Below are 57,671 nucleotides of genomic sequence, written 5' to 3'. Positions count from 1 at the left end.
ATTGGTCAACTGCAGAGGAAATAAAATTCCTGCGGAACGCCTGGAAGTTATCCCCTTTGAATTGCTCCCTTGTTACACCTACCAGTGCCGACACGTTGTGATTACCAAACCTATGGTCGTAGCTCAGCATGGCGGTGAGGTTGGTATTTAAAGCAGAACGATAAATTTCGGTCAGCCTTGGATCGGTAAAGTTAGAGCGAACGGCTCCCACCAACTTGGGTGTTTTGCCGTCGGCTTCATAGCTGATCTTATCCCAGTAATACAACATCCAGGGCGTCTGCCAGATTTTATCAATATCTGTCTTCTTATCTACTGCCCCTGACAAAGTAAGTTTAAGATCACTGATCCAGGGGTTCGTAATATCTACAGAACCGTTTGCCTGCACGAAATCAGTAGGATTATCATTATAACCAGTAGCACTGGTAGTAATCACGTATGGATTCTGACCGTTTTCAATATCCGGTCCGGGCTTGCCGTTGGGCCAAACCTCCGGTTCAGTGGGTCGTCCGCGCATCAGCATACGAAATATAGAGCCTGCCCCTTCAGTAGGGAAGTGTCTGTTTTCGCGGCGCACCATGATACCGAGGTTAGTAGTAATGTAGTTGTTTATTTTAGCCGTTACATTGCTCCTGAAATTATACTGATGATAATTGGTAGCTGAATTTTTATATATCGCATCCTGGTAAACATAACCTAAGGAAGTAAAATAACGGATGTTATCATTACCACCGCTGATCTGCAGGTTGTGCCTCGACTGGGGCGCCCAGGTTCTGAAAGCGTCTCCAAACCAATCGGTGTTCGGATATCCCCAGGGATCTGAACCATCGCCATATTTTTTTACGGCATCCGGACTGTAGTTCGCATTTAAGGTACTAACGCCGGCCGTGGGTGATTTGTACACGCCTGTTTGCTGAATAGCCTGCCATGCTGCGCTCCACTCATTAACCGGTATGGATTTATAAATAGGTAATTCATTCATTATTTTTGCATACTCAACCGCATTGGCCATTTTGGGCACGATGGTAGGCTGGGTATAACCCTGGTTAAAGTCGTAAGTAATTTTGGGTTTACCGCTGGCACCCTTCCTGGTTGTTATCAATATCGCTCCATTAGCAGCCCTGGCTCCATAAATAGCAGCAGATGCATCTTTTAATACGGAAATGGATTCAACGTCTTTGGGGTTGAGGCGGCCCAATCCACCATCCCTGTCAGGAACACCATCAATTACTACCAACGGGCTGCTGTTTCCAAGCGTATTCACACCACGGATATTTACACTGGCACCATCGTACCCCGGTTCACCGCTCGTTTGTATCACTACCAGGCCCGGCAACCGGCCTGCCAGTGAATTCGAAAGGTCTACAGCCGGCGATTTAACGAGCGACTCGCCTTTCAGGGCACTTACCGCTCCCGTAACCGTTACTTTTTTCTGGGTACCATAACCCACCACCACCACATCGGTCAGGTTAGAAGTGTTTTGCTGGAGCATAACAGTCAGGGAGGTCTGGTTACCCACTTTGATGGAATAGCTACTATAGCCCACCATGGTGAATTCAATGATTTCACCAGGTTTGGCTTCAATGGTAAAAGAGCCGTTTTCCTGGGTCAACGTCCTCTGGTTGGTTCCTTTAATGAATACGGTTACCCCTGGAAGCGGGATTCCCTTGTCATCGGTTACTTTACCGGTAACAGGCTTGAAAAGAATCACCGGGGCCTGTTTGGTAGCGGCATCCCCTGTTTTTTCAGAAATGATGATGATCCCGGATTCATCGGCAAACCGGTACTTGAGCCCGGTAGGGGTCAGTACCTCCTTCAGCACTTCCGATACAGGTGCGCGCTTTACATTCACTGTAACTGTTTGGCCTGCAGGTAAAATGTCGTTGCTGAAGGCAAAGCGATAACTGGTCTCCTTTTCAATCGCTTTGAAGAATTTTGCCAGTTTCACTTCCCTCAGAGAGAGGGAAACGCGGGAGTCTTGTGAAAAGCCTCCTGCACTGACTGCCATGATCCCGACCAGCATGAAAACACCTGTTAATTTCATAACTCTAAGCAGTTTCGCTAAGGGTGGCGTAAGCGGTCCCCACCGATAAGCATGACTTTTTTTCATACCTTTATTTTGGTTTAAAAATTAAATAATTGGACCAGCCCCCTTTTAGTACGGCTGTTCCAAGATTTTGACCAACAGGGGGTATGTTCGCGCATAACCCCTGTGTTCTTTTATTCATACAGCTTCACTGTCAATGTATCACCCGGTATGAACTCATAATTAAAATGCCGCGACTCTTTCAGGAAACTGAGCACTGCACCTATTCCCTCTTTTTCAAAAATTCCTGTAAAGCGATAATTCCTGATCACATCATCGGCAAATTCTATTTTAACGCCATACCATCTTTCCAGTAATACGGCGATGTCTTCAAAACTTTCGTTGGTAAAAATGAGTTTGTTTTCTGTCCAGGCAATTTCTTTGATCTCATCCCCGTCTGTTTTAGTCACTCCTTGTACCAGGTTATCTGCTGAAACTGCTTTTTTATTGGCATCGGCCAGCTCGTTGAGCTTGTTGCCGGATGTTGTCTGTAGTAGCTGCCATTGTACTTTTTGATTGGGATGCAGCAATACTTTATGGTTCTCTTTGTCTTTAAGGGTAACTTCTACCAATCCTCTTACCAGTGAGGCTTCCGTCGTTTTTTCCTCCGGGTATGCTTTTACATTGAAAGCCGTACCCAGTGCTTTCACATCCATTGCAGAAGTATGTACAATGAAAGGCAGGGCTTTGTTATGTTTTACATCAAAGAACGCTTCTCCCTCCAGGTAAATATCCCTTGCTTCCTGGCCATACGCATCAGTGATCTTCACTTTGCTTCCGCCGTTCAGCACTACAAAAGAGCCATCGGGCAATTGAAAGTTTTTTCTTTCGCCATAGGCCGTTGCAAACAGCTTTACGGTTTCCCTGGGAGTGCGGTTACTGTCGATGAAATAAAAATAATAGACGGCCAACGCCAGTACCAGTATGGCGGCAGTCAGTTGGAGTGCAGGAGAAAAAATAGTTTTACGTTGAGATTCCTGTTTTTTTATAGATATCACGGGAGCAGGGACGGTAGCCGCCAGCCTGTTTTTCAGCAGGGCTTCCTGCTCTTCCATATCGGCCACGCAAAGAACATTGAATAATTCTATGAACCGGTTCCTGGCCTGTTCTACCACTGCCGCATGGTAAGGATGGTCCTGTATATAGGATTCCCAGTACGTACTATCGCGCTGTGAAGTTCTTTTGCAGTAATTAATAAAGGATTCATCGGCAAGCAAATCCTCTATATCCAGTTGACCAGGCGTCATGCTGTTATATTATATAGCGTTAATAATAAAGAGTATCGAAACGTTTTTTTTTACCCTTGTCAGGCCATTCATTTTTTGTAGTATTTTTACTACTGCCATCCGTAAAAAAACAGCAGGGCCGTCCAGAGCAGGGACATGCCGAAACCAAAGGAAAGCCGCTCTTTTTCTTTAGCAGGCTCCAATTCCAGTTTAAGCTTTTTTAAAGCTTCATGAATTTTGTTGTAGACAGTACGGTGTGTGAGGTTGGTCCTTTGTACAATTTCTTCATAACTGAGCCCTTCGTAGAATCGTAATATGATCAGCTCTTTCTGCCGGGCGGGCAGGGCATTTACATGATCCATCAGCAGGCGGCACAGTTGCTGTTGCTCATCTTTCCATATCAGGGATTCTTCCGGCGTGAGCAGCGGCATTTCCGCCGTATTATTCCAGGCCACTTGCAGGTTATCGGTCTTTTCTGCCCTTTTCCAGTCAGCCGTAAGCTTTCTGAGGAAGGAAGTTACCAGGTATGCTTTTACGTTTTTAGCGGGCTGGATACTGTTTCTCTTTTCCCAGAGGTAGAGGAACTGCTGCTGAATAGCGTCTTTTACCAGGTGGGCATCTTTGATCTCCCTTAAGCCAATGAATAACAGGCTATGATAATATTTCCGGTACAGGGCCAGGAACATGTCCTGGTCGCCTTCCATCAGGCCTTTCCACAATATTTCATCATTCTCATGGTGCATGGCAAGTCTCGGTCAAAATCGGTTGACAATCGGTGAACGGCGAGCCTAAATTAACATTATTTTATTTGAATGAAAAAGTTTTAGCAACCAATTCTCTGCGAACTGTAGCTTTATAAAGCCATGCATGCACCTGCTCATATATCTTTTGCACCCGTACTCTACATCAAAAACGGAGTAACCGATATCAGTTTTTATACAAAGGCATTGGGTGCTGTGGAAGTGATGCGTTTCTCGAACGACGATGGCAGTTTACATGTTGCCGAATTATCTATCAACGGCGCTATATTCCATGTTCATGAAGAAACAGGCAAATCAAATCTTTTCAATCCGTCAAAGCATAATGGCGTAACGGCTCTAATCGGTTTGTTTGTACCCGATGTAGATGCAGTGATGGAAAAGGCTGAAAAAAACGGCGCCGAGGTGATTGCCCCGGCGCAGGATTATGATTATGGATACAGACAAGGAGAGATCAAAGACCCCTTTGGACATTGTTGGGTGATCCAAAAGAAAATCTAATCATCATCATCGTCGTCATCGTCGTCGTGGTGACGGTGTTTATACCTTTTATTATAGTAACGGTCGCGATAAGGATTATAATATTCGTCATCATGCCAGATACCGTGGTAACGTTCTATATGTACCCTGTTCTCTACCCACACGTCCGGCCCGTCGTAATAAACGGTTTCACGCGGCATATTGGAAAAAGAGAATCCGAAATTGGGGGTAGCTACGCTCAACCATACACCATTGCGCGGATAATAATAACGGCGGGCATCAGGACTATAATAGACATTAGCGCGAGGATAATAATAATATGCCTGTTGCTGTTTTCTTCTTTTACCCCATGCCGGCGCCCACGGCGGCTGAGCCTTTACTTCTGAAGCAACCAGTCCGGCCATTACTACCAGCATCGTAAGGATCAAATACTTTTTCATAGTGCTAGAGTTTGATTTGTTACTACCCTAATCCTTACTAAATGCGTGCCAAAACGGTTGTAGTTACTTCATTGCCCCACTCCAAAACCAGTTGCCTTCATCGGTATAATACCATTTACTATTGCCATCAATGCTTTGTCCCACTTCAGTATACCCGTCATACGCCAGTTGTATCCCGGGTGGAACACTGGCCAGCGGGGCCATCCGCGTACTCGGATCTCTCCGGATATTAACATTATTTTTTGTAGTGGCTTTACCGGTAAAGCCTGTTTTAATTACTACCCATTCCGGCACTGCAGGCGGTGTACCTCCAGCCTGGGCAATGAGCCGGTTGATGTCTACTTTGGTACCCGGACAATCTTTCAATGAATAAATTTCGTGGTGGCCCACCACATGATCCCTGTCGAGTGTAATATCCCATCGTTGTGCAATCGCTGCAATCAAATCACTGCTGGTGGCATACATTTCTTCTGTCCAGTCGGTATCTTCCGAACCTTCGTGTTCGATGCCGATGGTATAATAATTAGGATTGATGTACATGCCTGCTTCGTCTTCCGCAGGCTTGATCAGTTTCCAGGAAGGATGGTCTACCCGGCCGGCATGCCATGCGGTGTCTTCTTCTTTCACGTATTGATGCAGCTCTCCATTCTTTCCTATTCCATAATGCGCCGAAACATTGGAAGAACGGGATCCGAACCAACTATCGGTTCCGTCCAGGGTGCCTTCCATGATATGGATCACAATGGCAATGGGTTTGAACCCTTTGCGGCCCTGGGTAAAATTGGGGCTCTTGATAAATAGTGCGCTCATAAAACTGGTTTAGCCTTTTACAGAAGGGTTGTTTTTTTGAAATCCTTCATCCGCCACTTTCAATGGTTGCGTATCGGAAGTAGTGGGCTGCCTGTTCTCGGTTATCTTCAATGCCTCATACAAACCGGAACTGATACCCATCAGGATCAGGTCATTGGAGGGAATGAACGGCATGATGGCTCTTGCATAATTGTTGAGACAGGTTATGCATGCGCCCGATGCAGGTTGCCCGGCACAAATGGCACAGGGTGGATCTACTGACAGCCGTTGCAGTACGGCACCGATGAACCAGATACCAAACACAATATTGAAAATGATGGTCTGGAACCGGTGAATGCTGATGCCATTCTTGTCTGATAAAATATCGAGGAAAAAAGTATTGCCTCTATCATTCTGACTAAGGTTTGACAAAGCTGGGTTCGACTGATCGCTGACATCGATCAGCGTAGCGCCAATGGTGGTAGCTGAACTGATGCCCAGCAGGTATAATATTGAATTGTTGAAATCTGGCAGGCTTCCATGCGATCGCAGGATGATGGTAATATAAGAGGAGAATACGATAACCGTCCACCAGGCCAGTTGTACCCTCGACCAGCTGTAAGGACGGGGTGTGGCTGTACTGGTATCCCTCAGCATGCCATATTTTTTGTCGCAGAAATAAACCAAAGAGGCAAGGGCGAGGAATGTTGCCCAAAAAATAATTGGATGGCTCATAGGAAGGGCTTTAGTAATGTTAAAAAATAATCTCAAGAAAAGCAATAGGCTTCTTAACTAACTTAGTTCTACAAAATCAACGCTATGGCACCGTTTGTGAAAACCCTGTCTGTTCGCTGGGCCGACCTCGACCCTAATTTCCATGTTCGCCATAGTGTGTATTACGATTTCGGCGCCCAACAACGGGTGGAGATATTGGAGCAGTCGGGTTTATCGCTCCGGATCATGCAGGAGCAGGGCTTTGGTCCCATCATATTCAGGGAAGAATGCCTGTTCAAAAAAGAGATCAGGCTGGCCGATCAGCTCACTATCAATGCCAAAATTGCCCGTTTGAACGCCGATGCTTCGCGCTGGACCATTGTACATGAAATCGTGAATGCACAAGACCTCCTTTGTGCTGTATTGACCGTTGAAGGCGCTTGGCTCGATACCAAACTGCGTAAACTGGCGAACCCAACACCACAGATCGTCAGGGATGTGCTAGAGGCATTTCCTAAGGCCGCAGATTTTTCTGCGATATAAAAGCTGATCAGGTTTTACTCTATTTCAATTCTTACTGTGTAATCGTTGTTCTTATTATCGTCAAGATAAAGTGAGATAAAATGTTCTTTTGATGGCATCAGATGATCTCTGTCAGCTGCAAAAACAACATTTTTCTTGTTCAGCAACTGCGCAAGTTCGCCTGCTTTTTCATAACGAACATAGCCTCCGTTCAATGAATTGGAAATTGCTGTGTACAACCCATTAAAGAGAGAGTCGGCCTGCTTTGCATTGAGCCACTTGTACTCCGCACTGAAATGGTATTTCCGTTGATTGTGTATAGTATCGTTTGCCTGATCGTAAGTATCGTTCAACAGGTAACAGGAGGTGGCGTGGTTAAAACAATATTTCGATTGATAGGAAGTGGAATCATTCGGCAACACTTCGCCGGCAATATTTTCCACCGCTTTGCTATTGTTGAAACTGAGTAACAGGTATTGAAGCGTTTCCCGGAAATCCTTTGCGGTTTGTGCAGTATCTGGTTTAACGAAAGTACAAACCGGCTTGGGGCCTCCTTCTATAACAAGGGCTACTTCGTATTGATGCGTTTGCTGGGATATATAAGCAGCAAGTGTGGTCCTGTACATTTCGTATCCGTTGAGCAGTTTTTTACTGAAGTAGGTTTGCTGAAGAAAAGTTGTATCGCTGGACCGGTATTTTTGGGAATAAGCCCTGCTTCCCCAATAATAGCTCAACTGTTTCTCGTATTTATTATAAACCTTTTCCGCCTCCCGCCTCGAATCGCCTGAATAAAGTACGCCGAACAGATCGTATTGCTTGAACATCAGGTGCTTTTTCAGCACAGTGCGGTAGCCGGTGGCCAATTGTATTTTTGAATCGTATACCAATCCTTCTTCTCTTTCCTGGCCTTTCAATAAACTGAAATTACTATCGGCCTGTTTCGTCAACTGATCAACATCAGCTAAAAAGGCTGTATCGATATCCAAATTTGCTTTCTCAAACGTGCCGATATATTCCTCGTTGTTACGCATGATTTTAATTTCTGCACGTTCTGGTGCGAACAGGTTTCTTACCTCCTCCGTGGTTTTATTCAACACCGCAGTTCCATTGACCGACACGATTTCATCACCCACCATGATGCCCGCCCTGGCCGCAGGTGATCCGGGGTAAACACTGGTAATAACATAACGTTTGGTGAAAGGATCACCTTCCCCTCTGCCCTGGCCATATAAAAGACCAAATGCATTGACCTGTGCAGCTGCGGCCAAATAATATAAAAAGAAAACCAGGGCGAGTACTCCTTTTTTCATACCGTTTTCAAAAGTGCAGGTTTCGGTTGGGGGTACAATTTACATTAATTTCGTGGCTTCAATCATCCATGGATACGCTTTACATAAAAAACATGGTCTGCGACCGTTGCATCATGGCGGTCAGACAGGAGCTGAACAAATCGGGCATTCCTTATGCCAATATTCAATTGGGTGAAGTAACGCTGACCGTTCCTCCTTCCGCAGATCAACTGTTGCAACTGAAACGGGGACTGGAAGAGATAGGGTTTGAACTGCTGGATGATAAAAAATCGAGGATCGTAGAGCAGATCAAGAATACCATCGTGCAACTCATACATGGCAATAAGGAAGAAGCATTCAACCTGAAACTATCGGCCCTGCTGGCAGAAAAATTACAGCTCGACTATCATTACCTCTCTGCACTTTTTTCTTCTATCGAAGGCATTACTATTGAAAAATATGCCATCCTGCAACGCATAGAAAAAGTAAAGGAATTGCTTTTATATGATGAGAAAAGCCTGAGCGAGATCGCTTACGAATTAGGATATAGTAGTGTACAACATCTGTCGCAGCAGTTTAAAAAGATCACCGGTTTAACGCCTTCGCATTTCAAACAACTGAAGGAGAACAAGCGCAAACCGCTGGACAAACTCATTCCGTGAAATTATATAAACCCCGCTCCTGATTCTGTAACAACGGGGCTGTTTGCCTGTGCCAACTTTGTATAAACAAAAGCGTTGGATATGCAAACTGTTAAGGAGATTTTCCCTGTTCTCGAAATGACTTGTGCGGCCTGTGCCGTGAGTGTGGAATCGATACTCAAATCGGCAGACGGTGTACAGGACGCGGGTGTGAACTTTGCCAACCAGGATGCCTGGGTTAGTTATAATCCGCAGGTGACCAATCCGCAGAACCTGCGCAAAGCCGTTCAATCGATCGGGTATGACCTGATCATTGAAAAGGACAACCAGCAGGAATTAAAAGAAACGGCGCAGAAAAATCATTTTCAACAAATTAAAAAAAGGTTTACCTGGTCCTTCTTCCTTTCATTGCCTGTTGTGATCATTGCCATGTTTTTCATGGATATGCCTTATGGTAACTGGATCATGCTGGCACTTTCGGCCCCGGTTGTTTTTTATTTCGGGCGCAGTTTTTTCGTCAATGCCTGGAAGCAGTCCCTTCATGCTAAAGCCAATATGGATACACTGGTAGCGCTGAGCACCGGCGTTGCCTGGCTCTTCAGTGCATTCAATACCTTCTATCCCGAATTCTGGCACAGGCGTGGCATACACCCACATGTATATTATGAAGCAGCGGCCGTTGTTATCAGTTTCATTTCATTGGGCAAGCTGCTGGAAGAACGCGCCAAATCGAACACTTCTTCTGCACTTAAAAAACTCATGGGGTTGCAACCCAAAACGGTCACCCTCATTCAAGCCAATGAAGAGATGACCGAATTGCCGGTGAAGCAGGTACAACCGGGTAACCTGTTGTTGGTGAAGCCTGGTGAAAAAATACCGGTAGATGGCATTGTAACGGAAGGTACTTCTTATATAGATGAAAGCATGATCAGCGGTGAACCCATTCCCGTATTGAAAGAAAAAAAAGCGAAAGTTTACGCCGGTACCATCAACCAGAAAGGCAGTCTTCGTTTCACAGCAGAAAAAGTAGGCGCCGATACTTTGCTGGCGCAGATCATTCAAATGGTGCAGGAAGCGCAGGGTAGCAAAGCGCCCGTGCAAAAACTGGTAGATAAAATCGCCGGCATATTTGTACCGGTGGTCATTGGCATTGCCATACTCACTTTTGCAGCGTGGATGGTCTTTGCCAAAGAGAATGCATTCACATACGGACTCTTATCGGCGGTTACTGTTTTAGTCATTGCCTGTCCCTGTGCACTCGGACTCGCCACCCCTACCGCTATTATGGTTGGTGTGGGTAAAGGCGCTGAAAACAAGATACTGATCAAAGATGCAGAAAGCCTCGAACTGGCCCATAAAGTAAACGCGGTAGTACTGGATAAAACCGGAACCATTACCGAAGGCAGCCCTTCTGTAACCGGTATTTTTTTCGACAATGAAGCCGATGCTCTTTTTCTTCAATCGCTGCTGCTGGCGATGGAACAGCAATCGGAGCATCCGCTGGCAGAAGCCATCACAGCTTATCTGCGGGCTGCAGGTATTTCGGCAGTATCACTGAACGGAATAGAAAGCCTCACGGGTAAAGGCGTTAAAACAAATTACCAGGGTCATACCTACCTGGCCGGTAACGATACACTGATGATTGAAAACGGTGTAGCAACAACCGGTCGCCTTTACCAGCAAGCATCCGACATGCAAAAGCAGGCGCGGTCTGTTGTATTGTTTGCCCGCGGGCAACAACTGGTAGCGGTGGTTGCCATTGCCGACCAGATCAAAACTTCCTCCAAAGAAGCGATTGAACAAATGCAAAACAGGGGTATTGAAGTGTATATGCTTACTGGAGATAACCAGCAAACAGCTGCTGTTGTGGCGGCCGAAGCGGGTATCAAACATTTTAAAGCCGGACTGCTGCCTTCCGATAAAGCTGCTTTTATAAAAGTATTGCAGGAAGAAGGTAAAGTGGTTGCCATGGCGGGCGACGGCATCAACGACAGCCAGGCGCTGGCGCAGGCAGATGTAGGCATTGCCATGAGCAAGGGAAGTGATATTGCTATGGATGTTGCGAAAATAACGCTGATGGGGTCTGATCTCAACAGCATTCCCCGGGCTTTACAACTTTCAAAAAGAACGGTGGCCACGATCCGGCAAAACCTGTTCTGGGCCTTTATCTATAACATCATTGGTATACCGCTGGCGGCAGGTGTGTTGTTCCCGGTGAACGGGTTCCTGCTGAACCCCATGATTGCCGGCGCCGCCATGGCGTTGAGCAGCATCAGCGTGGTAAGCAACAGCCTGCGGCTTAAACTGACCAAACTTTCTTAATCCTATCATTCACCATTAAAACATCCATCATGGAAATTGTACAATTTAAAACAAACATCAAATGCTCCGGTTGTGTTTCAAAAGCAACCCCTTTTCTTAACAGTACCGCGGGAGCCAACAACTGGTCGGTAGACGTTCAAAGCAACGATAAAGTGTTAACGGTAGTAAAAGAGGGCATAGTATCTTCCGACGCGATCATCCAATCGCTGGCAGAGGCGGGCTTCCAGGCCCATCTGATTGGCCAGGAATAGTGTTGATAATTAACCGTTAAAATGTGAACTATTAATTACCGGTATTGTTAGGTATAGTTGGATAATTATGTATTTTAATGTAATTGTTTTACTAACCCAGCAGTATGATACCTCTACCACTTGTCACACCTGATGATAAGCGGCCGGCAAATGCCGGTTTTGCACAGGTGATGCTCAACAACCTTACAGGACAAAGATCGTTACACGCTACCCGGTTTTTCGATGCAGGAGATATCATTTGTACGTTTGGTGCGGGCTCTGTACAAACAGAAGCCAGTTACCTCACCGTACAAACCGACATTGACCGGCACATTACATTGCAGCCCGAGTTCCTGCAATACATCAACCATAGCTGCGGCCCAAATGTTTTTTTCAATACCACCAGCTTTGAGCTGGAAGCATTGAAAGCCATTCAACCCGGCGATGAGTTGATGTTTTTTTATCCTTCTACCGAATGGAACATGGCCCAGCCCTTCGAGTGTTACTGTGGTTCATCACAATGCCTGCAACAGATCCGGGGCGCAGCTCATTTAACGGATGATGAATTGCGTCCGTATAAGCTGACCGATTTTATCAGGCATCAACTGCAAAAAAGAAAGCAATAAAGACAATGCCTTCCAAGCCTTTAAAAGTGTGGGTATTGGCACCACACCTGCTTACAAACGATGCCAACATAGATTATTACTACGATTTCTCGCAAAGCATTGCTGAGTATACTGCTACTTTTGGCGCACTCAAACTCAACTGGCAGTGGCAGCCGGTGACCATGAACGATTATACAGACGTCATTGAAAAAATATACGAAGAGAGCAAAAACGGAACCCTGCCGGTGGTATTGAATTTATGCGATGGCGATGAAGTGAATGGAACACCCGGCGTATCTGTTGTAAAGCTGCTGGAAAAAAAAGGACTGGTGTACACCGGCTCCGATGAATATTTTTATCGTGTTACCACTTCCAAGATTCCCATGAAGCAGGCTTTCGAAGCCGCAGGCGTACCCACCCCCAAATGGGAAGCCATCCGTTCTCCCAAACAAAGCATCGAGTGTATTTTTTCAAGACTGGGCAGTCCTATTATTGTAAAGCCTGCTGTTTCCGGCGGCAGCATGGGTGTGGGTATCAAGAACGTAGTGAGCAGTTATGAAGAACTGAACAACCAGGTGCAACAAATGTTTGCCGGCTATCGCGGATGGAACCTTGCTGCCGATGGCTTGCTGGCCGAATCTTTTATCAAAGGACCTGAATTCACTACGCTAATTGTTGGCTCCTGGCGGCGGCCCGATCTGTGTAAAGTGTATACCCCGGTTGAAAGGGTATTCCATTCATCTTTACCCGATACCGAAAAATTCCTGTCGTTCGATCGCCTTTGGGAAATCTATGAAGAAGAAGCCCCCATGCCCGGCGAAGATAGTTTTTATGAATACCAGGAACCCGATCAGCAACTGCAGGAACGTATCAAACAAATCAGTCTCGATGCTTATCTTGCCGTAAAAGGCACAGGATATACGCGGGTAGACCTGCGCATGGACAGCCAGACCGGCAAACTTTATGTGCTGGAAGTAAATGCGCAATGCGGATTGAGTGAAGACGAAGATTACACTTCCATCGGCGCCATTCTGCGCCTGAGTAATGAATCATTTACAGGCCTCGTCATGGAGATCATCAACGACGCATTGGAAAGAAAAAGAATTGGCAAGTGAACCAGAACCAACTACGGGTGAAAAAAGTATGCGTACTGCAGCCCGACTATTCCACCACATCGGTCGATTACCAGTATTACGATCCGCCACGCGATCTTTCACACCTGCTTCCGGGTGTACAGGTAGATCATGTATTACTGAACAAGCTCACTACTTACAAACAATTAAAAGCTTTATCGCACAAAGGCTATGATATTTTCATCAACCTCTGCGAGGGATACCTGGAATGGGAAGTGCCTTCGATAGATGTGATCCATACATTGGAAATGCTCGACCTGCCATTCACCGGTCCGAGCAGCGCTTTGTACGATCCGCCCAAAGAGCAAATGAAATATGTGGCTTATTGCGAAGGCATCAAAACACCCGAATATGTGCTGATCGAATCGGAAGCCGAAGTGGAGAAAGCTATTGAGAAACTGCAATTCCCGCTTTTTGTAAAGCCTGCCAAAGCAGGCGACAGCCTGGGCATCGACCAGCATTCATTGGTACACAACAAAGCAGAACTGCTGCAAAAAGTAAAAGATACTTTAGGCGAATATGAGCAACTCCTGGTAGAAGAATATATTGACGGGCGCGAATTTACCGTGTTGGTAGCTGCCAATACCGATGGCATCAGCAGCACTACATTTAAACCTGTGGAATTCATCTTCCCCGAAGGGTACCGTTTCAAGACCTACCAGCTCAAAACTTCCGAACTGCACCCCGAAGCCAATATACCCTGTAATGACCCGGATATTGAACAACGTTTGCGACACGCTGCCCAGCGTATTTTCAAAGCATTCAACGGGGTGGGATATGCCCGGCTCGATTTCCGGATGAATGAGAAAAGAGAATTGTACTTCCTGGAGATCAATTTTACCTGCTCTGTTTTTTACCAGGATGGCTATGAGGGATCGGCCGATTATATCCTCCGGCACGACGGAATCGGGCAGGCCGGTTTCCTGCGACACATGATCGCCGAAGGTTTTTCCAGGCACTTACGCTTGCAGAAAAACTACAAGGTAAGCGGCAGTATGATTGCCGGTTTCGGCATTTATGCCGTTCGTGACATAGCTCCTAATGAGTTGATTTTCACGGGGGAAGCACGTGCTCAGCGCATTGTTACCCGCCGTTATGTCATGCAGCATTGGTCGGATGTTGATAAAGAAATTTTTCGCCGCTATGCCTACCCGCTCAGTAATGAAGTATTTTTGCTGTGGGATGATGATCCGGCTGCATGGGCTCCACAAAACCATAGTTGCCAACCGAACACCGCGTATGATGGTCTTAATGTAGTGGCAGTTCGCCCTATATTCAAAGGCGAAGAGCTGACCCTCGACTATGCGTCCTTTCTGGACGAACAAATGGAGCCCTTCGATTGTAGCTGCGGCGCTAAAAACTGTCGTAAACGGATAACCGGTACCCCCGGAAACTCTGTTAACGAAAGGGAAAAAAACAAAACCGCTTAAACAGTTCTCCGGCTTTCCCGTCCTATACTTACTAACCTAGCCGATTCCAGAAACAACAGCTATACTGTTATGGAATAATGACAGTATAAAAAAACTATGTTAAACAGATAGGAGGAAATCTTATGTCAAGGTTTGAAATATTAAGAAAGCTTATCATGAAGCACCGGAATCAACTGGTGCTTACCTATGTATTATTCTCGCTGGAAATGCTCGGCACCTTGCTTCGTCCTTTTTTCCTGGGTGAAGCAGTGAATGATATGATGCGTGGAAGTTACCACGGGCTGGTTGTACTGTCATCCGTTCATTTCGCCTGGCTCATTATTGGTACCCTTCGGCATCGTTACGATACACGCACTTACTCTGCTATCTATACCTCATTGGTAACCAAATTCCTTTCGCGCCGGATAGACCGTTCACATGTATCAAAGCTCAGCGCCCATTCTACCCTGGCAAGGGAATTCGTTGATTTCCTGGAATTCGACCTCGTGTATGTTATTGAAGCGGTTTACAATATCCTGGGTTCTATGGTTCTGCTGTTCTTCTACCAATCATCTGTGGTACTGCTCTGCCTCGCCATCCTGGTACCGGTAATGGCCATGAGTTATTTCTATGGCAGGAAGATGAAAAGATTCAATCGACTGAAAAACGACGAACTGGAGCAGCAGGTAGACATCATTTCATCGGGCGATAAAAAGGCCATCCATAAACATTTCAATAATTTACGCTTCTGGCAAATACGTATCAGCGACCAGGAAGCCTGGAACTTTGGTATCATGGAGCTGATGGTGATGATCGTGATCGGCCTGTCGCTCTTCATCACCAATAAAGTAGCCGGCACCACTTTACTGGCCGGTAACATCATTGGTATTTACAACTATGTGTTGAAATTTGTATCGGGACTTGATACCATTCCTTATACCGTTCAACGGCTGTCTGCATTGAATGATATCACCCGCAGGATCGAGCTGCAGTCGGACGATTTTCCCGCCGAAGCGGAAAATCCTGTGCCCGGCTCTGTGCGGCTGATTAAAAAAAGAGAATACGAAAAAACTTCTTAATTTTTCTTCCACCCAATCATTGCAATACCTGGATCGGGTATAAATACTTGTTGGTTCCAGTCTCATTCCGTATTTATTTTGCGTATGCCCGTTATTGCCGATCCGCTCAAAATACTGGAATCTGTTTTTGGTTACGAATCTTTCCGTCACAACCAGGAAAACATCATCTCGCATATCCTGTCGGGCCATGATGCCATGGTATTGATGCCTACCGGCGGAGGCAAGAGCCTTTGTTACCAGGTACCCGCACTTTGTATGGATGGGGTTACTATTGTGGTGAGTCCGCTCATTGCCCTGATGAAAGACCAGGTAGACACACTGCTGCTGAACGGCATCAAAGCGGCTTTCCTCAACAGTACCCAGCACAACAGCGAGCAAGCCATTGTTTATGAGCAATTGAGGAACAATGAACTCAAACTCCTCTATGTGGCACCTGAAAGATTGGTAGGCGGCGATGTGTTGTTCCTGCAATACCTGAAAAATATCAACGTTTCCCTTTTTGCAATAGATGAAGCACATTGTATCAGTCAATGGGGGCACGACTTCCGCCCGGAATATCGTGTGCTGAACCAGTTGAAGACCGTATTCCCTCAAATACCCGTGATTGCATTGACGGCAACAGCCGATGAACTCACCAAAAACGATATCATTGAACAATTACAATTATCCAGTGCAAAAGTTTTTGAGAACAGTTTCAACCGGCCGAATATTTACTATTATGTAAAACCCAAAAAGAATTATTACCAGGAACTAGTTGCTTATTTAAAAGAACATACTGAGGAGAGTGGTATCATTTATTGCCTCAGCAGGGCGGCAACGGAAAAGCTGGCTGAACAATTGCAGGCAGACGGGTTCAACGCTGCCGCTTATCATGCCGGACTGGAAAAAGAAATCCGCGATGAACGGCAGGATCTTTTTCTGAAAGACGATGTGAAGATCATAGTTGCTACCATTGCTTTTGGCATGGGCATCAATAAAAGCAACGTACGTTTTGTTATTCACGCCGATCTTCCCAAAAACATAGAAGGATATTACCAGGAAACCGGCCGTGCCGGAAGAGATGGATTGCACAGCGAAGCCATTTTATTTTATGGTGTCGGCGACGTGATGAAGTTGAAAAACTTTGCCCAGGTAGAAGGCAATGAAGCGCAAACGCAGGTATTGCTGCAGAAGCTCGACCAGATGGTGAAGTTTTGCGAAACCAAAAATTGCCGCAGACAATACCTCTTACAATATTTTGGAGAAGAAGCGCCAGCTTATTGCGGCAGTTGCGATACCTGTTTGAACAAACCCCTGCTGGAAGACAGTACCGTTACGGCACAAAAGATCCTCAGTGCCGTTGCCCGTGTGCAGGAACGATTTGGTATGCGTTACATTACAGATTTGCTGCGCGGAAGCTATTCGGAAAAAATGAAAGAGGCGCATAAACAGTTATCGGTTTATGGTATCGGCAAAGACAAATCGAAAGAAGAATGGATGCATTACATCAAGGAACTATTGCACTATGGTTATTTGCAGCAAAGCAACGGCGAGTACCCGGTGTTGCAACTGACAGATAAGAGCAGGGGCGTTTTGTTCAAAGGTGAAAAAGCTTACCTCACTGCGCCGCTTACCATTACCATTGCAAAAGAGCCGGAAATATACCAGCAACTCAGTTACGAAAAAGCGTTGTTCGATGAATTGAAAAAACTGCGCAATCAACTGGCACATGAAGAAAACGTACCCGCATATATTATTTTCAGTGATAGCAGTTTGCTCGACCTCGCTACTTATCTTCCTTTAACAGAAGAAGACCTGTTCAAGATGAGTGGTTTCGGTACATATAAAATTGAACGCTACGGCCAGCTCTTCCTGGAAAAGATACAGGATTACTGCAACGATCACCAGCTGGTTTCGCAAGTGGCGTTGAAGAAGCCCAAGAAGAAAAGGAAGTAACCGGTTTATATTTTCACCGTCTTCCATTTACCCCTGCGGAACAATAATACGCTGGAAATAGTAACACAGGTTTCGGTTACTACAATGGCAATGAATACACCTTTGGGACCCATTTGCAAATTGATAGCCAGCAAGTAGGCAAATGGTATTTGGAATATCCAGAACCAGAACAAATTGATCCAGGTGGGTGTGCGGCTGTCACCTGCTCCGTTGAATGCATTGATCATTACCATACCCACTCCATAAAATATATATCCCAGGCTGATGATGCGCAAAGCTGTTACAGCTGTTTTGATCACTTCGGGATCGGTGTGGTTGATGAGTCCTACAAAAAATTCTGCACCTACTATAAATAATAAGGAAACGAAAGTCATGAAGAGCGCATTGTAGCGGGCGGTTTTCCATACAGACTCTTCCGCACGCGCCGGTTGTTGTGCTCCCAGGTTTTGTCCCACCAGCGTGGCAGCCGCATTGCTGAGTCCCCATGCCGGCATGAGGAAGAACACAATCCATCGGAAAGCAATGGTATAACCAGCCACTGCTTCACTACCGAAATCAGCCGTGATGCGCGCCATCACCATCCAGCTGGCCGACGCTACCAAAAACTGCATGGTCGCCGTAACGGCAACATTCATCAGGGATTTCAATATGTTCCAATCGGGTATGAAATGCCGTGTATGGATCTTAATGATCCCTTTTCCTTTGAATAAGCGGTACACCTGGTAGCAAACACCAATGCCGCGGCCGGTAGTAGTAGCCATTGCAGCGCCGGGCAGGCCAAAGAAATGGATCAGCAAAGGGCAAAGGATAATGTTACAGATATTGGCCAGCCATAGACTGCGCATGGCAATGGTAGCATCGCCTGCGCCCCTGAATATGCCATTGATAAGGAACAACAGCATGATCACAATATTACCCGTTAACATGATGCGGGTATAGCGGTGGCCCATGCTGACTACCTGCGCATCGGCGCCCATCAGGGTCAATATTTTTTCGGCGAAGAAAATACCGATAAGGCTGATGATCACGCTGAGCACAAAAGCCAGTAACGCAGATTGTGCGCCTGCTTTGGCTGCCCCATCGGGGTTTTTCTCACCCACACGCCTGGCCACCATTGCTGTTGCGGCCATGCTTAAACCAATGGCCACAGAATAAACAACCATGAGGAATGATTCTGTTAAGCCTACGGTAGCCGCCGCTCCCGGGCCCAACTTTCCCACGAAAAAAATATCTACAATGGCAAATACCGACTCCATACACATTTCCAGTATCATGGGAACGGCCAGCATGAATACGGCTTTGCGTATGCTGCCCTGGGTAAAATCCTGGTGTTCGCTTTGCAATGCTTCCCTGAAATAGGCAGCAATTCCTTTCTTAACAGTTGTATCGTTTGTTGTTGTCATCTTTTATGCGCTGGCAGGGTGAAAGGTACTCAAGCTAAGTTTTTTTGAAAAATGCTACCTTGAAAACAGGATAAGCGGTTGTAAATTTACCTTACCAATGAAACTGATCGCTATTACACCCGAAAATACCGTGCCGGAGGAAGCTTCGCTGGCAAATCAGTTGTTTCAACTGGGGCTCGACAGATTACACCTGCGTAAAAAAGATTTCGGTAGCGATCAATACCATGCTTACCTGCAACAAATTGATCCGGAGTATCATCATCGTATTGCAGTGCACGAGCAGTTCGACCTGGTGCTTACCTATCATTCACTGGGGTTGCATTGCAAGAACCATGTGCTGCACGATCAAACACAGATGAGCCGGATATTGGAACTATACCCGATATCTCTGTCAGCCTCTGTACATTCCTGGCGGGAAGTGGAAGAGAACAATTATCCACTTAATTATGTTTTCATCAGTCCTGTTTACAATAGTATTTCTAAAAAAGGATACCAGGCATCGATCGACCTCAATTATTTACAATCATTGAAAGATAATGCCGCAACCGATTTACCTGCTGTTGTGGCGCTGGGTGGTGTTACGCATGCGCATATTCCTGAATTATTTCAAAAAGGATTTGATGGTGTGGCTGTATTGGGCGCTATTTGGGAAGAAGCTGATCCCCTGGCTGCTTTCGGCAAGATCAAAAATGCGATCAGCGAATGTCTTTGATGCCGTTTGCCAAACTCAGCACATGGTTAAAGCCCTTTTCTTTTAATATGCTTACAGCTTTCGCGCTCCTGATACCGGATGCACAATACAATACATAAGTCTGTGCGGGATTCAGCTGTGTTGCTTGCTGAGGCAATGCAGATAATGGTATATGCATGCCGCCGATGTGAAACAATTGTCGCTCTTCTAATTCTCTTACATCAATTAGTGCTACCGGCGTTGTTGCACTCATCGCTTGCAATGCTTCATAAGAAATGGTATCGGCAGGTAGTGTAGCACAGTCGAATGCATAATCGCTCAATTGCCTGATCTGTTTATTGCCGGCAATCGCTTCAAAACGGAACTCTTGTAGCTGCATGTTCAATGCATTGATCACCAGGAGGCGGCCCGACAAGGTTTCCCCGATTCCGGTAACGAGCTTGATCACTTCATTGGCCATGAGGGTGCCTACTATACCAGGCAATGTAGCGATCACACCAATAGTGGCGCAATCGGGCGCTTCATCGTTTCCGGGTGGTTCGGGGAATACACAACGATAAGTAGGTCCATCACCCCAATTGAATACCGATACCTGTCCCTCGAATTTGAAAATAGAACCGAAGACCAAAGGCTTGCCTGTGATTACACAGGCATCATTTACCAAATACCTGGTGGCAAAATTGTCAGAACCATCTACAATGAGGTCGTATCCTTCAAACAAGGATAAGATATTGCCTTTGGTAACTGTAATTGCATGCGCGTGTACTTGTATGAACGGATTCAGCAGCCGCATTTTTGCTGCTGCCACCTGGGCTTTGGATTGGCCAATATCTTCCCGCGTATATAACACCTGCCTTTGCAGGTTACTGGTTTCTACTTTGTCTCCATCGGCAATACCCAGTGTACCAATGCCGGCAGCAGCGAGGTACTGTGCAGCAGGGCATCCTAACCCGCCTGCACCAATGAGCAATACTTTGGCTTGTTGCAGCTTCAATTGCCCCGCTGTACCAATCTCCGGCAATATTAGTTGCCGGCTATAACGTTCTATTTCTTCTTGTGATAACATTATGCAAAAGCTTCCCAGTCTTTCCACACGGCTTTGTATCCCTGTCGCTCTATCATACGCACTACTTCTGCCGGACTGCGGCTGTCGTCAATTTCAAACTGCTCCAACGATTCTACTGCGGTTACATAACCACCCGGGTTTGTTTTAGAACCGGCGCTGATGCTGGTGATACCCAGTTGAATGATATGATCGCGGAATTTTTCATTTTCGCGGGTCGACATTGACAACTCCACTTCTTCGTTAAAAATACGCCAGGCACAAATCAGTTGTACCAACTCTTTATCATTCATCACCACTTTGGGTTCTATCAATCCTTCTGCAGGTCTTAACCTGGGAAAAGAGATGCTGTATTTTGTTTGCCAGTAAGTTTTCTCCAGGTATTGCAAATGCAGGGCGGTAAAAAAATTATCGGTGCGCCAGTCTTCCAGTCCAATCAAAACACCCAGTCCAATCTTATGAATACCGGCCTTGCCAAGCCTGTCGGGCGTGGCGAGGCGGTAATAGAAATTAGATTTTTTTCCTTTGGTGTGGTGCAGTTTGTAATCGTCTTTATGATAGGTTTCCTGGTACACCAGCACCGTATGCAGTCCCGCATCGATCAGTGTTTCGTATTCGTCTTGCTCCAGCGGCTGTACTTCCATCGACACATTGGCAAACTGTTGTTTCAATAAAGTAATAGCATTTTTCAGGTAATCAACACCTACGGTTCTGTTCGCTTCACCTGTAACCAGCAGTACGTGTTCAAATCCTTGTTGCTTCAGGTAACCGGCCTCCTGCTGAATCTCGGAAGGCGATAGCGTTTTGCGTGGTATCTGGTTATGCAGACTGAACCCACAATACGTGCATATATTCTGGCATTCGTTCGAAAGATATAAGGGAATATACAATTGCAGTGTTTTGCCAAAACGCTTTTGTGTAAGGCGATGGCTCAGCATGGCCATCTCTTCGAGATAAGGCATGGCTGCGGGAGAGATCAATGCTTTGAAATCTTCCAGGTTGCGTTTGTTTTTGCGCAAAGCAACTTCCACATCTGCCGCTGTTTTACGGTAGATGCTTTGCTTTATCTCATCCCACTGATATTGATCGAATAGCTCCTGGAACATAGGGGTTGTTTAGAGTTCTGCTAAAAATTGTGTGAACGGACTGCTCGCGTGCGCATGATCACTCACTGCACCCAAACCTGCCAACCACGCCTTTCTTCCTGACTCCACCCCTTGCCTGAAGGCAAGGGCCATAGTTATGGGGTCGCCAGCAACAGCGATGGCGGTGTTTACCAATACTGCATCGGCGCCTAGTTCCATGGCGGCCGCAGCATGGCTGGGTGCGCCTATCCCTGCATCAACGATCACGGGTACATTGCTTTGTTCAATGATGATTTGCAGGAAATCAATCGTTTTCAATCCTTTGTTACTTCCAATGGGCGAACCTAGCGGCATTACAGCAGCAACACCTACTTCTTCGAGCCGCTTGCACAGCACCGGATCGGCATGGATATAGGGTAATACAATGAAGCCGAGTTTCACCAGTTCTGCTGCTGCTTCCAGCGTTTCAACGGGGTCGGGCAACAAGTATTTGGGATCGGGATGGATCTCGAGTTTGAGCCAGTTCGTTTCCAACGCTTCCCTGGCCATTTGCGCGGCGAACACTGCTTCTTTTGCATTGCGCACACCCGATGTATTGGGCAATAAGTGTATGGAAGGATGACGAAGATGTTTCAATATATCATCGTCGTCGTCTTTTTCTATACGTTTCAACGCCATCGTTACCAATTCGGTTCCGGAAGCGAGCAAAGCTTCTTCCATCAACTGGTGGTTACCGAATTTGCCGGTTCCTGTAATGAGGCGACTGTTGAATGATTGTCCGCCTATGATCAATGCATCTTTCATCTCAAACGGTTTTAATGGTATGATGGTTACACAACTCAACAAATGCACGCGCGGCTTTTTTCACTTTCGGGGCCTGTGAAATAGCAGCGGAAACAGCAACACCATGCAAACCCGTTTCCAGTAAAAGCGGCACGTCTTCTGCACAGATGCCGCCGATACCCACCACGGGTGGAATAACCAATCCTTCCTGTATCAATTGTTCAAAAAGAGCGTGGTAGCCTTGCAATCCTAATACAGGACTCAGTTTTTCTTTGGTAGTGGTGAAACGATAAGGGCCTAATCCAATATAGTCCGCCGGACCTTTGGCAATTTTTCGCAGGTCTTCCAGTGTGTTGGCCGTGCATCCAATGATATAATCATTGCCCAGGATGGCCCTGGCTTTCGACAGCGGCATGTCTTCTTTTCCTATATGCACGCCATCGGCACCAATATCCAACGCCAGCGATACATTGTCGTTGATGATCAGTTTTGCCTGGTGCTCACGACAAACAGCAAGTACATCCAATGCTGTTGTTTTGTAAGCTTCATAAGTAATATTTTTCAGCCGCAACTGTATCCAGTCAACACCGGCTTCGCAGGCCATACGTGCCAGGTCGGCAGATGTGGTGATGTATTGTAGTTTACTGATTTGTTTCATGATGAACCGGGTATTGATGATATCCTAACAATGTTTGATTGCTGGATAAAAATAAATGTGTGTACCTGCCTGCATTTTCTGCTGCTGTTGGCAGGTCTTTTCCCAAAGCAAGTTGCGTGGCCAATGCAGCAGATAATACGCAGCCGCTTCCGTGTTTTTCGCCGTAGGCGATCCTGGGTTGCTGGTAAGTATAGGTTGTGTGTTCTGCATACAATGTATCGGTAGCCATGACTTCTGTTGCATGTCCGCCTTTCAGGTAAATGGCGCAGTATTCACTGTTCTCCAGTAATTGTTGGTGCAATGCTGCTCCTTCACCAAAAAGTTGTTCTGCTTCAGGGATATTGGGTGTAATAACGCTGATCTGTTTCATCACTGCTTGTAATCGTCTCTTGTCTATGCGATCATGAAAAGAGAATCCTGCACTCGCTTTCAATATAGGATCCCAGGTAATGACGGCACCGGCATGATGGGCTTTGATGAAAGTAACCAGTTCTTCCAGTACTTCGAGGCTTTCGATGAGTCCGATCTTGTAATGATGTGTTTGAAATCTTTTGAACAACACGGTCAGTTGTTCTTTGATCGTTTCAACCGGTATCCATTCGGTCTTTTCAAAAGCGATATCGTTCTGGAATGTATTGGCCGATAATACCCCCAATCCATATCCGCCATTGGCTTCAATGGTTTTGATATCGGCCAGTATGCCGGCTCCGCCGCTGGGGTCGAAGCCTGCAATACTCAATACATATGGTCGGGTTGTTTTCAAAACAATTATATATAGATCTCAGATCCCTGCTCTTTGAATTCTTTCGCTTTCTCTTCCATACCGGTTGCTACTTCCAGTCCTTTTTTTGCTGCGTCCCTGATGTCCTGCGTGATCTTCATAGAGCAGAAATGCGGTCCGCACATGGAACAGAAATGGGCCAGCTTGGCGCCCTCAGCCGGCAATGTTTCGTCGTGGAAACTGCGTGCTGTATCGGGGTCGAGTGACAGGTTGAACTGGTCTTCCCAACGGAACTCGAACCTCGCTTTGCTGAGTGCATTATCCCTGTATTGTGCGCCAGGGTGGCCTTTGGCCAGATCGGCTGCATGGGCGGCGATCTTGTAAGCGATCACTCCGTCTTTCACGTCTTTTTTATTGGGCAGGCCTAAGTGTTCTTTGGGCGTTACATAACAAAGCATAGCAGTACCATACCATCCGATCATCGCTGCACCAATAGCAGATGTAATATGATCATAACCGGGCGCGATATCGGTTGTCAATGGCCCCAGTGTATAGAAAGGCGCTTCGTGGCATTCTTTCAATTGTTTGTCCATGTTCTCTTTGATGAGGTGCATGGGTATATGACCCGGCCCTTCAATCATCACCTGCACATCGTGTTTCCAGGCGATCTTGGTGAGTTCTCCTAAAGTTTCCAATTCGGCAAACTGCGCAGCATCATTGGCATCGGCAATAGAGCCGGGGCGCAATCCATCTCCCAATGAAAAACTTACATCATACGCTTTCATGATCTCACAGATATCTTCGAAATGGGTATAGAGGAAATTTTCTTTGTGATGTGCCAGGCACCATTTGGCCAGTATGCTGCCTCCGCGCGAAACAATGCCGGTAGTACGGTTGGCTGTGAGCGGAATATAACGCAGCAGCACGCCTGCATGGATGGTAAAATAATCCACGCCTTGCTCGGCTTGTTCTATTAATGTGTCTTTAAAAATTTCCCAGGTAAGATCTTCGGCCTTTCCGTTCACTTTTTCCAGCGCCTGGTAAATTGGAACGGTTCCTACAGGCACAGGGCAATTGCGGATGATCCATTCCCTTGTTTCATGGATGTTCTTGCCGGTAGAGAGATCCATCAGCGTATCGCCACCCCAGCGGCAGCTCCAAACTGCTTTGTCTACTTCTTCCTCGATAGAAGAGGTAACGGCAGAATTGCCAATATTCGTATTGATCTTCACCAGGAAGTTACGCCCGATGATCATAGGTTCTGCTTCCGGGTGATTGATATTAGACGGGATGATGGCGCGACCGGCCGCTACTTCATCCCGTACAAATTCGGGTGTGATCTTTTTCAGCGGCGTATTGGCGCCGAAACTGTCTCCGGGATGTTGGTGATTGTTGACATCGTGCTGGTTGATCGCATCGATGCGCTGGTTCTCACGGATGGCAATGTATTCCATCTCCGGTGTAATGATGCCCTGCTTTGCATAATGCAATTGAGTAACATTTTTCCCTTTGATGGCTTTGTATGGTTTTTCTATGTGTTCAAACTGAAGCGGTTTCAGTTTTTCATCATTCAAACGCTGGTTGCTGTAGGCGGAAGAAAAAGCATCCTGCTTTTCCACGTCGTTCCTGTTGATGATCCAGGATTCACGCAGCCTGGGCAAGCCTTTGCGCAGATCGATGGAAACTGCAGGATCGGTATAAGGGCCGCTCGTGTCGTATACGGTTACGGGTGCATTGGCAACGGTTTCTTCTTTTCCAAAAGAATGATTCACCGTATCGCCTACGGTTATTTCGCGCATGGCCACCTGGATATTGTGCAGTTTGCCCGGCACATAAATTTTGCGTGAGCCGGTGAGCGGCGTGCGAACGATCAGGTCGTCCTGCGAAACGGGTGTTTTGTCTTTTTTCATGGTTGTATTTTTATCCGCCCTGTGAAGCGCGTATTAAGACCAGGGAGTCGTTGGGTTGTAATGAATGAGTGGACCAGTTTTCCTTTTTGACGATGGTATTGTTTACAGCAACCGCCACACCATTGAACGATTGTACCTGCATGGATTGCAGTGCCTGCAACACCGTAGCGTGCTCAGGAAGATCCTGTTGTTGATTATTGACAGAAACAATCATACCGCAGATTAAGAATGAAAGAATAAGGAACAGGTACTTTAAGGGAGAAAATAAGAGATGCGGAGCATCGGTTACTTTTTCCTGCGCAGGCATTATCCTGATCAGGTGCGAGGGTATGATCTCAGCCTTTCTTATTGGCACCCCTAAAGCAGAACGAAAGTAAGACAGTTATCCGATTTACGCCGTTTAAATTTTCAATACGCCATTGGACAATGTGTAATGTCTGCTGCTTTTGTATAATATTTTATAAATTGGTAAATTTGCATGACTGGCAAAGCACCCGGGTACTGACAGATGTAATAAAAATTAATTTTGTTTCTGAATTTGGAAACCTTTTAAACGTCTAGTATGCCTAATAACCTACAATCAAAACTGTCGCATTTTTTCACTTTACAAATAGCCAATCGTGTTTTAATGGGATTGGGGAATTTGATGACCCCTTTTTCAAAAGTGAGCAGCAAACCTATCCTGCCAAAAGAAGAATTTCCCTGGGCAAAAATTCTGGAAGACAATTGGGAGAACATTCAGGCGGAGGCGCACGCCCTGCTGGCCAGCCAGAACGATCTTCCCAATATCCAGGATATACAACCTGCTGAATCGTTGCTCACAACCGATAATAAATGGAAAACTTTTTTCCTGCAGGGCTTCGGACATAAAGCAGAAAAGAATCGCGAGCGCTGTCCGGCTACTGCTAAAGTATTAGATCAGATCCCCGATTTACTGACCGGATTTTTTTCCATCCTTCATCCGGGCAAACATATTCCTGCGCACAAGGGCATCTTTAAAGGAATTGTAAGAACCCATCTCGGGCTGATCATTCCGGGTAAACCCGGTGAGTGCCGTATGCGTGTGGACAGAGAGTATATTCATTGGGAACAGGGTAAAGCCGTTTTCTTTGACGATACCTATAACCACGAAGTATGGAATGACTCAGATGGCATCCGTGTGGTGTTATTGATCGATACCAAACGCCCTTACAGCAAAATAGGAGAGCGCATCAACAACTTCGTGATCAACAGCATTACGAATTCCATTTATGTAAAAGACGCGCTGAAGAAGAACGAGGATTGGGAGAAAATGTACTATAAGGTACTGGCTTAACTGTGAAAATCTTAATTTAGCATCTCTGAATGAGATCATCATTGGTTTCGGGATGTAGCGCAGCCCGGTAGCGCGCTTCGTTCGGGACGAAGAGGTCGCTGGTTCGAATCCAGTCATCCCGACTTCGCCCGCCAGAGTTTCAGTGACGGCGGGCTTTTGTTTTTTTATACACGCTGTTCTTGAGGCGGGCTTCGTCGGGCAACGCCCGACAAGAGTTCGGTATCTTTACAACCAGGCGGCGTTGCCCACCATAGCTTCAGCGACGGTGGGTGGAGCTTCGCCGATAATAAAAGAAATAAGGCAAAACCTGCTTCTTTTAATTATAAAAAATTATTTTGCACTTAAACTACCCTGTATGCATCTTAAGGCTGCACCCTTATTGGTTATTTGTATAACTATGTCGCAGCATTTATTTTCACAAGCAGATTCATCGAAACCCATTACAAACAGAAAAGATTCGGTTACTATTCCCGATAAAGATTTAAAAGACGTGTTCAGTAGAAAAAGGGCAGACAAAAAAATTGATTCGCTTGCCGGGAAACAAAAAACTAAAAAATATTTTTTGACTGTACTTCCAGGTGCAGGATATACTTTACAAACCGGTTTTGCAGGATTGATCGGCGCCAATATTGGTTATTATAATGATAAAGGAGAGGACGCAAAAATCTCCGCTATTACAACCAGTCTTACTTACTCTCAATATAATCAAATCATTTTCCCATTATATGCAGATATATGGTCAAAAGGAGGTAAGTATAATTTCATTTCGGATAACCGGTATATTTCTTATCCTTCTGATATTTTTGGTCTAGGCGGGGCAACAGATCCAAACCAGAATCATACGATTGACTTTAATCTAATCAAGCTGCACCAAACAATTCTAAAAAGAGTCTACAAAGATTTCTATGCCGGAATCGGGTTTTATTATGATTATTTCTGGAAAATCAAAGTAATTGATCCGCAAACCAGATTGATCAATGTGTTTATACAAAAAGAGATCGGTAATAATGCAACCGCAAGTGGTCCCGTTTTTAAATTATTATATGATTCAAGGGCTAATCAAATAAACCCTGAAAAAGGTAATTTTTTAAATGTGGTATTAAGGCAAAACCTGCAAGAATTGGGCAGCGATGATGAATGGGCGTCTCTTTTGATTGACGCCAGAAAGTATATAAATTTCCCGAGGGGTTCTAAAAACACATTAGCTTTTTGGAGTTATAACTGGTTAACACTTGTCGGGGATCTTAACTATTTATTGTTGCCAAGTACTGCATGGGATGATCAATACAACACAGGAAGAGGCTATGTACAAAGCAGGTTCAGGGGAAAACAAATGACTTATTTCGAAACAGAATACAGGTATGGCATTTCCCGTAATGGATTGCTTGGAGGTGTTGTATTTTTTAATGTTGAACATTTTTCCGGAAACCTCAGACCATATAATACTTTATTGCCGGGTTATGGCGCAGGGATACGTGTAAAACTCAATAAAAAGTCTGGCGCGAATCTTTGTTTGGATTATGGGTTTGGAAATGGCAGCAGTGGGTTTTATGTAAACTTAGGTGAGGTGTTCTAATTCTTTAATAGTGATGTTAATAGATGGATTTAAATAAATAATCAAACTATGAAAAGATATTTAGTATACGGTTTAATATTTTCCGTTGTGTCAGTTGCCTGTGGCAAAACAAGCGATAACAATGTAAGTTCTCCCTACTTTTTAAATGCATACATACAGAATGTAAAGTATTCAACAAGTTCTGTATCAACATTTGTTTTGCCTAATCAGCAGGGTTGTGTGTCAAATAAAAGTTACAACATAACAAATATTGGTCAGATAAATGTAGATGCTTATTATTTAGACTGTTATATTAAACATTACAGCAACAATCTTGATTTTGCTCCCATTAAACCGGGTCCTCATAGAATTTTTGATGGGGGTTTATTGCTTTCAACGAGTGGCTGTAATGGTGATTTAGTGATTGGCTTGATAGATAATAGCATTCCCAGCCTTTTTAGCAACACAGTATTAGCGCCAGCCAATGTGGTAAATAATATAACAAGTATTACAAAAAGAGATTCAACGGCTACTTACGTAACTTATATTGTGAAAGGGAATTTTTCCTGTAATTTTAAAAACACCAACAATGTGGTTATTCCCGTTGTTGGAAGCTATAATATTCCTCTAAAAGAAGCTAAATAAGAGAAACTTTTCGGTCGTTTTGCAGGAGAAATATTTGGGCGGAAGTAGTACTAGCTTTAAGTCCTGTTAATTGGTCGAAATTAAACTTGAAATCTTTTGCAACAAATCCGGCAAACGGTATTGAATGGTGTCCCAAACAATCTGATTATTGATGCCAAAATATTCGTGAATAATAAAATTCCGGAAGTCCTTTTATAATACGCCATTCAACACTGGGGTGTAGCTTTTTAAAATCATCGGTAATTCGCGATGCAGCTTCTCCAATAATTTCGAAATTTCTTTCTACTGCGTCTTTTGTCTTTGAATCAGCCTCATAAGATTCAAAAGTCATTCCTGCTGTATACTCCAGAATTTTTTCAATTGAAACCTTAATATCTGTAAGTAGTAAGGATAGATTACGTTCAGACATGGATAAGGCTTTTCTCTACATAAGGTAAGTATTGAGGCTTTATGCCTTTGCGGGAAACGATATCAACCTTCTGGTTAAATGTGTCCTCCAATTCGTGGGCAAGTCGTATATATTCAAACCCATCGATCCTTTCATTGAAATCAACGAGAATGTCAATGTCACTTTGCTCGTTGAAATCCCCTCTTGCATAAGAGCCAAAAACGCCCAATTCAGAAATCGGATACTTGCCTTGCAAGTATGCCTTTTTCTCTTTTAAAATGGTCAATATTTGGCTGGTCGTGTACATGAGAATAAATTTACTAAAAAATTCCAAGCTTCTATCGTTGACAATCCTGCATTAGAGTAGCTATATTATCAGTGTGGTAATTTTTCCCGGAACCTTCCATAGGTCCAGGTTCCCGCTATGGCGCTCAACAATGTTATAATAACCACTGTGGCGCCACTGCCGATTTGTGCAAACAGCGGGCCCGGACAGGCGCCAGTAATTGCCCAGCCAAAGCCGAAAAGCAAGCCTCCATAGATCATTCCTTTATTGAACTTTTTTGGCGCTATTGCAATGGGTTCTCCGTTAATAGTTTTCAGGTTGAATTTTTTTATCAGGAAAATAGAAATCATACCAACCATAATGGCGGAGCCGATGATGCCAAACATGTGAAAACTCTGAAAGCGGAACATCTCCTGTATCCTGAACCAGGATATGACTTCACTCTTGATCAACAGGAAACCAAAGAAGATCCCAGCCAATAAGAATTTCAGGTTAATAACAACAGTGCTTGTTGCTTGTGTTGCATTCCTGGTAGTTTCTTTCGTATTGTAAGCAACAGTATTTTCCATCATTAGATTTTTAAAATAACCGGTAAAATAAAATTAGCAACTACGAATCCGCCCGTCATAAAACTAATGGTGGCTACCAATGAAGGCCATTGCAAATTGGAAAGTCCGGATATGGCGTGACCGGAAGTGCAGCCACCGGCATAACGTGTTCCGAAACCAATTAAAAAACCTCCGCCTATGATACACACAAATCCTTTCAGCGTGAACAATCCTTGCCAGTTTACTACTTCATGGGGTATTACCTGTTTGTAATCGGTAATTCCATAACTGTTCAATTCATTCAGCAGCTTAGGGTTCAGGTGGATGCTGTTATAATCGAACAGCCATTGCCAGGTAATAAAAGCGCCAATCGCAATACCTGCTACGAAAAACAAATTCCATACTTCCTGTTTCCAGTTGTATTTGAAAAAAGGAATGTTGGCCGGAAAGCAGGCCGCACAAACATGCCGGAGACTCGAGGAGATACCAAATGCTTTGTTGCCGAGTAATAAAAGCAGCGGCACCATTAACCCTATCAGCGGGCCTGAAACATACCAGGGCCAGGGCTGTTTTATAATCTCTAACATACAATAGATTTTACGATTGAATGGAACAAGAATTCTCTCAGCAAGGTACTATCTCTTTCTAATAATGCCTGGCAAACAATCTATTGTTCAGCCACTCTTTTATCTTCAAAAGATCATCATCATTGCATTTCATCCTGTAATAAATGATCAACGAAGAAACAAAAGTCAGGCTGCCTATAAAAACAATGGAAGCATTCATTCCAATGGCATCGGCAATGATGCCCGTAATGATGGCGCCAATGGCATAACCTAAATCTCTCCAGAGCCGGAATACACCCAGGTAAAAAGGATAGGGCCGGAGTCCGTACTGACCTGCCACCTACAAAGGCATTGATGATCATCAGCAGGGTAAACTGTCGCCAGTTCTCTCTTAATCCAAGTTTTATTGTTGCCATTGTATTTTTTTTATACTACTGCGCAACGTCTACAATGAGGCAGTTAATACACGCATATACATTGAACAAATGTGTTATATTCTCTCAACATTAACAGTAACAGTAAAGGTTGTACCATTTCCTGGCGAAGAAACGATCTGCATTTCTCCCTTAAGATCATCTACTAATCGTTTTACCAGTGGCAGGCCAAAACCGAAACCCGCTTCCCCTTCCGTACCTGCTGTGGATTCTTTTTCTTTATTTAGTATTTTCAATATTTCGGAATCTGTAAGTCCTATTCCCGTATCACTGACAACGATCTTCAAATTGTTATGTAAATCTTTACCTATAGTAAGACATAGGCCTACTTCTACCTTCCCACCGGCCGGTGTAAATTTTATGGCATTGGTAACCAGATTGCCAATAATCTGTGTTATTTTATTTTTTGGAAAATGGACATCTGTATTCGATGAAGCATCGATTTGGATTTTTAAAACAATGTCTTTATTGTGGGCTTGCGGACTATACAATTGTTCCAGCTTATTTTTTAAAGACTTTATGGTGTATGCCTCCTTTCTAGACTGTTGTTTATTCATTTCGGCTCTGTCTTCCTGTCGCAAAATTTCACTTAAAAGATCCAGCAGAGAGTTGCCGGCTTTGTAAATCATCTGTACAAATTCCAGCACTTCTTCTTTAGACAGGTCTTGCGATTGCTCGTTGATTATCTTGGTTAGTCCTATGATTCCCGCCAGTGGCCCCCTTATGTCATGGGCTACCTTTTGTTGGTTATATTTAGCTAACTCTGCGCTGCTTTTTAACTCCCGAATGATTTTGAGTGTTTCAAGTCTGCTCACTACTTCGCGCGCTACTATTTTCAGTAGGTCAATTTTTTCAGGCGACAATTCTTTTTCTGCTTTATCCAAGACACATAAAGCGCCTAAATTAAAACCACCACTGGTAGTCAGGGGAACACCGAAATAATAGTCAACATAAGGCTCGCCTGCGACATAATACTTTTTTTTGAAACGTTCATCCTCAGATAACTTTTTTACTTCAAACCGCTGAGGCACCTTGATGGTGTACTGGCAAACAGATTCTTCTTTGGGCATTTGCTCTATATTGAGACCATAATTGGCGATGGTCCATTGGGTATAAGAATCTATCAGGTTGATCAACGAAATATCTGTTCCGGCGATCTTTGCAGCCAGTCTTGTTAAATCTTTAAATGAATCCGAAATTTCCAGGTAATCAATATCGAACTGGGATAGTGTCCAAACTCTTTCTTCTTCGTTAAATGACATAGGGTTTTAGTATATAGCGTATTAAACATATAATCTTCGACTGCTGAATATAACATTTAATCAGAATATCCCCACTTTAAAATGAATAAAATTGAGTTCATTTCAATTCCTTACAAACAAACCACTGTCTATTTTTTTATACCGTACCATCGCCTCAACGAAATAATAGTCTCCATAAGTCAATGGCACATCCACTTCGGATTTATTGGGCATGTGACCAACACCATGTTTCAATATAAAACCGCCGTTTTCTCCTGCCTTCGCTTTATACATATCGGTAGACAATGTCCTGAGCACTTTCTCCGCTGCTGACAGGTATTTTTTAGCCCGTTGCCTGTCTGTATATCGGTACAATTCTATCCATGCCGATGCCATGATGGCCGCTGCCGAAGCATCCCGCAAAGCATGGGGTACATCCGGCGCATTGAAATCCCAGTAAGGAATGCCATCTGCCGGATAGTTGGGGTGGTTCAAAATAAAATCGGCGATATGTTCTGCCTCGTGCAAGTAAGTTGTATCTTTTGTTTCACGATACATCACCGTATAACCATACAATCCCCATGCCTGTCCACGTGCCCAGGCAGAAGCATCTGCATAACCCTGCACTGTTTTCCTGGCAATGACAGCACCGGTCTGCGGATCATAGTTCACCATATGGTAAGAACTGTAATCAGGGCGGAAATGATTTTTCATAGTAGTGTTGGCATGCGACACAGCTATTTTATAAAAAGAGGAATCGCCCGATTGACGGGTAGCCCAGAAAAGCAATTCCAGGTTCATCATGTTATCTATGATCACCGGGAATTTCCAATTGGTGCGGTCCCAGGATTTAATACAACCTACCTGTGCGTTATAGCGCGTTGCCAAAGAACGGGCGCTGTTCATGAGAATATCAATGTTCTCCTGAGAGGAGCTTATCTTATTAGCAGTACCAAAACTGCAATACATCATAAAACCCAGGTCGTGGGTAGTGGCATTATACTGTTCTTTTTGCAGGAAATGCATACTTTTTTCCGCTGCATGGTATAAAGCCGTGTCCTTTGTTTGCTGATACAGATACAACAATGTTCCCGGGTAAAAACCGCTGCACCACCAACCGGATGAACTGAATTCATACTGATCCTTTGTTGGGAAATAGGTTTTGGGAAATTTTTGTTCCGGGAGTTTTGCCGTCAGCAGTTTATACTGCGCGGCAGCGTCTTTGAAATTCTTATCAATGGCAGACAACAATTTTTTGTCTGCATGAAAGGATTTTGCCTGTTGCGATGTTGCATTCAGGCACCAAAAGCTGATGCAACAAAAAAAGAGTATTGATCTCATATGGCGGGCTGTTTGTATTATTTGAAGTTCTATTCCATTAGGTTGCAATATAAGGGGTGCTTTCTTCATCTGCACAGATAGAAGCCTGGTTGATTGAATTATTGTTTTATCGAAAAAAAATCATTTCGAATAGTTTACAGGAATGATCCTTACGGCTCCGCCCAATCCAGATGGCTGGACTTTCCAATCGGAAGCATCGAAATTTTTATAATTGATATTTACAAAATTTATTTCATGATATTTCCTCCACTCCAGCCGATGCCTGTCCATATAACGGATGCGATTAGCCATCAGGTTGCAAACTTCTATTTCAATGGTGTTTTTACCTGCTTTTAAATATTGACCTATTTTCAGTTTGAAAGGAATGCTCCAGATAATACCGGCATCTTTTCCATTGATCTTTATTTTTGCGCTCTCATACAATTGATCCAATTGCAAAAAATAATCGTCTGCCGTCTTGGTGTTTAATTGGAAGCTGGTTGAATACACAGCGGAACCCGAAAAATATTGCGTTGTTGAATCTTCGGTGAACCTGGTCCAGGGTTGCAATCGTTTCATTGTTCTATCTACCGGGATGAACGGACCTCCATCGGTAAAATGTAATTTCCAATCATTGTTCAATACAATAGCGTTTTGTTGAGCCGACAAATAATGCCATCTCTTTGTGTTGGCCACACTATGGGTGGCTTTAACGATCATGGCTTCGCCGGGTTGCAATTGCAGTTTGACCTGCACATTGTTTTCCTGTCGACGAAATGAAGTAAGTCCTGTTTCTCCCGTTTGCGGATCCATCAAGACAATAGCTTCGGCCCTGGCATTTAACGAAATCCAGTCATTAATGATCTTAGGCGTGTGATTAACAATATAATAGTATTTACCATTATTGATTCTTCTCCTGGTGAACTTCAACCCCTGGTCGGTAAGCGTTTCGCGATTAATCTTTACAAATTTAAGTGCCTCTTCAACATCTCCCGTGATGATGATGCGTCCTTTTCCTACAAAAGCTTCTTTAATGCCGTTGGTTTTCTGCACAGCGGCAACAGAAGTCATCAATTCTTTTAACCGTTTTCTATTGCTTTCCAAGTTACCCAGACCTGGCACATCTTCCGGGAATTGTTGCAATACAATCACTGCACCTTCTTTAGCCAACCGGAGGATCTGTTCAAAAGTAGATACAGGCATGTATTTACAACTTGAAACAAGCAATGTTTTGTATGCAGCTCCCTTTAGTGAAATTTTTATATTCCCGTTTTCGACGCTTGCTTCTTTTAACATCCTGTCTGAAGAAAAATCGAATGAATACCCCTGACGTTGTAAATGGGTAAGGTTTTTATAGAATGCTGTGGGATGCAGCCAGACATCGATATCATGCACTTGAAATGGCATATCCAGGCCTTCGGTAGCCGACCAGCTATCATATACGGGCCAATAAGCCAACACTTCATTATCTGGTTCCCCGCTCTGTAAAACAGACTGGCATCTTGTTATGTATTCATTCAATCCTTTCAAATGCGGCCATAAGCTGTTGTTAGGCACAAAATTCACTGATGCGTAGAACAGCCATCCCGGCCATGTCGCATCCACAGGTGAATAAGTGGTTCCATGATAAAATACATGGTTGATTCCCGCCAAAAAAACCTGTTCTACTTCGGGCTTGCACTGGCTCCAGGATGTCTTAAAATGTTCGGTGAGCCAGGTGAAGGTCTCATTGGAAGTCAATTTCTTTCCAGTAACATGCGCGGCAGAAGAGGCAAATTTCAGCATGTTGGGGTCGGGATCTACATTCCGGATGTCTTCGCTGTCTCTCCTCAATCCTGGTATGTTGAACGCAGAGCTGCCAAATGTTTCAGATTCCGGGATATCAACTGCTGCATATAAATCCAGCAAATTTCCGGGAGAGCCATGAGCCTGGTTGGTGTTTAACGCTTTTTTGCTGTGCGCCCAATCAGTGAATTTCTTCGTAAAATGCTGCAGCATCAAATCACTCATCGTTTCCCGGTAATCAGATTTAACCCGCGCAGTAATTTCATCATCCGATTTTACAACCAGTTGTTTGATATAGGGCCTCAGATCGTATCCTCTTTTTTTCACAAACTCATTAAAAAAATCGGCGGTCCAATCGGCATTATACACTTCGTAACTGTCATTAAAAAAAGAACGAACGCCATGATTGGAGTTTCCAAAAGCCGTATCGAATGTTTTAAAATAATTTATACTCGCATTGGAAGAGAAATGATCCAATGTATAACCCTCGCCACCGGCTGCGGCACGCTTGACCATTTGCCGCGTTTTCCCAACAAACAAGACAAAAATCTTCCAGTTACCCATTTGAGGTTGCCATTGCAAGCTCCCATCCGGTAAAACATGGTTGGTTATCACAACCGATTTGCCATTTTCATCATAAGCGGTAACAGTACTTAGGAATACACCAGGCAGGCCCTTTTGTTTACCATCGTTCAATACAATCTTGTCTTTAAGCATTTCTCCGGCTTTCAGTGTATAAGTTTGAACGATCATTTTTGTTGCTGCATCCGTTATGCTCACCTGTGGCCCGCCGATGGGCCAGCCGGTTCCTACAGAAATATCAACCCCCATATTGAACGACGCCGTTTTGCTAACCGTATAGTCAAGCATTTTCATCCATTGCGGCGACAAATAGTTGATATACTTTTTCTCGTATCCTATAGCGCCGTAAATGGGCACCACTTCCACTCCGCCGAAACCCGCTTCATTAAAGGGTTTCAGCTGCCGGTCAAGTCCGGCTTTATCCACTGCACTACCCATCCACCACCAGCGCGTCCATGGTTTTGTTTCTTTATTGATGGCAGGCCATTGTTGAGCATAACCTTGCACAACAGACAGCATCATAATGGAAGCAATGATTCTTTTGAACATTGTATGCAATCGGTTTTATTACCTGAAACAGGATATACAAGATAAAAAAGAGGTCCTAATATAGCTTCCAGACTGCGTTCATACATCCTGATCCATCCTGCCTCCATAAGATTAAACGCAGGCTTATGGCAAATAGAAAACCTCTTTGTTCAGCTGCATAATATCACTGATCTTTAAAATTAGTAATAACAGAAAAGATTCCATCATGCACCATCATGTTTTGATCCCTTCGCAAATCCGCTACTAGCCTACATAAGCCGGGTTTATAAAAAAATCATACTTTTAGAATGAACTTTATAAAAGCATGAAAAGAAATTCGCTTTTAAAACTCATTTCGATCGACTACTTTTCTGCTACCCCAAAGTATTTGCAATTGGCGAATGCAATTATCAAGGGAGTGACCGATGGTATAATAAAAAAAGATGATTTACTTCCTTCTATCAATGATTTGAGTTTCGAGTTTGAAATATCCAGGGATACTGCCGAAAAAGGCTATAAATATTTAAAGGAAATTGGTTTGCTGGGTTCGGTTCCGGGTAAAGGATATTTTATTAATAAGGTCGATATAAAAAGAGAACTGAAAATATTCCTGCTTTTTAACAAATTGAGTCCGCACAAAAAAGTGGTGTATGATGCTTTCGCAGATTCTCTCATAGATATTGCCTCCATTGATTTCTATATCTATAATAATGATTACGGCTTTTTTAAACGGTTGATCCAAAATGCCAAGCGCGACTATACCCATTACGTGATCATCCCACATTTCATCGAAGGAGGTGAACATGCACACGAGATCATCAATACGATCCCAACAGATAAACTGATCCTGCTGGATAAATTACTACCTGGTGTTCAGGGAAATTTTTCTTCAGTGTACGAAGATTTTGAAAGTGATATATATTGTGCACTGGAGCAGGCATTGCCCCAACTCAGTAAATACCATACGATAAAGATCATCTTTCCTAAAGACAGTTATTTTCCGCAGGAGATCTTAAAAGGGTTTTATAAGTTTTGCCAACAGTATGCTTTCAGCTATAAGGTCATTCATACAATAGAGAACGAGCCCATCAAGGAAGGAAACGTGTACCTGAGCCTGATGGATTCGGATCTTGTTCTCTTAATTGAAAAGATCCTTGTTACGAAGTTGAAGGTAGGAAAGCATGTAGGAGTGATCTCTTATAATGAATCTCAAATGAAAAAGATCATTTTAAATGGCATCACCACTATATCAACCGATTTTGAAATGATGGGAAAAAGGGCTGCAGAACTCATTACTTCCAATACCATTGACCACGTACCCATTCCCTTTTCATTAACCCTCAGGCCTTCATTGTAAATATGGTTGAAAGAGGGGCCAACTGGAAAGCCGGCCCCGTATGTTAATCATAAACTACATCCCGGATAAGAATACCCAGATGTGGTCTCTTTAATTATTAGTGATTCTGTACGCTGTGATTTTCCGGTATAATGTTGCTACACCTATTTTAAGCAAACGGGCAGCTTCCATTTTATTTCCTTTTGTGAGATGTAATATTTTATGTATGTGCTGCCTTTCCATGCTTTCCAGGTCAAGTGCATTATCAATGGATGCAGCGTATTCAAGAGGCATATGAAAATCGGTTGATAAATGTTCTTCTCCCAGAAATGGTTCATCGCACATAATGACCGCTCTTTCAATGATATTCTTCAGCTCCCGTATATTTCCTCTCCAGTTACGGGCTTGCAGTTTTTCAATAAAACTGTTGCTCATACCATGAATGTTTTTATTCATTTTTTTTGAGAATACCTCGACAAAATATTTTGCCAGCACCGGTATATCTCCTTTTCGCTCTAATAATGAAGGGAGTCTTATACTGAAAACATTCAGCCTATAAAAAAGATCTTCTCTGAAACTACCGGCTTGTACCTCCTGGTATAAGTTCCGGTTTGTAGCTGAAATCACCCTGATATCTATCGTTACAGATTTGGTATCGCCTACTTTAATAAACTCATTCTGTTCCAGCACCCGCAAGAGTTTAGCTTGCAGGTCTATATTCATTTCCCCAATTTCATCCAGGAACAATGTGCCGCCATGTGCCTCCTCCAATAAGCCTACTTTATCTTTTATAGCACCCGTAAAAGCCCCTGCTTTGTGGCCGAATAATTCACTCTCCAGCAAGCTTTTCGAGAAAGCACTACAGTTAATGGCTACAAAAGGTTTGTCTGCCCGGTTACTATGAGAATGTATGGCCCTGGCAAATAATTCTTTTCCGGTTCCGGTTTCGCCGAGGAGCAACACCGATACATCGGACGGTGCGATTTTTTTCGCCACTGAAATGGTTTGCATGACCAATGGCGAGCGGCCGATAATATTATCAAAACCATAGGCCATTTTGATCTCTTTTTCCAGCTTGCTCAGTCTTTTCTGAAGACGGACTTTTTCAATTGCTTTTCCCAGTAACGGAATGATCTTATCGTTGTCGTTCCCCTTTATTACATAGTCAAAAGCTCCGTTTTTCATGGCCTGGATGCCATCTGCAATATCTACAAATGCTGTAAACAGGATCATTTCAATGGCAGGGTATTGCATTTTGATATACTTCACAAATTCAACACCGCTTCCATCGGGTAATCGTACATCGCAGATGATGACATCTACCTGTTGACGCTGCAATATTTTTTTGGCCGACAGCAGATCATGGGCCTCCGCTACTGAATATCCTTCCAAAGAAATGATCCTGTTGAACAGCGATCTCAGTTTCTGTTCGTCATCAATGATTAAAATCTGTCCATTTAACAACATGGGATCTTAATTATTCAATAGGCGCTTTCACAGACATTTTATATAAATAATTGACCTTTACCATCTTCCTGTATTCATCATAACCGGCAAGATCCGCCTCTGATTTCAAGCCATCGAGCAAGTCGTGAAATTTGAGGTTCTCCGGAAAAGCTTTTTTCAGGTTTTCAATAGTCAACGGGTAAATTGTTCCGTTTCCTCCGGCACTGAAATAATAGCTGTCTTTTTTTACCCATCCTTTACCTTTCTCCACGCTTGAAGATGCATAAGCTGTGTAAATAAACAGCCCTGCATGATCAATGATCTTATACCCTTCGTTATGGAAGAAGCGGAAGTCCTGACCATCGCTATCTCTATATCCGAACAGTTTATCTTTTTCAAGTTTTATCGCCTGATCATTTTCAATGATCCTGATATTGGAAGCACCTGAAAACCTGTTCAGGATGATCTTCTTACTTCCTTCATAAGAAACATGGTGGCCGATAAAATCTTCCAGGGAAAGATAGACTCCCTTTTTACCGGTAGCCGATTGGGATGCTGCTGTTGCCATATTTACTGTTGCTATCCAAAGCAGCAGTAATAATTTAATTGTTTTCATGGCTTTGTATTTTTAAAGTGATTAAAATCTTACAATCAATGCCAATATTCCCCTGGTCTCTGATTTAACCAGGTCGGGCGTCCAGCCCGTATTGGGTATATATGAATTAGGATTAAACGTTAATGCAGGGTTCGTTTGGTAACCGTTTTGGCCGGTAACACCGCCAGGTCCATTGAAATAGGGGATGTTCATAAAACGGTGCACCAGTTCCAGTCTGATCGTTAAAAAGTCATTGGGATTGTAATCAAGACAGGTTGAACCATCCCATCCATCCATTTTAGCGCCGGGAACAGCATCTGCAACAAATTTATCAGTGGCTTGTCCGGGAGGCACCAACGCCAGGTATCTGCTGGGATTATGCAGGAATCCGCCTCCGATGGTCCATCCCCATTTCATATCCTTACCAAACCAAATCCTGTTATATACCATTCCACTGATGAAGTTGGAAGCAGTAGTATCTCCGAAAGGCGTAAACGTAGTGCCTTCATCACTGCCCCATTGAAAACCGAAATCTCCTGTAACAGTGAACGCTGCTCTTTTAATACCAGATGCCTTAGGGTTGTTATAATACATATGCTGGAATGTATTATCGGTATGTATCCGCTTTACATGGGGCATACCTGCTACATCCGTTCCGAAATAGTTATTGGAGATAAAAGAAACTTTGCCATTGGGTCTGTGCAAATAAGAGAATCCGAGACCGGGCATTTTGTTGAACTTGCCATAAGATTGCCATCCATTGATCAACCATAATTCAACTTTTGTTTTAACGCTCGGAAACATCTGCACCCGTATGCCATTGAAGAACCAGGGCGTATTATCAGAAGTATAAGAGGGTTGGTAACTCCAGTTCTCAAAATTGTTATAAGAGAACATGCCGATATAAGACATGAATATTCCCATATCTACATTGATACCATGCCATTTATCAAAATGATAACCGCCATAAGCTTCGCTGAGGTATCTGTACGCATCGGGCAAGTCGTACATACCCCTGTAACCGCTGTAATCATTCCGTGGAACAACCGTTGAGCGCGTTCCAAACTGGGTCATGATCCTTCCTCTTACATTCTTATAATGAAAATCGCCTCCTACGCCTACAAATGATACCGTGAATTCTTCATTCCTGGATAAGGCCGTGGAGCCCAGCACTGTATTATCGATCGGATGCCTGTTCGAATAGGTATAATTCATGTCGAACGTGAAGTCGCCGGTAAAATATTTATTGTCGATAATCTTGGAAGCCTGGCGGTTATTACCATTCACCCAGGAAAAATCAGCAAAACCAAACGGGTCTCCCGATGCTGCAGGGTTGGTGGATGTGTTAAGGGAATCGGCAGGGTTATTATTGATACCATCGGTTGCTTTTTGAGCCTGTATATCAGACAACATAAAACAAAGTGCCAATGCAGTTAATAAAACCGTTCTAAGGGTAATGCTACGGATCATGTTAGTATGGTTTAAATTTTATTGTTTGTTGATACAAGCAAATCGTTAGCCGCTATAAGGTTTGAACAGCCTTACAGGAACATAATAAAACCGGTCATCTATGTCATTTCAGGAAATGCCAATGTTATGCCAGCAGGTTATCTATATATATATTTTTATATCATAAAAATTACCAGCAAAGGGTTTTACAGCATTAAAGAAATTTAATGCGGAAAAAATAGGAAGAGAAAACACTATCATTATGATACGATCATTATCATAATACAATGATGCAGGTCTGTTTCAGCAACCTACTGGTTGGTAAATTATTGGCTGATGGTAACGGATTAGTCTTTCGATAATCTTTCGATCCGGTAATCGGGTAATATCCAAACGGCGGCCACCAGGCAATAAAGTAGAAAGCTGATGATGGGTATATAAAAGGCAATGAAAATGGCTATCAGGTAAACAGCCGAAGAGAGTTTTCCTTTCCAATCCTGTCCATACGCATGCGTAATGGCCGAATCTGTTCCGTGTAATTTCATCAGTATCCTGGCAAGAATATACCAGGCCATCGAAGCCATGAACAATACAAACCCATACAATGCAACCGGCCAGGTAGAAAAATGATTCTCACCAATCCATGCAGAAGTAAAAGGGAACAGGGATATCCAGAACAGCAAATGCAGGTTGGCCAACAGTACCCTGCCGTTAACTTTAGACACCACGTGCATCATATGGTGGTGGTTGTTCCAATAAATCCCTACATAAATAAAGCTCACAATATAACTGATGAAAATGGGCAATACCGGTTTCAGCACGGAAAGATCATCGCCATGCGGAATCTTCATTTCCAGTACCATGATGGTGATGATGATGGCCATGACCCCATCGCTGAATGCCTCTAGTCTGTTTTTGATCATATACTAGTGTATGAACTTAGGGTCGAGTTGCGCTTTGTACTCCGGGTGCTTCTTTAAATATCCTGCAACAAAGGGGCAATATACCATCACCAATTTTTGGTGTTCTTTGGCATAAGCAAATGCATATACTGCCAGGGCAGACGCTATTCCTTTCCCTTCCAGTGCAGCAGGCACTTCGGTATGCATGAATGCAATATCATCGTGATAATAACGATATTCAAGATAGGCTGTTTCTCCATTCTCGGTAATTTCGAAACGCATGTTCTTTTCATTGTGCCTGATATCGTATGCCGGCCGATCCATACTATCCATTCATTGAAACAGTAAAATACAACTTTTTCCTTACTCGATAACCCACCAGGAATAGGAGTCGGGCTCCAGGCGAACCTTCAATGTTACTTCATAATTCCTGTTCAACACATAAGTACCAGCTACTCCTTTTTTTTCTCTTATACTGGCAGTCTTGGTAAGTCCCGTATAATACAAGGGCACACGAATGGTTTGGGAGATAATCTTTTTGGTAGGATTGTATAAGATCAGCAATCCTTTTTCTTTTAGTCGCGGATTCACATGCAACAACCCATCCCAATCACGCCCATCTGCACGCCGCAGGTGAATGATATCGCTGTTGAGTATAGCGCGGTATTTTTTGTACCAGTTGATTACCTCTGTAACCACGCGCCTGGTAGTATCTGTATCATATAAACGTGGCCCCCTGTAACAAGCCTGTACACCGGCGCCATAGTATTGCATCATGAGTTGTTCATAATCTTTCAGGTGCTCACTCAGCGGCTCCAGTATAGCTTCGGGGCCACCGCCCTGGTATTTTGTGAGAGGCACAAAGCCCCAGCTCATTGAGCCTGTCTTTTCCCAGGTGCCATCGAATATATTTTGCCTGTTCAATAATTTCTGGTGATCTCTTGGCATAGAAAAATTCACTTCCCGGTAGCCAATACCTATTTTATTGGTACCGTCCAGGAAATACCAGTCAGGCGCATTGATGTAAACACCTCTCGTATTCAACCAGTGATACAATTCTTTTTGTATTTCCATTTGCCGCCACTGTGAATCGTCGAGCCCCTTGTGTCCCGGATGTGAAGTAGAAGCACATACATCGCCCGGGTAGGGTCCATCATTCTCCCAAATATCAAAACCCGTTTGCGTGAAAAAATATTTGATCTTATCGCGGTAAGCCAATCCCCATTTGCTTCCGAAACATGGTGCATTTCCGAAGAAAGCGCCGCCAGGCTTGCCGGTTTTAGGATCAACTACATCGTCTTCATCACTGATACGGCGCGAACTGAACAGGGAATAACCACCGATCTTTATATGCTTTTCATGCGCATACGCTGTCAGCGTTTTCCATCGGCGGATATTCTCTGCTGAAGAGTCTTCCATATTCAAATGACTACCGAAGCTCAATATCACTGCTTCATAACCGGTAGCAGCGCATTGATCGATGGCTGTACGTACCTGTTCATCGTTCTTACTCACCAGGTGCATGAAAATGGGATTGGCTGTTGTCCACGGAGCTATTGTACTGTACATCCTGCGAACAGCAAGTCCTCTTCTTTCCCTGTCGTATCCATCCATCAACAATTCGTAAGAACGTACAGAATGCAGCGCTGCTCCCGGTTCTAATTCAATACCCGGAGCTTTATCAGGATAAACTTCCAGCACACAGGGCGTTTGATAATCATAATTCACCTGCGAAGTGTAGGATCGGTCTGTTTTCCAGTGAAGGGTTTGATCGCTCAGATCGTAACGCATGGCATTGTTGAAAGCATAATTGGTTTCAACATAAATGCCTTGCTGCTTTTTCATTCTTTCTGCACTGCCTACTACCGCGCTTTCTTCTTCGGGTGTTGCCAGTATTTCATTCACTACACGATCTATCTTCAACAGGGCATTACTCTTATTTTCTATGGAAAGCCATTTCACCATCAGCGGAAGGCCATCATACAATTCATAATTCACTGTTACATGAATATCTTTTAAAGCCGGTAGTGTTGATTCATAATAGAAACTCACCATCACCCCTGTTGCCTGCTTTGTATTCATTGCCCAGGTGGTAGGCTTCCATACCAGGAAGGGATTTAGTTTGCTGATGACGAACCGTTGAAACACGAAACCACGCTCATCCCGTTTAAAATCATCTACCCAGGCAGGCAGGAGGTATGCTTTTTCTTCTTGACCGGTTAATCCACCAACCGGATATTCTTTTCCATTGATCGTAATACGTGCTTCCGGCGAAACGGCCCTGATCAGTTCCTGGCCAGTAGTCATATTCTTGTATCCGGTACACGCAATACCGGGATTGAGTCTGAACGTTCTTTTTACAAGACCATTATACAAAATCAAATCCCGCCGATCCAGACTATTATAAACAGTTGCTTTTTCCTGAACAGGGTGCACCAACCAATCGGTCTGGTTGCTTTGCTCCCTGTTGTTTGTCCAAACAGGTAATTGTGCCAATTGTTGTGCGGCTGCACATTGGGTTGTAATGGCAAATAAGGCAACATAAAAGAAACGCACGATCAGTTTTATTTGAATGAAGCGATTATTTCAGGTACCAATCGTGATACCTTTTCAATGCCTCAAGATAATAATAATCGGCGTATACCAACGGCTCATCAACTTCGGCTCCGTGGGGAATACTGCCCACACAGTGTTTCAACAAAAAACCTCCGTTGGTACCGGGAGCCGCTTTATAATCGGGGCCCGAAAGTGTATGTATTATCTGTAAAGCAATGTTGCGGTATTCACCGGTTTTCTTGTCATTTACATAGCGACTGAGCTCCAGCAGGGCTGATGCTGTTATAGCGGCTGCGGAGGCATCGCGCAGAATGGGATTGGTTTGTGTTTTCAGCGCTTTTGAATTGATACCGGGCGTATAACCGGGTTCTCCTGCATTAAAATCCCAGTAAGATATTTTATCAGTGGGAAGGTTTTTATTGTTGATATACCAGTCGGCCATGCCTGCAGCTGTTTTCAGGAAGCGCTTGTCTTTGGTTTCCCTGTAACACATGGTAAAGCCATAGATGCCCCATGCCTGCCCGCGCGACCAGGTTGAGTTATCAGCATATCCTTGTGCCGTTTCACGCGCTACTACTTTGGAAGAAAGAGAATCATAACAAACTACGTGGTATGAGCTGTAATCACTCCTGATCTGGTTCTGCATGGTATGTAACGCGTGCGAAACAGCTATATGCCTGTACATGGTATCACCCGTTTCTTTAGATGCAAAGAACAGGAGCTCCAAGTTCATCATATTGTCGATGATCACCGGGAAATTATAAGTAGCATTGCCATGCCATGAACGGAATGTATTCCACGATTTAATACAGCCTACCGCAGGGTTGTAGCGGGTACAAAGTGATTTTGCAGACTGTATCAATACTTCTTTGTATGCTTTGTTATTGGTTAAACGGTAGGCATTGCCAAAGCTGCAATACATCATGAATCCCAGGTCGTGGTTTTTCGTATAAAATTTAAGCGGCTCCAGTTTTTCTGTCCACGCAATTGCAGCACTTTCTAATGTTGTGTCTTTATTAAAGTCAGCAGTCATCCACAAGCTGCCGGGAAAAAAGCCGGTCGTCCAATCTTCCATCGAAGAGCCTAATAATTTTCCGTTTCTGTCGGTAGTCCTTGGAAAAGATTTGGGTCCATTCTCTGTTTCAGCAAGCGTTTTTTTCAATTGTGCCCCGGCAAATTGAAAATTAGATTTCACAAAGTCCTTTTCGCTCTGCTGTGACCTAAGTGAGGTTTGTGATGAAGAAAGAAAAGGCGCCAAAAAAAGCAGCAGCCCCAATAAGTTCTTTCCCGCAAGAAAAGTACGCCCCTTCGAAGGGTAGTTACAACTGATCATAAGCATTCGTAGTTTTAATGAACATCAAAATTGCCAGTCCATCCAAAAAGACAGGCGAATTCTTTAAAAGAATAAAAAGAAAATCTTACATATTTCAACTAATACTTCACAGCATAGTCCTTCTTGAATGGTTTGCCCGACCAGGCCTTCCGTTGCGTCCATTCGGTAAATGGCCCCGTCCAGAATTCATCGGTTTCAGGAAGACCCAGGGCAATAAACACGAGTGAAGTAAGATACATACTACCCGTGTTACTATAAGAGTCTGCCAGGCTTTGCTGCTTATCACCTACCAGTCCCAGTTGCAGCCAACCCTCTTTTGTAAAAGTAGAGGGGATGAACAGGTTCTTCATAACAGCTGTCAATCGTATTTAAGTACTAAAATCGGCAATATAGAATAGAAACTGTTTGGTTTCTTTTAAATAATGGGGCCGTTAAAAATTGATAGCAGTGCAATAAAACCTACCAATCGTTAGCTTTGCTGACTAAACGATTGGTATGTCAAAACTGGAAAATTACATCCTGGGTAAATGGATACCCGGCGATGGGGAGGGTCAGTCATTGTTCAATGCAGTTACCGGCGAACAAGTAGCGTCGGCTACAACTAAAGGAATTGACATGGCCGCCGCGCTGCAGTATGCCAGAACAGTTGGCAACCCGGCGCTCCGCAAAATGACTTTCCATGAACGCGGACTGATGCTGCGCGCACTGGCGCTGCACCTGCGTAATCATCTCGATTCGTTTTACCAGTTGAGTTACCAGACCGGCGCTACCAAAGCCGATAGCTGGGTAGATATTGAAGGCGGTATCGGCAACCTGTTTGCTTACGCTTCACTCCGCCGCAAATTTCCCGATCAACCTTATTGCCTCGATGGAGAATATCATTCACTGGGAAAAGCCAATACTTTCATGGGGCACCACTTACTGCTTCCAAAAGAAGGGGTGGCCGTACACATCAATGCTTTCAATTTCCCGGTCTGGGGCATGCTCGAAAAAATTGCAGTGAACCTGCTGGCAGGTGTACCGGCTATCGTAAAACCAGCCACCATTACTTCGTTCCTTACAGAAGCAGTAGTAAAAGAGATCGCCTCATCGGGCATTTTACCCAATGGCGCTTTGCAATTGCTCTGCGGCAGCGCCGGCGACCTGCTCAATCACGTGAATGAGCAGGATGTGATCACATTTACCGGATCGGCCGGCACGGGACAGATGCTCAAATCCAATCCGCATATCCTGGCATCCAATGTTCCTTTTACCATGGAAGCCGATTCGTTGAATTGTATTGTATTGGGTGAAGATGTAACGCCGGATATGCCCGAGTGGGATATTTTCATCAAGGAAGTACGCAGGGAAATGACCACCAAGAGCGGACAAAAATGCACAGCCATCCGGCGCATCTTTGTTCCGCAAAATAAACTGGAAGACGTTCACCTGTCTTTGGGAAAAGCGCTTGCACAAACTACCATCGGCAACCCGCTGAATGAAAAAGTGCGGATGGGATCATTGGCCGGGGAAGCGCAGCGGCAGGAAGTAAAAGCACAGGTGCAAAAACTGCTGGCTTCTTCCCAGCTCATTTATGGCTCGCTCGACAGTGTAGAGCTGATCGATGCCGACAATACCAAAGGTGCTTTTATGAGCCCTTTATTACTACTCAACGAACAGCCATTTAATAACACAGCAGTTCATGAAGTAGAAGCATTCGGACCGGTATCTACACTAATGCCCTATCAATCTATCGATGATGCCGTAGCGCTCGCAAAGCTGGGTAAAGGTTCGCTGGTAAGCACCATCGTTACCGCCAGCCAGGACCTGGCAACGAAATATGTGTTAGGCGCCGGCACCTGGCACGGGCGTATGTTGATACTCAATAACGATTGCGCCAGGGAAAACACAGGACATGGATCACCCCTGCCACTGTTAGTACATGGCGGTCCGGGCAGGGCCGGTGGCGGAGAAGAGATGGGCGGTATGCGTGGCGTAAAACACTATATGCAACGCCTGGCTATTCAGGGTTCACCCGATATGATCACTGCTGTAAGCCATGTTTACCAACCCGGTGCAAAGGGCCGTACGCCCGCTGTTCATCCTTTCCAGCTGTATTTTGAAGAACTACAGGTAGGCGATCAGCTGGTAACCGGGAAAAGACTCATTACCGCCGAAGACATCGACCGTTTTGCCAACCTCAGCGGCGATCATTTTTATGCTCACCTCAAAGACACCGATTTTACCGGTACCATGTTCGAAAAACAGGTGGCGCACGGTTATCTTATCATGAGCATTGCAGCCGGACTTTTCGTAGACAGCTACCGTAAAAACCCCGTATTGCTCAATTATGGTATCGACGAATTGCGCTTTACCAAACCGGTTTACCCGGGGGCGGAAATTCATGTGCGTTTTACCTGTAAGGAAAAAACAGCACAGGAAAAGAAAACTGAAGAAGACATCCCCAAAGGAATTGTTAAATGGTATGTAGAGATATTCGACGAAACCGACGAACCTGTTGGTGTAGCCACCATCCTTACCATGGTAAAGAAAAAGTATTAAGCATACTTTAAACAAAAATGAAGCAGCGTTGTTGTCGATAATTGTAAATTTGGTAAGAGACCCCGCGCGCAGTTCCTGTAAAAAGATGTTTTATGATAGAAGAGATCAAAGAAGGCTATGTTAAAGTAGAAAGAGAACATGGCATCGCCACCATCGAATTTTACCACCCGCAAAGAAATTCACTGCCAGGCATGATGCTGGAAGCCCTGGCCAAAGACATACATAGTGAAGGACTGAACAGGAATACCAAAGTGATTATCCTACGCTCCGGGGGCGACCGTGTTTTTTGTTCCGGCGCTTCTTTCGACGAACTGGCTGCGATCAAAAATGAAGAACAGGGATACAAGTTCTTCTACGGATTTGCACAGGTCATCAACGCCATGCGAAAAGCGCCCCAGTTCATCATTGCCCGCATTCAGGGTAAATGTGTAGGGGGAGGCGTTGGATTGGCTGCCGCCGCAGATTATGCCATTGCCGTAGATGGTTCAGATGTAAAGCTGAGCGAACTGGCTATTGGCATCGGACCCTTTGTAGTTGGTCCGGCCGTAGAAAGAAAAGTAGGTGTTTCTGCTTTTTCGCAACTCGCTATCGATGCCGGTATGTGGCGCCCCGCCGATTGGGCACGCCGCAAAGGATTATTTGCAGAAGTGCACAGCGATGTGGCTGGTATGGACGACTCCATCACCAGGCTTTCCGACTCGCTGACCCATTCTAATCCTGAAGCCATGCGCGAACTGAAACAGAATTTCTGGAAAGGCACCGAGCACTGGGATGAATTGCTCAAAGAACGGGCAAAGATCAGTGGCCGGCTGATATTGAGCGATTTTAGCAAAAATTATATTGCCAAATTCAAAGAAAAGCAGCTATCCTAGGATAGCTGCTTTTTATCTTATTGAAGATCATCGTATTCATATAATGGATCCAAGGGCGTGTTGGCCCTCATTTCAAATACCGGGTTGATGATCCCGTCTTTCAGTCCATATACCCAGCCATGCAGATCAGGCCGCTGTTCTTTCTTCCAGGCCCTTTGTATGATGGATGTTTTGGCCAGGTGCATTACCTGCTCTACCACATTGAGCTCTACCAACCTGTCGAACTTGCTTTCTTCATTGCTGATACCGTCTAACTCGTCGCGGTGAATGCGGTATACATCTTTGATATTGCGTATCCACATATTAAGCACCTGTTTGAAATCGTGGTTACTCAGCGCAGCTTTCACCCCGCCACAGCCATAATGACCGCAAACGATCACGTGCTTCACTTTCAGGTGTTCCACGGCATATTCCAGTACGCTCAGCAGGTTCACATCGGTATGGACGACCATATTGGCCACATTGCGGTGAACGAAGATCTCTCCCGGCTGTGTATTGGTGATCTCATTCGCAGGAACGCGACTGTCGCTACAGCCGATCCACAGGAATTCCGGTGTTTGTATATGCGCCAGCCTGTCGAAATACGCAGGGTCGCCTTCTACTTTTTCTTTTGCCCAGGCTTTGTTCTCCAGTAATAACTTCTGATACGTTTCCATTATGATTTGGTTTGAGGTTCATTAAATAAAAAGTGCATGGATTTGTTCGGGCTCTTCCTGATCTCTACCCTGACCTTTTTAAGGTGTGCATGCAACAGGAAATTGTTCACTTCTTCAATCACATCTTTATCAATATAATCGGCACGTGTTGTATCAATTAATACATACGCATTCCGGGGAACGTCTTCCAGTTTTTTTTTCACAATCGGCTTATTCAGGAATGATACATCTTTCCTGAAACGGATCAGGTAATGACTATTGTTATTCACCACAAATACCGACGACCGGAAATTACTGCGCAACATAAAAAACAGCCCTACAGCAATCCCAATCAGTATACCTATTAAAAGATCTGTCAGCAATATCGCGGCAATGGTTACCACAAACGGCACAAATTGATCCCAGCCCTTCCGGTAGAAATCCCTGAACAAAGTTAGCTTCGCCAGCTTATATCCTGTAAAAATAAGTATGGCAGCCAATGCGCTCAGGGGTATTTTATTCAATAATGCCGGAATCAACATCACACACAACAAAAGCAGTATCCCATGCAGGATGGCGGACGCTTTTGTTTTTGCCCCGGCCGAAAGGTTGGCCGTGCTCCGTACTACAACCGAAGTCAGCGGCAGTCCGCCCAATAAACCCGATACCATATTCCCAATACCCTGGGCCTTGAGCTCCCGGTTGGTGGGCGTTACCCTTTTCAGCGGATCCAGTTTGTCTACCGCCTCTATTCCCAGCAAGGTTTCGAGGCTGGCTACAATGGCGATTGTTACTGCAGACACCCATACATCGGGATTGTTTAAAAAACGAATATCCGGAAAAGTGAAAAAGGAAAAGAAAGCCCCAACACTTTCGGCAACCGGTAGAGCAACCAGTTGTTTGGCTTGCAACGCATACGCCGGTTGCATGGCCTTATAATACTCATGGATAATGACTGCCGCCAGTACCACTATCAACGGCGCCGGTATTTGCTTCAGCATTTTCCTCGACTTGATGAACCTGGTCTCCCAGACCGCCAGGATGCCCAGCGATATGAGTCCGATTACCACAGCAGTTGGTGTGATATCGTTATCATATCCCACCAGGTGTGGAAATTGTTTCAGAATCAGGATCAGGCCAATAGCGGCCAGCATGCCTTTGATAACAGCATTGGGAACATAATCGCCAATAACCCCGGCTCTTGCAAAGCCCAATATCAATTGTATCAGGCCCGCCAGCACTACGGCCAACAAAAAAGCTTCATATACCTGAAGCTTCAAAATAGCTGTTGCCACTATAACGGTCAGACCGGCAGCAGGACCGCTTATGCTCAATTGTGAGCCGCTCAACATCCCTATTACAATACCTCCTGCCACACCTGCTATGATGCCGGAGAACAGAGGAGCACCCGATCCCAGTGCAATGCCCAGGCAAAGCGGGAGAGCTACCAACACAACAACGATGGATGCACGCAGGTCGGCGCCCGCATGCTTCATATATTTTTTCATGCCACTTAAGATTAAATAAAAGAATAGTTACTGTAATTGATCAATCAAGCACAGCAATTGGGAGGTGGCACGAGAATATCGGTCGCGTAATTCAATGGAATGGCATCGGCTTCTGCCGGTTGCGGCTTATGCAGATAAATGATGGAAGCATAGATGCAAACAACAGGAGGGGTAACAAAATCGGATTTGCCATCGGCCTTTTTCATAATGCTTTTGGCGGCATCTACAGAATGAGGGATCTCTTCATTGAACTGGTTACTGAATAACATCCTACCCATTTGCTGAACAGGCAGCATTTGTACGGAAAGAACCAGTACCAAAAAAATATTGATGATCTTTTTTCCCATCTCCAGGCACAAAAATAAATACGGCTGCCTTAACCAGCAACCGTATCCAATGCTTTAACAATAATCTTAACCTAAATATGACCGTTCTTTTACCGTTTAAATATTCAAACCGCCGCAGGCGCTCAATACCTGTCCGGTAATATAAGAAGACATATCGCTTGACAGGAACAAAGTAGTATCGGCAATCTCTTCAGCTTTGCCAAATCTTCCCAGCGGGATTTTCTTTAAGAAATCTGTTGCACCATCGCCGTCTTTCAGGTAATGGGTCATGTCGGTTTCAATAAAACCAGGAGCGATCGCATTGCAGCGCACATTGCGGCTACCCAGTTCCAGTGCAACAGATTTGGTGAAGCCGATGATGCCGGCTTTGCTGGCGGCATAACTCGATTGGCCTGCATTTCCGCGAACACCAACAATGGAACTCATATTGATGATACTTCCTTTTTTGGCCTTCATCATCGGGCGTATCACCTGCTTGGTCATGTTGAACACGCTTTTCAGGTTGATGTCCATCACTTCATCCCATTGTTCGGCGCTCATGCGCAATAAGAGGTTGTCTTTGGAGATACCGGCATTGTTCACACAAACATCTACCGTACCAAATTCCTTTACTACATCATTTACGAAAGTCTCGCAGGAAGCAAAATCACCGGCATTGCTTTGATATGCTTTGGCGTTCACACCCAATCCTTTCAATTGGGTTTCCAATGCTTTGGCCTTTTCAGCGCTGCTGTCGCTGATATAGGTGAACGCGATATGACTGCCGTGTTCAGCCAGTTTGAGCGCAATAGCCGCTCCAATACCTCTGGCAGCTCCGGTAACGATCGATACTTTTCCTTCGAGTAGTTTCATAGATGTCGTTTGTGCGGCAAATTTAATGAGGAATGAGATATTGTGGAGGTTACTGGTATTGCAACATCAGTAATTTGATCTCGTCTATATACTTGCGGTCATTGCTCAGGCGAGGTACTTTGTGCTGACCGCCCAGTTTGCCTTTGCTCTTGAGCCATTCATGGAAGATGCCTTTTTCCATGATATGCAGTTGGGGCATGGTAAGGGCCATGTCTTTATAGCGCTTGGCTTCATAATCGCTGTTCAGCGATTTCAATGCGCAGTCCAGCTCGTACGCGAACTGCTTGATACAAGCAGGTTTTTCTTCAAATTCAATGAGCCACTCGTGTGCACCTTTGCTCTCATCACCAAAATAAACAGGCGCTGCGGTATAATCGTTCACTACTGTTCCTGTTTTCTCACAAGCCATGGCAATGGCCCTGTCGGTATTATCCGCTATCACTTCTTCTCCAAATGCATTGATGTATTGTTTGAGTCGGCCGCTTACTTTGATCCTGAAAGGGTATGTGGTGGTGAACTGTACCGTATCACCCACCAGGTAGCGCCAGAGTCCGCCATTGGTGCTGATCACCAATGCATAATTTTTACCGATCTCTACATCCTTCAGGCCGATTGTTACCGGGTTGGGTTTACCGTATTCTTCTACCGGCATGAACTCATAAAAAATACCGTGGTTCAAAAACAAGAGCAGGCCTTCTTCTTCCGGGTTATCCTGCGCAGCAAAAAAACCTTCACTGGCATTGTACATTTCCAGGTAAGTGCAGCCATCACCGATCAGTTTTTTAAACTGCTCGCGGTAAGGCAGGAAAGAAACGCCTCCATGGATATACAACTCAATCCCGGGCCATACTTCTTTGAGGTTCGATTTACCCGTGATCTCCAATATGCGTTTTATGAGCACGAGTGTCCAGGTGGGTACTCCCGAAATAGAGGTAACCGTTTCGGGAATCGTAGACTGTGCCAGCCTTTCTATTTTCTGTTCCCATTCATCCATCAATGCAATAGAAAGTTCCGGCGTGCGTATCCAGTTGGCCCAGATGGGCGTATTCTGCAACAGTACAGCGCTCAGGTCGCCGTAATGCACTTCTTCATTGATCTTGCTGATCTGGTGACTACCACCAATGACCAGTCCTTTACCCGTCAGCAGGTCGCTTTCGTTGTTATAATTGTAATAAAGGGTGAGTACATCTTTGGCTCCCTGGTAATGGCAGTCTTCCAAACTTTCATTGGTAATGGGAATGAATTTACTCTTATCACTCGTTGTGCCGCTGCTCTTGGCAAACCAGTTCACCGGGGTATTCCATAACAGGTTTTCCTCCCCGTTCATCAACCGATCGATATAAGGTTTCAGGTCGTTGTATTCATGAATGGGTATGTGTTCCTTGAATTTCTTGATATTGAATAATTCCTTGAAACCATAACGGCGGCCGAACTCGGTATTCTGACCATGGGTAACCAGGTCCTGCAATACCTCCCGCTGAGAGGCAATGGGATCGACCATCCATTGCTCTATGCGCCAGTGTCTGAACCGGGCCAGTCGGGATATAGCGGGGCTGAGGATTTTCATACGGGATCAACAGCAAAATAAGGAATGAAACTGATAACTCAAACTCCTTCCTTGCCCATTTCAATGATCCAGTCTTTTCTCCTGAGTTCAAAATTGGTTCCCAGGTACAATCTGCGAACCTGTTCATTATCAGCCAGTTCCTCTGCTGTGCCGTGTTTGAAGATCTTTCCTTCGATCAAAAGATAGGCCCGGTCGCAGATAGAGAGCGTTTCATTTACGTTGTGGTCGGTAATGAGGATACCGATGTTTTTATACTTGAGGCGGGCTACCACACTCTGTATATCTTCTACAGCGATAGGGTCCACACCTGCAAAAGGCTCGTCGAGCAAAATGAATTTGGGATCAACAGCCAGCGCCCTGGCAATCTCGGTCCTGCGCCGCTCGCCGCCACTGAGGCTGTCGCCATTGTTCTTGCGCACATGGTGCAGGTTGAATTCGTCCAGCAAAGTTTCCAGTTTATGATGGCGTTCCTCTTTGTTGAGGTCTGTCATTTCCAATACCGACATGATATTGTCTTCCACACTCAGCTTGCGAAACACACTGGCTTCCTGGGGCAGGTAGCCAATACCCATCTGGGCCCGTTTGTACATGGGTAGTTTGGTAATATCTTCTTCATTCAGGAACACAGCGCCCTCATCGGGCTTGATCAGTCCTACCACCATGTAAAAAGTGGTGGTCTTTCCGGCGCCGTTGGGGCCCAGTAACCCTACGATTTCGCCCTGCTTCACATCTATGCTCACATGATTCACTACTGTACGGCCTTTATAGCTTTTCAGTAACTGCCTGGTATGGATGGTTAAATTCACCGTTAGATTATTTGAACAAAAATAATATTGTTGTTTCGAGAATATCGACCCGTTTCGTTAATTCTTGCCGTTTGCCTTTACATTTGTGCATATTTCGATTTTAGCATGAAAGTAACCGAGCATCTGCAGCAAGCACAGAATACCCTGATCAGTTTTGAGGTTTTACCCCCTTTGAAAGGAAAAACCATTGCATCTCTTTACGATCATTTGGATCCCCTGATGGAATTCAAGCCCTCCTGGATCAACGTAACCTACCATCGCAGCGAGACCATGTTCAAGAAAAAAGCCGATGGTACTTTTGAAAAAGTAGATGTTCGCAAACGCCCGGGAACAGTAGGTATTTGCGCGGCCATTATGAACCATTACCAGGTAGATGCCGTTCCGCACATCATTTGCGGAGGGTTTACCAAAAGGGAAACCGAAGACGCATTGATCGACCTCGACTTCCTGGGTATCGACAACGTGCTGGTGTTACGCGGAGATGCTGCCAGGAATGAAGCATCTTTTGAACCGGAAGCCGGCGGTAACGTGTATGCACTTGACCTGTTGAAACAGGTATGCAATATGAACCATGGTGTTTACCTCGATGAAGACATCAAGAACGGAGGCAAAACCAATTTCTGTATGGGTGTAGCCGGTTACCCCGAAAAACATTTCGAGGCGCCCAACCTGGAAATCGATCTGCAACGACTGAAACAAAAAGTAGACGCCGGTGCAGAATATATCATGACCCAGATGTTCTTCGATAACCAAAAATTCTACGACTTCGTAAAAGCTTGTCGCGATATGGGTATTACAGTACCTATCATACCGGGACTGAAGCCCATCACCAATAAAAAGCAACTGTCGGTACTGCCGCGCATTTTCCATGTTGATCTTCCCACTGACTTGTCCAATGAGATCATGAAATGCAAAACAGATGCGGAATGCGAGCAAGTAGGTACAGAATGGCTGATCCACCAAAGCAAGGAGCTGAAAAAGTTCGGTGTGCCTGTGTTACATTATTATACACTGGGCAAACCCAAAGTGATCTGGAATGTTGTAAAAGAAATCAGCTAAGATCTGTTACCACTTGAATCCGTAAGCAATGCGCAATGCCAGTTGCTTGGTGTTGTTGTTAATGGTAAAGTCTTCATACTTGGCGCTCAGGTCGAGGTGGTTTCCAATAATGGTTCCCACCGATGGAGCATACACGAAAGAGAATTTGTTGTCGGTTGACTGTGTACTGTAAGCAGCGCCTGCCTCTCCGGCTACATATAATGCGGGTGTCAGAAAAGCTTTCACACCCGCTTTCAATGGAATGAAACCATAACTAATATCGGTGGGCACTACACCTGTAGGCGTTTGCACATCGAATGTTCTGCTGAAGAAGTGGGTATAACCGGTGGTCAATATCCATGAAATGTTTTTTGCAAAGCGTTGCTGTAAACGCAGATCGGCCCCCAATGTAAATCCTGTCTTGTCACCCAAAGACATCCCGGGGCTCACACTTACACCCAGTCTTAGCGGGTTGGTACTTTGCGTTTGCGCCTTACTAAGATGCCCAACAAATAGCAATACTGCTGCCAATACAATTTTTGTTTTCATAATGTTGGATTTTCCGTTTAAGACCCAAACATCATGCCATCAGAATAAATCCGGCAGATCGATTACAACGCTATATGTTAAAAAGAGGCCGTCTCAATACAATAATTGAGGCGGCTTTTCATTTTGAGAGGAGAGCGGGCATTTAAAGCTGGGATTAGATTTTCTGAGAAGTACCTG

Annotated in this window: 57 protein-coding genes, 1 tRNA gene and 1 riboswitch (1 of these 59 running past the window's edge); of the genes, 19 read left to right on the top strand and 39 right to left on the bottom strand. The window is 44.6% G+C overall.

Features of this window, described 5'->3' with window-relative positions:
* The 3 genes from BLU98_RS11755 to BLU98_RS11745 all read right to left on the bottom strand — a co-directional run.
* Nucleotides 1-2,041 carry the 5' portion of a TonB-dependent receptor gene (locus tag BLU98_RS11755; protein WP_257574931.1) on the bottom strand. 1,415 nt of this gene lie to the left of the window's left edge, so only the first 2,041 of its 3,456 coding nucleotides appear in the window; its start codon is at nt 2,039-2,041; its stop codon lies beyond the left edge, outside the window.
* A gap of 176 nt (nt 2,042-2,217) precedes the next feature.
* On the bottom strand, nt 2,218-3,330 hold the full coding sequence (locus tag BLU98_RS11750) for a FecR family protein (protein WP_092724281.1): 1,113 nt from the start codon (nt 3,328-3,330) through the stop codon (nt 2,218-2,220).
* An 89-nt stretch (nt 3,331-3,419) separates the two neighbouring features.
* A complete protein-coding gene (locus tag BLU98_RS11745; RefSeq protein WP_092724279.1) occupies nt 3,420-4,052 on the bottom strand; it encodes an RNA polymerase sigma factor in 633 nt (210 codons plus the stop codon).
* Nucleotides 4,053-4,172: 120 nt separating this feature from the next.
* Between BLU98_RS11745 and BLU98_RS11740 the strand changes: the two genes are divergently transcribed.
* Complete coding sequence (locus BLU98_RS11740; protein WP_092724277.1) at nt 4,173-4,568, top strand: VOC family protein; 396 nt, start codon at nt 4,173-4,175, stop codon at nt 4,566-4,568.
* On the opposite strand, the gene BLU98_RS11735 is transcribed toward BLU98_RS11740, so the two are convergent.
* From BLU98_RS11735 to BLU98_RS11725, 3 genes are all read right to left on the bottom strand, one after another.
* Entirely contained in the window at nt 4,565-4,987 is a 423-nt protein-coding gene (locus tag BLU98_RS11735) for a hypothetical protein (RefSeq protein ID WP_092724275.1), read from the bottom strand. The two genes, BLU98_RS11740 and BLU98_RS11735, sit on opposite strands and share 4 nt — an antisense overlap.
* Nucleotides 4,988-5,050: 63 nt before the next feature.
* Nucleotides 5,051-5,797 carry an N-acetylmuramoyl-L-alanine amidase gene (locus BLU98_RS11730; protein ID WP_092724273.1) on the bottom strand — a complete coding sequence of 249 codons (747 nt, stop codon included), beginning with the start codon at nt 5,795-5,797 and terminating at the stop codon, nt 5,051-5,053.
* 9 nt (nt 5,798-5,806) lie between these two features.
* A complete protein-coding gene (locus BLU98_RS11725; protein WP_092724271.1) occupies nt 5,807-6,511 on the bottom strand; it encodes a hypothetical protein in 705 nt (234 codons plus the stop codon).
* Between the two features lie 84 nt (nt 6,512-6,595).
* On the opposite strand from BLU98_RS11725, the gene BLU98_RS11720 reads away from it, so the two are divergent.
* Nucleotides 6,596-7,033: an acyl-CoA thioesterase gene (locus BLU98_RS11720; RefSeq protein ID WP_092724269.1), complete on the top strand. Its 438-nt coding sequence runs from the start codon at nt 6,596-6,598 to the stop codon at nt 7,031-7,033.
* 14 nt (nt 7,034-7,047) lie between these two features.
* Here BLU98_RS11720 and BLU98_RS11715 read toward each other — a convergent pair whose 3' ends face one another.
* Nucleotides 7,048-8,322 (bottom strand): PDZ domain-containing protein, encoded by a 1,275-nt coding sequence (locus tag BLU98_RS11715; RefSeq protein ID WP_092724267.1) that lies wholly within the window; start codon nt 8,320-8,322, stop codon nt 7,048-7,050.
* Nucleotides 8,323-8,390: 68 nt separating this feature from the next.
* Here BLU98_RS11715 and BLU98_RS11710 point away from each other — a divergent pair, with 68 nt between their 5' ends.
* The 8 genes from BLU98_RS11710 to recQ all read left to right on the top strand — a co-directional run bounded on the left by BLU98_RS11710 (nt 8,391) and on the right by recQ (nt 17,655).
* The gene (locus BLU98_RS11710; RefSeq protein ID WP_092724265.1) at nt 8,391-8,963 is read left to right on the top strand and encodes a helix-turn-helix domain-containing protein; all 573 of its coding nucleotides are present in this window, start codon (nt 8,391-8,393) and stop codon (nt 8,961-8,963) included.
* 81 nt (nt 8,964-9,044) lie between these two features.
* Complete coding sequence (locus BLU98_RS11705; protein ID WP_092724263.1) at nt 9,045-11,264, top strand: heavy metal translocating P-type ATPase; 2,220 nt, start codon at nt 9,045-9,047, stop codon at nt 11,262-11,264.
* A 29-nt stretch (nt 11,265-11,293) separates the two neighbouring features.
* Nucleotides 11,294-11,515, top strand: coding sequence for a heavy-metal-associated domain-containing protein (locus BLU98_RS11700; RefSeq protein WP_092724261.1), 222 nt, complete (start codon nt 11,294-11,296; stop codon nt 11,513-11,515).
* A 104-nt stretch (nt 11,516-11,619) separates the two neighbouring features.
* Entirely contained in the window at nt 11,620-12,120 is a 501-nt protein-coding gene (locus tag BLU98_RS11695) for an SET domain-containing protein-lysine N-methyltransferase (protein WP_092724259.1), read from the top strand.
* Nucleotides 12,121-12,125: 5 nt separating this feature from the next.
* On the top strand, nt 12,126-13,214 hold the full coding sequence (locus BLU98_RS11690; RefSeq protein WP_092724257.1) for a D-alanine--D-alanine ligase family protein: 1,089 nt from the start codon (nt 12,126-12,128) through the stop codon (nt 13,212-13,214).
* Nucleotides 13,211-14,662 (top strand): ATP-grasp domain-containing protein, encoded by a 1,452-nt coding sequence (locus BLU98_RS11685; protein WP_092724255.1) that lies wholly within the window; start codon nt 13,211-13,213, stop codon nt 14,660-14,662. Before BLU98_RS11690 ends, BLU98_RS11685 begins: the two co-directional genes overlap by 4 nt.
* Nucleotides 14,663-14,784: 122 nt before the next feature.
* Complete coding sequence (locus BLU98_RS11680; protein ID WP_092724253.1) at nt 14,785-15,720, top strand: ABC transporter six-transmembrane domain-containing protein; 936 nt, start codon at nt 14,785-14,787, stop codon at nt 15,718-15,720.
* A gap of 84 nt (nt 15,721-15,804) precedes the next feature.
* Nucleotides 15,805-17,655, top strand: coding sequence for a DNA helicase RecQ (recQ, locus tag BLU98_RS11675; RefSeq protein ID WP_092724390.1), 1,851 nt, complete (start codon nt 15,805-15,807; stop codon nt 17,653-17,655).
* A gap of 5 nt (nt 17,656-17,660) precedes the next feature.
* Here recQ and BLU98_RS11670 read toward each other — a convergent pair whose 3' ends face one another.
* Complete coding sequence (locus BLU98_RS11670) at nt 17,661-19,058, bottom strand: MATE family efflux transporter (RefSeq protein WP_092724251.1); 1,398 nt, start codon at nt 19,056-19,058, stop codon at nt 17,661-17,663.
* A gap of 97 nt (nt 19,059-19,155) precedes the next feature.
* Here BLU98_RS11670 and BLU98_RS11665 point away from each other — a divergent pair, with 97 nt between their 5' ends.
* Nucleotides 19,156-19,770 (top strand): thiamine phosphate synthase, encoded by a 615-nt coding sequence (locus BLU98_RS11665; protein ID WP_092724249.1) that lies wholly within the window; start codon nt 19,156-19,158, stop codon nt 19,768-19,770.
* Here the strand turns inward: BLU98_RS11665 and moeB are convergent.
* The 7 genes from moeB to thiS are packed head-to-tail and all read right to left on the bottom strand — an operon-like array spanning nt 19,754 to nt 26,183.
* On the bottom strand, nt 19,754-20,815 hold the full coding sequence (gene moeB, locus BLU98_RS11660; RefSeq protein WP_092724247.1) for a molybdopterin-synthase adenylyltransferase MoeB: 1,062 nt from the start codon (nt 20,813-20,815) through the stop codon (nt 19,754-19,756). The two genes, BLU98_RS11665 and moeB, sit on opposite strands and share 17 nt — an antisense overlap.
* Entirely contained in the window at nt 20,815-21,918 is a 1,104-nt protein-coding gene (thiH, locus tag BLU98_RS11655; protein ID WP_092724245.1) for a 2-iminoacetate synthase ThiH, read from the bottom strand. The genes moeB and thiH overlap by 1 nt, the downstream gene beginning before the upstream one ends.
* Before the next feature lie 9 nt (nt 21,919-21,927).
* Nucleotides 21,928-22,701, bottom strand: coding sequence for a thiazole synthase (locus BLU98_RS11650; RefSeq protein ID WP_092724243.1), 774 nt, complete (start codon nt 22,699-22,701; stop codon nt 21,928-21,930).
* 1 nt (nt 22,702) lies between these two features.
* Nucleotides 22,703-23,338 carry a thiamine phosphate synthase gene (locus BLU98_RS11645; protein ID WP_092724241.1) on the bottom strand — a complete coding sequence of 212 codons (636 nt, stop codon included), beginning with the start codon at nt 23,336-23,338 and terminating at the stop codon, nt 22,703-22,705.
* Nucleotides 23,322-24,101, bottom strand: coding sequence for a hydroxymethylpyrimidine/phosphomethylpyrimidine kinase (locus BLU98_RS11640; RefSeq protein ID WP_257574930.1), 780 nt, complete (start codon nt 24,099-24,101; stop codon nt 23,322-23,324). Before BLU98_RS11640 ends, BLU98_RS11645 begins: the two co-directional genes overlap by 17 nt.
* Before the next feature lie 5 nt (nt 24,102-24,106).
* A complete protein-coding gene (gene thiC, locus BLU98_RS11635; RefSeq protein WP_092724237.1) occupies nt 24,107-25,969 on the bottom strand; it encodes a phosphomethylpyrimidine synthase ThiC in 1,863 nt (620 codons plus the stop codon).
* 10 nt (nt 25,970-25,979) lie between these two features.
* Entirely contained in the window at nt 25,980-26,183 is a 204-nt protein-coding gene (gene thiS, locus BLU98_RS11630; protein WP_092724235.1) for a sulfur carrier protein ThiS, read from the bottom strand.
* Nucleotides 26,184-26,244: 61 nt separating this feature from the next.
* A riboswitch (TPP riboswitch) is annotated at nt 26,245-26,338 on the bottom strand.
* Nucleotides 26,339-26,531: 193 nt separating this feature from the next.
* On the opposite strand from thiS, the gene BLU98_RS11625 reads away from it, so the two are divergent.
* From BLU98_RS11625 to BLU98_RS11610, 4 genes are all read left to right on the top strand, one after another.
* Nucleotides 26,532-27,284 carry an aspartyl/asparaginyl beta-hydroxylase domain-containing protein gene (locus tag BLU98_RS11625; protein ID WP_092724233.1) on the top strand — a complete coding sequence of 251 codons (753 nt, stop codon included), beginning with the start codon at nt 26,532-26,534 and terminating at the stop codon, nt 27,282-27,284.
* 48 nt (nt 27,285-27,332) lie between these two features.
* A tRNA-Pro gene (locus tag BLU98_RS11620) sits at nt 27,333-27,406 on the top strand.
* A gap of 119 nt (nt 27,407-27,525) precedes the next feature.
* Complete coding sequence (locus BLU98_RS11615) at nt 27,526-28,860, top strand: BamA/TamA family outer membrane protein (RefSeq protein WP_139173908.1); 1,335 nt, start codon at nt 27,526-27,528, stop codon at nt 28,858-28,860.
* Nucleotides 28,861-28,908: 48 nt separating this feature from the next.
* Nucleotides 28,909-29,484, top strand: a complete 576-nt coding sequence (locus tag BLU98_RS11610; RefSeq protein ID WP_092724229.1) for a hypothetical protein — start codon at nt 28,909-28,911, stop codon at nt 29,482-29,484.
* Between the two features lie 66 nt (nt 29,485-29,550).
* Here the strand turns inward: BLU98_RS11610 and BLU98_RS18100 are convergent, their stop codons facing one another.
* The 9 genes from BLU98_RS18100 to BLU98_RS11570 form a co-directional block, all read right to left on the bottom strand.
* The gene (locus tag BLU98_RS18100; protein ID WP_371937902.1) at nt 29,551-29,625 is read right to left on the bottom strand and encodes a hypothetical protein; all 75 of its coding nucleotides are present in this window, start codon (nt 29,623-29,625) and stop codon (nt 29,551-29,553) included.
* A gap of 4 nt (nt 29,626-29,629) precedes the next feature.
* Complete coding sequence (locus BLU98_RS11605; RefSeq protein ID WP_257574929.1) at nt 29,630-29,893, bottom strand: HepT-like ribonuclease domain-containing protein; 264 nt, start codon at nt 29,891-29,893, stop codon at nt 29,630-29,632.
* Complete coding sequence (locus BLU98_RS11600) at nt 29,886-30,179, bottom strand: nucleotidyltransferase family protein (RefSeq protein ID WP_092724388.1); 294 nt, start codon at nt 30,177-30,179, stop codon at nt 29,886-29,888. The genes BLU98_RS11605 and BLU98_RS11600 overlap by 8 nt, the downstream gene beginning before the upstream one ends.
* A gap of 68 nt (nt 30,180-30,247) precedes the next feature.
* Complete coding sequence (locus tag BLU98_RS11595; RefSeq protein ID WP_257574928.1) at nt 30,248-30,727, bottom strand: DUF6691 family protein; 480 nt, start codon at nt 30,725-30,727, stop codon at nt 30,248-30,250.
* A gap of 2 nt (nt 30,728-30,729) precedes the next feature.
* Nucleotides 30,730-31,293: a YeeE/YedE family protein gene (locus BLU98_RS11590; protein ID WP_092724225.1), complete on the bottom strand. Its 564-nt coding sequence runs from the start codon at nt 31,291-31,293 to the stop codon at nt 30,730-30,732.
* A gap of 58 nt (nt 31,294-31,351) precedes the next feature.
* Complete coding sequence (locus tag BLU98_RS17850; protein WP_092724223.1) at nt 31,352-31,612, bottom strand: hypothetical protein; 261 nt, start codon at nt 31,610-31,612, stop codon at nt 31,352-31,354.
* A gap of 150 nt (nt 31,613-31,762) precedes the next feature.
* A complete protein-coding gene (locus BLU98_RS11580; RefSeq protein WP_092724221.1) occupies nt 31,763-32,968 on the bottom strand; it encodes a GAF domain-containing sensor histidine kinase in 1,206 nt (401 codons plus the stop codon).
* A gap of 102 nt (nt 32,969-33,070) precedes the next feature.
* Nucleotides 33,071-34,288 (bottom strand): glycoside hydrolase family 88 protein, encoded by a 1,218-nt coding sequence (locus BLU98_RS11575; protein WP_092724219.1) that lies wholly within the window; start codon nt 34,286-34,288, stop codon nt 33,071-33,073.
* 120 nt (nt 34,289-34,408) lie between these two features.
* The gene (locus BLU98_RS11570; protein WP_092724217.1) at nt 34,409-37,183 is read right to left on the bottom strand and encodes a glycosyl hydrolase; all 2,775 of its coding nucleotides are present in this window, start codon (nt 37,181-37,183) and stop codon (nt 34,409-34,411) included.
* Between the two features lie 304 nt (nt 37,184-37,487).
* Here BLU98_RS11570 and BLU98_RS11565 point away from each other — a divergent pair, with 304 nt between their 5' ends.
* Nucleotides 37,488-38,519: a GntR family transcriptional regulator gene (locus tag BLU98_RS11565; RefSeq protein WP_092724215.1), complete on the top strand. Its 1,032-nt coding sequence runs from the start codon at nt 37,488-37,490 to the stop codon at nt 38,517-38,519.
* Nucleotides 38,520-38,609: 90 nt separating this feature from the next.
* Here the strand turns inward: BLU98_RS11565 and BLU98_RS11560 are convergent, their stop codons facing one another.
* From BLU98_RS11560 to BLU98_RS11520, 8 genes are all read right to left on the bottom strand, one after another.
* Complete coding sequence (locus tag BLU98_RS11560) at nt 38,610-39,965, bottom strand: sigma-54-dependent transcriptional regulator (protein WP_092724213.1); 1,356 nt, start codon at nt 39,963-39,965, stop codon at nt 38,610-38,612.
* Nucleotides 39,966-39,975: 10 nt separating this feature from the next.
* The gene (locus BLU98_RS11555) at nt 39,976-40,560 is read right to left on the bottom strand and encodes a hypothetical protein (RefSeq protein ID WP_092724211.1); all 585 of its coding nucleotides are present in this window, start codon (nt 40,558-40,560) and stop codon (nt 39,976-39,978) included.
* Nucleotides 40,561-40,581: 21 nt separating this feature from the next.
* Nucleotides 40,582-42,009, bottom strand: coding sequence for an outer membrane beta-barrel protein (locus tag BLU98_RS11550; protein ID WP_092724209.1), 1,428 nt, complete (start codon nt 42,007-42,009; stop codon nt 40,582-40,584).
* Nucleotides 42,010-42,335: 326 nt separating this feature from the next.
* Nucleotides 42,336-42,911 carry a TMEM175 family protein gene (locus tag BLU98_RS11540; protein ID WP_092724205.1) on the bottom strand — a complete coding sequence of 192 codons (576 nt, stop codon included), beginning with the start codon at nt 42,909-42,911 and terminating at the stop codon, nt 42,336-42,338.
* Between the two features lie 3 nt (nt 42,912-42,914).
* A complete protein-coding gene (locus BLU98_RS11535; RefSeq protein ID WP_092724203.1) occupies nt 42,915-43,214 on the bottom strand; it encodes a GNAT family N-acetyltransferase in 300 nt (99 codons plus the stop codon).
* 39 nt (nt 43,215-43,253) lie between these two features.
* Entirely contained in the window at nt 43,254-45,446 is a 2,193-nt protein-coding gene (locus BLU98_RS11530; RefSeq protein ID WP_257574926.1) for an alpha-galactosidase, read from the bottom strand.
* A 25-nt stretch (nt 45,447-45,471) separates the two neighbouring features.
* Nucleotides 45,472-46,641: a glycoside hydrolase family 88 protein gene (locus BLU98_RS11525; protein WP_257574925.1), complete on the bottom strand. Its 1,170-nt coding sequence runs from the start codon at nt 46,639-46,641 to the stop codon at nt 45,472-45,474.
* Nucleotides 46,642-46,877: 236 nt separating this feature from the next.
* Entirely contained in the window at nt 46,878-47,129 is a 252-nt protein-coding gene (locus BLU98_RS11520) for a DUF2264 domain-containing protein (protein WP_092724199.1), read from the bottom strand.
* Nucleotides 47,130-47,274: 145 nt separating this feature from the next.
* Here BLU98_RS11520 and paaZ point away from each other — a divergent pair, with 145 nt between their 5' ends.
* Nucleotides 47,275-49,320: a phenylacetic acid degradation bifunctional protein PaaZ gene (gene paaZ, locus BLU98_RS11515; RefSeq protein WP_092724197.1), complete on the top strand. Its 2,046-nt coding sequence runs from the start codon at nt 47,275-47,277 to the stop codon at nt 49,318-49,320.
* 92 nt (nt 49,321-49,412) lie between these two features.
* Nucleotides 49,413-50,192, top strand: a complete 780-nt coding sequence (locus tag BLU98_RS11510) for an enoyl-CoA hydratase/isomerase family protein (protein WP_092724195.1) — start codon at nt 49,413-49,415, stop codon at nt 50,190-50,192.
* Nucleotides 50,193-50,209: 17 nt separating this feature from the next.
* On the opposite strand, the gene BLU98_RS11505 is transcribed toward BLU98_RS11510, so the two are convergent.
* The 6 genes from BLU98_RS11505 to lptB form a co-directional block, all read right to left on the bottom strand.
* Nucleotides 50,210-50,848, bottom strand: coding sequence for a carbonic anhydrase (locus BLU98_RS11505; protein WP_092724193.1), 639 nt, complete (start codon nt 50,846-50,848; stop codon nt 50,210-50,212).
* The gene (locus tag BLU98_RS11500) at nt 50,848-52,335 is read right to left on the bottom strand and encodes a SulP family inorganic anion transporter (protein WP_092724191.1); all 1,488 of its coding nucleotides are present in this window, start codon (nt 52,333-52,335) and stop codon (nt 50,848-50,850) included. The genes BLU98_RS11505 and BLU98_RS11500 overlap by 1 nt, the downstream gene beginning before the upstream one ends.
* Nucleotides 52,336-52,379: 44 nt before the next feature.
* Nucleotides 52,380-52,682 carry a hypothetical protein gene (locus BLU98_RS11495; RefSeq protein ID WP_092724189.1) on the bottom strand — a complete coding sequence of 101 codons (303 nt, stop codon included), beginning with the start codon at nt 52,680-52,682 and terminating at the stop codon, nt 52,380-52,382.
* Between the two features lie 96 nt (nt 52,683-52,778).
* Nucleotides 52,779-53,534: a 3-oxoacyl-[acyl-carrier-protein] reductase gene (gene fabG, locus BLU98_RS11490; RefSeq protein ID WP_092724187.1), complete on the bottom strand. Its 756-nt coding sequence runs from the start codon at nt 53,532-53,534 to the stop codon at nt 52,779-52,781.
* A 49-nt stretch (nt 53,535-53,583) separates the two neighbouring features.
* Nucleotides 53,584-55,101 (bottom strand): GH3 auxin-responsive promoter family protein, encoded by a 1,518-nt coding sequence (locus BLU98_RS11485; protein ID WP_092724185.1) that lies wholly within the window; start codon nt 55,099-55,101, stop codon nt 53,584-53,586.
* 38 nt (nt 55,102-55,139) lie between these two features.
* Entirely contained in the window at nt 55,140-55,907 is a 768-nt protein-coding gene (gene lptB, locus BLU98_RS11480; RefSeq protein ID WP_026768556.1) for an LPS export ABC transporter ATP-binding protein, read from the bottom strand.
* Between the two features lie 105 nt (nt 55,908-56,012).
* On the opposite strand from lptB, the gene BLU98_RS11475 reads away from it, so the two are divergent.
* Nucleotides 56,013-56,966, top strand: a complete 954-nt coding sequence (locus tag BLU98_RS11475; RefSeq protein WP_092724183.1) for a methylenetetrahydrofolate reductase — start codon at nt 56,013-56,015, stop codon at nt 56,964-56,966.
* A gap of 6 nt (nt 56,967-56,972) precedes the next feature.
* Here the strand turns inward: BLU98_RS11475 and BLU98_RS11470 are convergent, their stop codons facing one another.
* Nucleotides 56,973-57,494 (bottom strand): outer membrane beta-barrel protein, encoded by a 522-nt coding sequence (locus BLU98_RS11470; RefSeq protein WP_092724181.1) that lies wholly within the window; start codon nt 57,492-57,494, stop codon nt 56,973-56,975.
* Nucleotides 57,495-57,671 lie beyond the last annotated feature (177 nt).

The sequence above is a fragment of the Hydrobacter penzbergensis genome (genome assembly GCF_900106985.1).
Taxonomy (GTDB): domain Bacteria; phylum Bacteroidota; class Bacteroidia; order Chitinophagales; family Chitinophagaceae; genus Sediminibacterium; species Sediminibacterium magnilacihabitans.
The sequence above is the reverse complement of the archived record's forward strand: the minus strand, read 5'-3'. Positions and strand labels throughout refer to the sequence as shown.

Coding starts and splice junctions, on each gene's coding strand:
- BLU98_RS11590 (WP_092724225.1), bottom strand. CDS start 31,293: ATGTTAGAGATTATAAAACAGCCCTGGCCCTGGTATGTTTCAGGCCCG.
- fabG (WP_092724187.1), bottom strand. CDS start 53,534: ATGAAACTACTCGAAGGAAAAGTATCGATCGTTACCGGAGCTGCCAGA.
- thiH (WP_092724245.1), bottom strand. CDS start 21,918: ATGTTCCAGGAGCTATTCGATCAATATCAGTGGGATGAGATAAAGCAA.
- BLU98_RS11745 (WP_092724279.1), bottom strand. CDS start 4,052: ATGCACCATGAGAATGATGAAATATTGTGGAAAGGCCTGATGGAAGGC.
- BLU98_RS11600 (WP_092724388.1), bottom strand. CDS start 30,179: ATGTACACGACCAGCCAAATATTGACCATTTTAAAAGAGAAAAAGGCA.
- BLU98_RS11645 (WP_092724241.1), bottom strand. CDS start 23,338: ATGAAACAAATCAGTAAACTACAATACATCACCACATCTGCCGACCTG.
- BLU98_RS11705 (WP_092724263.1), top strand. CDS start 9,045: ATGCAAACTGTTAAGGAGATTTTCCCTGTTCTCGAAATGACTTGTGCG.
- BLU98_RS11665 (WP_092724249.1), top strand. CDS start 19,156: ATGAAACTGATCGCTATTACACCCGAAAATACCGTGCCGGAGGAAGCT.
- thiC (WP_092724237.1), bottom strand. CDS start 25,969: ATGAAAAAAGACAAAACACCCGTTTCGCAGGACGACCTGATCGTTCGC.
- recQ (WP_092724390.1), top strand. CDS start 15,805: ATGCCCGTTATTGCCGATCCGCTCAAAATACTGGAATCTGTTTTTGGT.
- BLU98_RS11550 (WP_092724209.1), bottom strand. CDS start 42,009: ATGATCCGTAGCATTACCCTTAGAACGGTTTTATTAACTGCATTGGCA.
- BLU98_RS11750 (WP_092724281.1), bottom strand. CDS start 3,330: ATGACGCCTGGTCAACTGGATATAGAGGATTTGCTTGCCGATGAATCC.
- paaZ (WP_092724197.1), top strand. CDS start 47,275: ATGTCAAAACTGGAAAATTACATCCTGGGTAAATGGATACCCGGCGAT.
- BLU98_RS11565 (WP_092724215.1), top strand. CDS start 37,488: ATGAAAAGAAATTCGCTTTTAAAACTCATTTCGATCGACTACTTTTCT.
- BLU98_RS11485 (WP_092724185.1), bottom strand. CDS start 55,101: ATGAAAATCCTCAGCCCCGCTATATCCCGACTGGCCCGGTTCAGACAC.
- BLU98_RS11495 (WP_092724189.1), bottom strand. CDS start 52,682: ATGGGAAAAAAGATCATCAATATTTTTTTGGTACTGGTTCTTTCCGTA.
- BLU98_RS11570 (WP_092724217.1), bottom strand. CDS start 37,183: ATGTTCAAAAGAATCATTGCTTCCATTATGATGCTGTCTGTTGTGCAA.
- BLU98_RS11730 (WP_092724273.1), bottom strand. CDS start 5,797: ATGAGCGCACTATTTATCAAGAGCCCCAATTTTACCCAGGGCCGCAAA.
- BLU98_RS11560 (WP_092724213.1), bottom strand. CDS start 39,965: ATGTTGTTAAATGGACAGATTTTAATCATTGATGACGAACAGAAACTG.
- BLU98_RS11510 (WP_092724195.1), top strand. CDS start 49,413: ATGATAGAAGAGATCAAAGAAGGCTATGTTAAAGTAGAAAGAGAACAT.
- BLU98_RS11690 (WP_092724257.1), top strand. CDS start 12,126: ATGCCTTCCAAGCCTTTAAAAGTGTGGGTATTGGCACCACACCTGCTT.
- BLU98_RS11575 (WP_092724219.1), bottom strand. CDS start 34,288: ATGAGATCAATACTCTTTTTTTGTTGCATCAGCTTTTGGTGCCTGAAT.
- BLU98_RS11540 (WP_092724205.1), bottom strand. CDS start 42,911: ATGATCAAAAACAGACTAGAGGCATTCAGCGATGGGGTCATGGCCATC.
- BLU98_RS11715 (WP_092724267.1), bottom strand. CDS start 8,322: ATGAAAAAAGGAGTACTCGCCCTGGTTTTCTTTTTATATTATTTGGCC.
- BLU98_RS11505 (WP_092724193.1), bottom strand. CDS start 50,848: ATGGAAACGTATCAGAAGTTATTACTGGAGAACAAAGCCTGGGCAAAA.
- BLU98_RS11580 (WP_092724221.1), bottom strand. CDS start 32,968: ATGTCATTTAACGAAGAAGAAAGAGTTTGGACACTATCCCAGTTCGAT.
- BLU98_RS11650 (WP_092724243.1), bottom strand. CDS start 22,701: ATGAAAGATGCATTGATCATAGGCGGACAATCATTCAACAGTCGCCTC.
- BLU98_RS11605 (WP_257574929.1), bottom strand. CDS start 29,893: ATGTCTGAACGTAATCTATCCTTACTACTTACAGATATTAAGGTTTCA.
- BLU98_RS11700 (WP_092724261.1), top strand. CDS start 11,294: ATGGAAATTGTACAATTTAAAACAAACATCAAATGCTCCGGTTGTGTT.
- BLU98_RS11695 (WP_092724259.1), top strand. CDS start 11,620: ATGATACCTCTACCACTTGTCACACCTGATGATAAGCGGCCGGCAAAT.
- BLU98_RS11725 (WP_092724271.1), bottom strand. CDS start 6,511: ATGAGCCATCCAATTATTTTTTGGGCAACATTCCTCGCCCTTGCCTCT.
- BLU98_RS11535 (WP_092724203.1), bottom strand. CDS start 43,214: ATGGATCGGCCGGCATACGATATCAGGCACAATGAAAAGAACATGCGT.
- thiS (WP_092724235.1), bottom strand. CDS start 26,183: ATGATTGTTTCTGTCAATAATCAACAACAGGATCTTCCTGAGCACGCT.
- BLU98_RS11595 (WP_257574928.1), bottom strand. CDS start 30,727: ATGGAAAATACTGTTGCTTACAATACGAAAGAAACTACCAGGAATGCA.
- BLU98_RS11475 (WP_092724183.1), top strand. CDS start 56,013: ATGAAAGTAACCGAGCATCTGCAGCAAGCACAGAATACCCTGATCAGT.
- BLU98_RS11625 (WP_092724233.1), top strand. CDS start 26,532: ATGCCTAATAACCTACAATCAAAACTGTCGCATTTTTTCACTTTACAA.
- BLU98_RS11720 (WP_092724269.1), top strand. CDS start 6,596: ATGGCACCGTTTGTGAAAACCCTGTCTGTTCGCTGGGCCGACCTCGAC.
- moeB (WP_092724247.1), bottom strand. CDS start 20,815: ATGTTATCACAAGAAGAAATAGAACGTTATAGCCGGCAACTAATATTG.
- BLU98_RS11735 (WP_092724275.1), bottom strand. CDS start 4,987: ATGAAAAAGTATTTGATCCTTACGATGCTGGTAGTAATGGCCGGACTG.
- BLU98_RS11680 (WP_092724253.1), top strand. CDS start 14,785: ATGTCAAGGTTTGAAATATTAAGAAAGCTTATCATGAAGCACCGGAAT.
- BLU98_RS11670 (WP_092724251.1), bottom strand. CDS start 19,058: ATGACAACAACAAACGATACAACTGTTAAGAAAGGAATTGCTGCCTAT.
- BLU98_RS11500 (WP_092724191.1), bottom strand. CDS start 52,335: ATGAAAAAATATATGAAGCATGCGGGCGCCGACCTGCGTGCATCCATC.
- BLU98_RS11740 (WP_092724277.1), top strand. CDS start 4,173: ATGCATGCACCTGCTCATATATCTTTTGCACCCGTACTCTACATCAAA.
- BLU98_RS11555 (WP_092724211.1), bottom strand. CDS start 40,560: ATGAAAACAATTAAATTATTACTGCTGCTTTGGATAGCAACAGTAAAT.
- BLU98_RS11470 (WP_092724181.1), bottom strand. CDS start 57,494: ATGAAAACAAAAATTGTATTGGCAGCAGTATTGCTATTTGTTGGGCAT.
- BLU98_RS11520 (WP_092724199.1), bottom strand. CDS start 47,129: ATGAAGAACCTGTTCATCCCCTCTACTTTTACAAAAGAGGGTTGGCTG.
- BLU98_RS11610 (WP_092724229.1), top strand. CDS start 28,909: ATGAAAAGATATTTAGTATACGGTTTAATATTTTCCGTTGTGTCAGTT.
- BLU98_RS11710 (WP_092724265.1), top strand. CDS start 8,391: ATGGATACGCTTTACATAAAAAACATGGTCTGCGACCGTTGCATCATG.